The 53,931-nt window shown below is 72.1% G+C and carries 66 protein-coding genes and 1 tRNA gene (2 of these 67 running past the window's edge); 60 read left to right on the forward strand and 7 right to left on the reverse strand.

Annotated features, from left to right (window positions below):
* Positions 1-1,294, forward strand: the 3' portion of a protein-coding gene (locus ACFC09_RS15205; protein ID WP_376527678.1) for an amino acid permease. It extends 314 nt beyond the left edge of the window; only the last 1,294 of its 1,608 coding nucleotides appear in the window; its start codon lies off the left edge, out of view; the stop codon is at positions 1,292-1,294.
* Positions 1,295-1,526: 232 nt separating this feature from the next.
* Positions 1,527-1,599: transfer RNA gene (locus ACFC09_RS15210), tRNA-Lys, on the forward strand.
* 304 nt (positions 1,600-1,903) lie between these two features.
* Here the strand turns inward: ACFC09_RS15210 and ACFC09_RS15215 are convergent.
* Positions 1,904-2,971 carry a hypothetical protein gene (locus tag ACFC09_RS15215; protein ID WP_376527680.1) on the reverse strand — a complete coding sequence of 356 codons (1,068 nt, stop codon included), beginning with the start codon at positions 2,969-2,971 and terminating at the stop codon, positions 1,904-1,906.
* Positions 2,972-3,688: 717 nt separating this feature from the next.
* Here ACFC09_RS15215 and ACFC09_RS15220 point away from each other — a divergent pair.
* From ACFC09_RS15220 to ACFC09_RS15325, 22 genes are all read left to right on the forward strand, one after another.
* On the forward strand, positions 3,689-4,012 hold the full coding sequence (locus tag ACFC09_RS15220; protein ID WP_376527682.1) for a multiprotein-bridging factor 1 family protein: 324 nt from the start codon (positions 3,689-3,691) through the stop codon (positions 4,010-4,012).
* Between the two features lie 148 nt (positions 4,013-4,160).
* Positions 4,161-4,529, forward strand: a complete 369-nt coding sequence (locus tag ACFC09_RS15225; protein WP_376527684.1) for a hypothetical protein — start codon at positions 4,161-4,163, stop codon at positions 4,527-4,529.
* Between the two features lie 123 nt (positions 4,530-4,652).
* Positions 4,653-5,429 (forward strand): hypothetical protein, encoded by a 777-nt coding sequence (locus ACFC09_RS15230; RefSeq protein ID WP_376527687.1) that lies wholly within the window; start codon positions 4,653-4,655, stop codon positions 5,427-5,429.
* On the forward strand, positions 5,426-6,496 hold the full coding sequence (locus ACFC09_RS15235; protein ID WP_376527690.1) for a YqaJ viral recombinase family protein: 1,071 nt from the start codon (positions 5,426-5,428) through the stop codon (positions 6,494-6,496). Before ACFC09_RS15230 ends, ACFC09_RS15235 begins: the two co-directional genes overlap by 4 nt.
* Positions 6,497-6,498: 2 nt before the next feature.
* Positions 6,499-7,557, forward strand: a complete 1,059-nt coding sequence (locus tag ACFC09_RS15240) for a recombinase RecT (RefSeq protein WP_376527693.1) — start codon at positions 6,499-6,501, stop codon at positions 7,555-7,557.
* Entirely contained in the window at positions 7,554-8,297 is a 744-nt protein-coding gene (locus ACFC09_RS15245; RefSeq protein ID WP_376527695.1) for an exonuclease domain-containing protein, read from the forward strand. Before ACFC09_RS15240 ends, ACFC09_RS15245 begins: the two co-directional genes overlap by 4 nt.
* A gap of 583 nt (positions 8,298-8,880) precedes the next feature.
* A complete protein-coding gene (locus ACFC09_RS15250) occupies positions 8,881-9,390 on the forward strand; it encodes a hypothetical protein (RefSeq protein ID WP_376527698.1) in 510 nt (169 codons plus the stop codon).
* The gene (locus tag ACFC09_RS15255) at positions 9,387-10,016 is read left to right on the forward strand and encodes a RusA family crossover junction endodeoxyribonuclease (protein WP_376527701.1); all 630 of its coding nucleotides are present in this window, start codon (positions 9,387-9,389) and stop codon (positions 10,014-10,016) included. Before ACFC09_RS15250 ends, ACFC09_RS15255 begins: the two co-directional genes overlap by 4 nt.
* Entirely contained in the window at positions 10,013-10,294 is a 282-nt protein-coding gene (locus ACFC09_RS15260) for a hypothetical protein (protein ID WP_376527703.1), read from the forward strand. Before ACFC09_RS15255 ends, ACFC09_RS15260 begins: the two co-directional genes overlap by 4 nt.
* Entirely contained in the window at positions 10,291-10,677 is a 387-nt protein-coding gene (locus ACFC09_RS15265; protein ID WP_376527706.1) for a WhiB family transcriptional regulator, read from the forward strand. The genes ACFC09_RS15260 and ACFC09_RS15265 overlap by 4 nt, the downstream gene beginning before the upstream one ends.
* Before the next feature lie 204 nt (positions 10,678-10,881).
* Complete coding sequence (locus tag ACFC09_RS15270; protein WP_376527709.1) at positions 10,882-11,115, forward strand: helix-turn-helix domain-containing protein; 234 nt, start codon at positions 10,882-10,884, stop codon at positions 11,113-11,115.
* A gap of 218 nt (positions 11,116-11,333) precedes the next feature.
* Positions 11,334-11,558, forward strand: coding sequence for a hypothetical protein (locus tag ACFC09_RS15275; protein WP_376527711.1), 225 nt, complete (start codon positions 11,334-11,336; stop codon positions 11,556-11,558).
* Positions 11,558-11,704 carry a hypothetical protein gene (locus ACFC09_RS15280; protein WP_376527713.1) on the forward strand — a complete coding sequence of 49 codons (147 nt, stop codon included), beginning with the start codon at positions 11,558-11,560 and terminating at the stop codon, positions 11,702-11,704. The genes ACFC09_RS15275 and ACFC09_RS15280 overlap by 1 nt, the downstream gene beginning before the upstream one ends.
* Before the next feature lie 88 nt (positions 11,705-11,792).
* A complete protein-coding gene (locus tag ACFC09_RS15285) occupies positions 11,793-12,200 on the forward strand; it encodes a hypothetical protein (protein WP_376527716.1) in 408 nt (135 codons plus the stop codon).
* A gap of 193 nt (positions 12,201-12,393) precedes the next feature.
* Positions 12,394-13,614, forward strand: a complete 1,221-nt coding sequence (locus ACFC09_RS15290) for a helix-turn-helix domain-containing protein (protein WP_376527719.1) — start codon at positions 12,394-12,396, stop codon at positions 13,612-13,614.
* Positions 13,611-14,042: a hypothetical protein gene (locus tag ACFC09_RS15295; RefSeq protein WP_376527721.1), complete on the forward strand. Its 432-nt coding sequence runs from the start codon at positions 13,611-13,613 to the stop codon at positions 14,040-14,042. The genes ACFC09_RS15290 and ACFC09_RS15295 overlap by 4 nt, the downstream gene beginning before the upstream one ends.
* On the forward strand, positions 14,035-14,274 hold the full coding sequence (locus tag ACFC09_RS15300) for a hypothetical protein (protein ID WP_376527724.1): 240 nt from the start codon (positions 14,035-14,037) through the stop codon (positions 14,272-14,274). Before ACFC09_RS15295 ends, ACFC09_RS15300 begins: the two co-directional genes overlap by 8 nt.
* A gap of 32 nt (positions 14,275-14,306) precedes the next feature.
* A complete protein-coding gene (locus ACFC09_RS15305; protein ID WP_376527726.1) occupies positions 14,307-14,786 on the forward strand; it encodes a hypothetical protein in 480 nt (159 codons plus the stop codon).
* A gap of 102 nt (positions 14,787-14,888) precedes the next feature.
* Positions 14,889-16,247 carry an IS21 family transposase gene (locus ACFC09_RS15310; RefSeq protein WP_376527728.1) on the forward strand — a complete coding sequence of 453 codons (1,359 nt, stop codon included), beginning with the start codon at positions 14,889-14,891 and terminating at the stop codon, positions 16,245-16,247.
* A gap of 17 nt (positions 16,248-16,264) precedes the next feature.
* Positions 16,265-17,053, forward strand: coding sequence for an IS21-like element helper ATPase IstB (gene istB / locus ACFC09_RS15315; protein ID WP_376527730.1), 789 nt, complete (start codon positions 16,265-16,267; stop codon positions 17,051-17,053).
* On the forward strand, positions 17,043-17,675 hold the full coding sequence (locus tag ACFC09_RS15320; protein ID WP_376527733.1) for a hypothetical protein: 633 nt from the start codon (positions 17,043-17,045) through the stop codon (positions 17,673-17,675). The genes istB and ACFC09_RS15320 overlap by 11 nt, the downstream gene beginning before the upstream one ends.
* Positions 17,672-18,124, forward strand: a complete 453-nt coding sequence (locus ACFC09_RS15325; protein WP_376527736.1) for an NUDIX hydrolase — start codon at positions 17,672-17,674, stop codon at positions 18,122-18,124. Before ACFC09_RS15320 ends, ACFC09_RS15325 begins: the two co-directional genes overlap by 4 nt.
* Before the next feature lie 53 nt (positions 18,125-18,177).
* Here ACFC09_RS15325 and ACFC09_RS15330 read toward each other — a convergent pair whose 3' ends face one another.
* Positions 18,178-19,032 (reverse strand): acyl-CoA thioester hydrolase/BAAT C-terminal domain-containing protein, encoded by an 855-nt coding sequence (locus ACFC09_RS15330; RefSeq protein ID WP_376527738.1) that lies wholly within the window; start codon positions 19,030-19,032, stop codon positions 18,178-18,180.
* Positions 19,033-19,470: 438 nt separating this feature from the next.
* Between ACFC09_RS15330 and ACFC09_RS15335 the strand changes: the two genes are divergently transcribed.
* Positions 19,471-19,629 (forward strand): hypothetical protein, encoded by a 159-nt coding sequence (locus tag ACFC09_RS15335; protein ID WP_376527741.1) that lies wholly within the window; start codon positions 19,471-19,473, stop codon positions 19,627-19,629.
* Positions 19,630-19,814: 185 nt separating this feature from the next.
* Positions 19,815-20,909 carry a hypothetical protein gene (locus ACFC09_RS15340; RefSeq protein WP_376527743.1) on the forward strand — a complete coding sequence of 365 codons (1,095 nt, stop codon included), beginning with the start codon at positions 19,815-19,817 and terminating at the stop codon, positions 20,907-20,909.
* A gap of 103 nt (positions 20,910-21,012) precedes the next feature.
* Here the strand turns inward: ACFC09_RS15340 and ACFC09_RS15345 are convergent, their stop codons facing one another.
* From ACFC09_RS15345 to ACFC09_RS15355, 3 genes are all read right to left on the reverse strand, one after another.
* Complete coding sequence (locus ACFC09_RS15345; RefSeq protein WP_376527746.1) at positions 21,013-21,498, reverse strand: hypothetical protein; 486 nt, start codon at positions 21,496-21,498, stop codon at positions 21,013-21,015.
* Between the two features lie 319 nt (positions 21,499-21,817).
* Positions 21,818-22,318 carry a hypothetical protein gene (locus ACFC09_RS15350; protein ID WP_376527748.1) on the reverse strand — a complete coding sequence of 167 codons (501 nt, stop codon included), beginning with the start codon at positions 22,316-22,318 and terminating at the stop codon, positions 21,818-21,820.
* Complete coding sequence (locus ACFC09_RS15355; RefSeq protein WP_376527750.1) at positions 22,290-22,625, reverse strand: hypothetical protein; 336 nt, start codon at positions 22,623-22,625, stop codon at positions 22,290-22,292. Before ACFC09_RS15355 ends, ACFC09_RS15350 begins: the two co-directional genes overlap by 29 nt.
* A gap of 146 nt (positions 22,626-22,771) precedes the next feature.
* Between ACFC09_RS15355 and ACFC09_RS15360 the strand changes: the two genes are divergently transcribed.
* From ACFC09_RS15360 to ACFC09_RS15400, 9 genes are all read left to right on the forward strand, one after another.
* Positions 22,772-23,188: a hypothetical protein gene (locus ACFC09_RS15360; protein WP_376527752.1), complete on the forward strand. Its 417-nt coding sequence runs from the start codon at positions 22,772-22,774 to the stop codon at positions 23,186-23,188.
* Between the two features lie 6 nt (positions 23,189-23,194).
* Positions 23,195-23,347 carry a hypothetical protein gene (locus tag ACFC09_RS15365; protein WP_376527755.1) on the forward strand — a complete coding sequence of 51 codons (153 nt, stop codon included), beginning with the start codon at positions 23,195-23,197 and terminating at the stop codon, positions 23,345-23,347.
* Positions 23,344-23,496, forward strand: a complete 153-nt coding sequence (locus ACFC09_RS15370; protein WP_376527757.1) for a hypothetical protein — start codon at positions 23,344-23,346, stop codon at positions 23,494-23,496. The genes ACFC09_RS15365 and ACFC09_RS15370 overlap by 4 nt, the downstream gene beginning before the upstream one ends.
* Positions 23,496-23,672 (forward strand): hypothetical protein, encoded by a 177-nt coding sequence (locus tag ACFC09_RS15375; protein WP_376527760.1) that lies wholly within the window; start codon positions 23,496-23,498, stop codon positions 23,670-23,672. Before ACFC09_RS15370 ends, ACFC09_RS15375 begins: the two co-directional genes overlap by 1 nt.
* A gap of 85 nt (positions 23,673-23,757) precedes the next feature.
* Positions 23,758-24,948, forward strand: a complete 1,191-nt coding sequence (locus ACFC09_RS15380; protein WP_376527762.1) for a hypothetical protein — start codon at positions 23,758-23,760, stop codon at positions 24,946-24,948.
* Entirely contained in the window at positions 24,945-25,823 is an 879-nt protein-coding gene (locus ACFC09_RS15385) for a hypothetical protein (protein WP_376527765.1), read from the forward strand. The genes ACFC09_RS15380 and ACFC09_RS15385 overlap by 4 nt, the downstream gene beginning before the upstream one ends.
* 27 nt (positions 25,824-25,850) lie before the next feature.
* Complete coding sequence (locus ACFC09_RS15390) at positions 25,851-26,264, forward strand: hypothetical protein (RefSeq protein WP_376527768.1); 414 nt, start codon at positions 25,851-25,853, stop codon at positions 26,262-26,264.
* Positions 26,261-27,508, forward strand: a complete 1,248-nt coding sequence (locus tag ACFC09_RS15395; RefSeq protein ID WP_376527771.1) for a hypothetical protein — start codon at positions 26,261-26,263, stop codon at positions 27,506-27,508. Before ACFC09_RS15390 ends, ACFC09_RS15395 begins: the two co-directional genes overlap by 4 nt.
* A gap of 121 nt (positions 27,509-27,629) precedes the next feature.
* The gene (locus ACFC09_RS15400; protein ID WP_376527773.1) at positions 27,630-27,881 is read left to right on the forward strand and encodes a hypothetical protein; all 252 of its coding nucleotides are present in this window, start codon (positions 27,630-27,632) and stop codon (positions 27,879-27,881) included.
* Positions 27,882-27,982: 101 nt separating this feature from the next.
* Here ACFC09_RS15400 and ACFC09_RS15405 read toward each other — a convergent pair whose 3' ends face one another.
* The gene (locus tag ACFC09_RS15405; RefSeq protein WP_376527775.1) at positions 27,983-28,492 is read right to left on the reverse strand and encodes a hypothetical protein; all 510 of its coding nucleotides are present in this window, start codon (positions 28,490-28,492) and stop codon (positions 27,983-27,985) included.
* Between the two features lie 150 nt (positions 28,493-28,642).
* Between ACFC09_RS15405 and ACFC09_RS15410 the strand changes: the two genes are divergently transcribed.
* The 12 genes from ACFC09_RS15410 to ACFC09_RS15465 all read left to right on the forward strand — a co-directional run bounded on the left by ACFC09_RS15410 (position 28,643) and on the right by ACFC09_RS15465 (position 37,948).
* Positions 28,643-29,800: a hypothetical protein gene (locus ACFC09_RS15410; protein ID WP_376527778.1), complete on the forward strand. Its 1,158-nt coding sequence runs from the start codon at positions 28,643-28,645 to the stop codon at positions 29,798-29,800.
* Positions 29,801-29,934: 134 nt separating this feature from the next.
* On the forward strand, positions 29,935-31,050 hold the full coding sequence (locus tag ACFC09_RS15415) for a hypothetical protein (protein ID WP_376527780.1): 1,116 nt from the start codon (positions 29,935-29,937) through the stop codon (positions 31,048-31,050).
* 179 nt (positions 31,051-31,229) lie between these two features.
* On the forward strand, positions 31,230-32,000 hold the full coding sequence (locus ACFC09_RS15420; RefSeq protein WP_376527782.1) for a hypothetical protein: 771 nt from the start codon (positions 31,230-31,232) through the stop codon (positions 31,998-32,000).
* A 68-nt stretch (positions 32,001-32,068) separates the two neighbouring features.
* Positions 32,069-32,623 (forward strand): hypothetical protein, encoded by a 555-nt coding sequence (locus tag ACFC09_RS15425; protein ID WP_376527785.1) that lies wholly within the window; start codon positions 32,069-32,071, stop codon positions 32,621-32,623.
* Positions 32,624-32,696: 73 nt separating this feature from the next.
* The gene (locus ACFC09_RS15430; protein WP_376527787.1) at positions 32,697-33,326 is read left to right on the forward strand and encodes a hypothetical protein; all 630 of its coding nucleotides are present in this window, start codon (positions 32,697-32,699) and stop codon (positions 33,324-33,326) included.
* Positions 33,327-33,512: 186 nt separating this feature from the next.
* On the forward strand, positions 33,513-33,785 hold the full coding sequence (locus tag ACFC09_RS15435) for a hypothetical protein (RefSeq protein ID WP_376527790.1): 273 nt from the start codon (positions 33,513-33,515) through the stop codon (positions 33,783-33,785).
* A gap of 67 nt (positions 33,786-33,852) precedes the next feature.
* Positions 33,853-34,356, forward strand: a complete 504-nt coding sequence (locus ACFC09_RS15440) for a hypothetical protein (protein ID WP_376527793.1) — start codon at positions 33,853-33,855, stop codon at positions 34,354-34,356.
* Between the two features lie 105 nt (positions 34,357-34,461).
* A complete protein-coding gene (locus tag ACFC09_RS15445) occupies positions 34,462-35,187 on the forward strand; it encodes a PP2C family protein-serine/threonine phosphatase (protein WP_376527795.1) in 726 nt (241 codons plus the stop codon).
* Between the two features lie 65 nt (positions 35,188-35,252).
* The gene (locus ACFC09_RS15450; RefSeq protein WP_376527797.1) at positions 35,253-35,492 is read left to right on the forward strand and encodes a hypothetical protein; all 240 of its coding nucleotides are present in this window, start codon (positions 35,253-35,255) and stop codon (positions 35,490-35,492) included.
* A 3-nt stretch (positions 35,493-35,495) separates the two neighbouring features.
* Positions 35,496-35,702 (forward strand): hypothetical protein, encoded by a 207-nt coding sequence (locus tag ACFC09_RS15455; protein ID WP_376527799.1) that lies wholly within the window; start codon positions 35,496-35,498, stop codon positions 35,700-35,702.
* A 258-nt stretch (positions 35,703-35,960) separates the two neighbouring features.
* Positions 35,961-37,196 (forward strand): DUF6884 domain-containing protein, encoded by a 1,236-nt coding sequence (locus ACFC09_RS15460; RefSeq protein WP_376527801.1) that lies wholly within the window; start codon positions 35,961-35,963, stop codon positions 37,194-37,196.
* A 59-nt stretch (positions 37,197-37,255) separates the two neighbouring features.
* Positions 37,256-37,948 carry a nuclease-related domain-containing protein gene (locus tag ACFC09_RS15465; RefSeq protein ID WP_376527803.1) on the forward strand — a complete coding sequence of 231 codons (693 nt, stop codon included), beginning with the start codon at positions 37,256-37,258 and terminating at the stop codon, positions 37,946-37,948.
* 70 nt (positions 37,949-38,018) lie between these two features.
* On the opposite strand, the gene ACFC09_RS15470 is transcribed toward ACFC09_RS15465, so the two are convergent.
* Entirely contained in the window at positions 38,019-38,195 is a 177-nt protein-coding gene (locus tag ACFC09_RS15470) for a hypothetical protein (protein ID WP_376527806.1), read from the reverse strand.
* A gap of 204 nt (positions 38,196-38,399) precedes the next feature.
* Here ACFC09_RS15470 and ACFC09_RS15475 point away from each other — a divergent pair, with 204 nt between their 5' ends.
* From ACFC09_RS15475 to ACFC09_RS15535, 13 genes are all read left to right on the forward strand, one after another.
* Entirely contained in the window at positions 38,400-39,266 is an 867-nt protein-coding gene (locus ACFC09_RS15475) for a hypothetical protein (RefSeq protein ID WP_376527808.1), read from the forward strand.
* 297 nt (positions 39,267-39,563) lie between these two features.
* Positions 39,564-40,160 (forward strand): hypothetical protein, encoded by a 597-nt coding sequence (locus ACFC09_RS15480; RefSeq protein WP_376527810.1) that lies wholly within the window; start codon positions 39,564-39,566, stop codon positions 40,158-40,160.
* Between the two features lie 43 nt (positions 40,161-40,203).
* Positions 40,204-41,001 (forward strand): hypothetical protein, encoded by a 798-nt coding sequence (locus ACFC09_RS15485; RefSeq protein WP_376527813.1) that lies wholly within the window; start codon positions 40,204-40,206, stop codon positions 40,999-41,001.
* Between the two features lie 37 nt (positions 41,002-41,038).
* On the forward strand, positions 41,039-43,453 hold the full coding sequence (gene dcm, locus ACFC09_RS15490) for a DNA (cytosine-5-)-methyltransferase (protein WP_376527815.1): 2,415 nt from the start codon (positions 41,039-41,041) through the stop codon (positions 43,451-43,453).
* 2 nt (positions 43,454-43,455) lie between these two features.
* Complete coding sequence (locus ACFC09_RS15495; protein ID WP_376527817.1) at positions 43,456-44,868, forward strand: asparagine synthetase B family protein; 1,413 nt, start codon at positions 43,456-43,458, stop codon at positions 44,866-44,868.
* A complete protein-coding gene (locus ACFC09_RS15500; RefSeq protein ID WP_376527819.1) occupies positions 44,840-45,622 on the forward strand; it encodes a methyltransferase in 783 nt (260 codons plus the stop codon). Before ACFC09_RS15495 ends, ACFC09_RS15500 begins: the two co-directional genes overlap by 29 nt.
* A gap of 88 nt (positions 45,623-45,710) precedes the next feature.
* Entirely contained in the window at positions 45,711-46,136 is a 426-nt protein-coding gene (locus ACFC09_RS15505; protein WP_376527821.1) for a hypothetical protein, read from the forward strand.
* A gap of 45 nt (positions 46,137-46,181) precedes the next feature.
* Complete coding sequence (locus tag ACFC09_RS15510) at positions 46,182-47,828, forward strand: hypothetical protein (protein ID WP_376527823.1); 1,647 nt, start codon at positions 46,182-46,184, stop codon at positions 47,826-47,828.
* An 89-nt stretch (positions 47,829-47,917) separates the two neighbouring features.
* Positions 47,918-48,187 carry a hypothetical protein gene (locus ACFC09_RS15515; protein ID WP_376527826.1) on the forward strand — a complete coding sequence of 90 codons (270 nt, stop codon included), beginning with the start codon at positions 47,918-47,920 and terminating at the stop codon, positions 48,185-48,187.
* Positions 48,188-48,424: 237 nt separating this feature from the next.
* Positions 48,425-48,763, forward strand: coding sequence for a DUF1360 domain-containing protein (locus ACFC09_RS15520; RefSeq protein ID WP_376527828.1), 339 nt, complete (start codon positions 48,425-48,427; stop codon positions 48,761-48,763).
* Positions 48,763-50,502 (forward strand): hypothetical protein, encoded by a 1,740-nt coding sequence (locus ACFC09_RS15525; protein WP_376527831.1) that lies wholly within the window; start codon positions 48,763-48,765, stop codon positions 50,500-50,502. The genes ACFC09_RS15520 and ACFC09_RS15525 overlap by 1 nt, the downstream gene beginning before the upstream one ends.
* Positions 50,499-50,717 carry a hypothetical protein gene (locus ACFC09_RS15530; protein ID WP_376527833.1) on the forward strand — a complete coding sequence of 73 codons (219 nt, stop codon included), beginning with the start codon at positions 50,499-50,501 and terminating at the stop codon, positions 50,715-50,717. The genes ACFC09_RS15525 and ACFC09_RS15530 overlap by 4 nt, the downstream gene beginning before the upstream one ends.
* On the forward strand, positions 50,710-53,931 hold the 5' portion of the coding sequence (locus ACFC09_RS15535) for a phage minor head protein (protein WP_376527835.1). It continues 156 nt past the right edge of the window; 3,222 of the gene's 3,378 nt are visible here — the first part of the coding sequence; it begins with the start codon at positions 50,710-50,712; the stop codon falls past the right edge of the window. The genes ACFC09_RS15530 and ACFC09_RS15535 overlap by 8 nt, the downstream gene beginning before the upstream one ends.

Below are 53,931 nucleotides of genomic sequence, written 5' to 3' on the forward strand. Positions count from 1 at the left end.
GCGCTCGGCCGCCGCCTGGGCCTGGTTCACGGGCTGGTTCAACGTGCTCGGCCAGGTCGCGGTGACCGCGGGCATCGACTTCGGCGCGGCGTCCTTCCTCGGCGCGTACCTGAACCTCCAGTTCGGTTTCGAGGTCACCCCGGGCCGCACCATCCTGCTGTTCGCGGCGATCCTGCTGCTGCACGGCCTGCTGAACACCTTCGGCGTCCGCATCGTCGCCTTCCTCAACGGCGTGAGCGTGTGGTGGCACGTGCTCGGCGTCGGCCTGATCGTCGGCGCACTGGCCTTCGTACCGGACCGGCACCAGTCGGCGTCCTTCGTGTTCACCGAGTTCGTGAACAACACGGGCTGGGACAGCGGTGTGTACGTGGTGCTGATCGGCCTGCTGATGGCGCAGTACACCTTCACCGGCTACGACGCCTCCGCCCATATGACGGAGGAGACGCACGACGCCTCGACGGCGGGCCCCCAGGGCATCGTCCGCTCCATCTGGACGTCCTGGCTGGCCGGTCTCGTCCTCCTGCTCGGTTTCACCTTCGCGATCCAGTCGTACGACAAGGAGCTGGCGTCGCCCACGGGAGCGCCGCCCGCGCAGATCCTGCTGGACGCGCTCGGGGCGACCGCGGGCAAGCTGCTGCTGCTCGTGGTGATCGGCGCGCAGTTGTTCTGCGGGATGGCCTCGGTGACCGCCAACAGCCGCATGATCTACGCCTTCTCGCGCGACGGGGCACTGCCCTTCTCGCGCGTCTGGCACACGGTGAGCCCGCGCACCCGCACCCCGGTGGCGGCGGTCTGGCTGGCGGCGGCGGGCGCGCTGGTGCTCGGGCTGCCCTACCTGATCAACGAGACCGCGTACGCGGCCGTGACCTCGATCGCCGTGATCGGCCTCTACATCGCCTACGTCGTCCCGACGCTGCTGCGGGTGCGCAAGGGCGCGGCGTTCGAGCGCGGGCCGTGGCACCTGGGGCGCTGGTCGCAGCCGATCGGGATCGTCGCGGTGGCCTGGGTCGGCGTGATCACGGTCCTCTTCATGCTGCCCCAGGTCTCCCCGGTCACCTGGGAGACCTTCAACTACGCGCCGGTCGCGGTGCTGGTCGTGCTGGGTTTCGCGGCGGCCTGGTGGCTGGCCTCGGCCCGGCACTGGTTCCTCGCCCCCGACCACGCGCGGACCCCGGGCGGGGACCGCACCCGGGACGAGCACCAGGACGAAGCTCAGGACGAGCCCCGGGACGAAGCTCAGGACGACCCCCGGGACGAGCCCCGCCCGGCAGCTCCGGAACCGGCGGATCCGTAAAGCCGGCATGTAAAGCCGGCGGAGCCTTAACAGCCGGTGGCGCCGTAACAGCCGGTGGCACCGTTGCAGCCGAAGGCGTTCCGCGCCCCCTCGGCCCGCCTGCGCCGCACCCCCGATGCCGGCCCGTTCCGGCCCGTACCGTCCCGATCCGTCCCGCCGACGCGGCCGTGTCCCCGATACCCGATCGGCGATACGGCCACGTGCGGCTATGCTCGGGGAGGCAACATCGCCTGGGCCCTTAGCTCAATTGGCAGAGCAGTGGACTTTTAATCCATTGGTTGTGGGTTCGAGTCCCACAGGGCCTACGGCTGGACCCCTGGTCAGACACTGTCTGGTCGGGGGTCTTCTGTATTTCAAGATCGATAGCTCCACCGGTGCTCCACCGATGTGCATGGGGTGTCGGGTGGGGCCGGGTGGCGTGCGGAGGGGCGCGGAGGCTGTGCAACGCCGGTACGTGATGGCCCTTCAGCGCAGGAGGGCCCCGTTATCCGGGGCCCTCCTGCGCTGCTCCACCGGCCTCATGGGCCGGAGTGAATCACGTCAGTTCTCAGCGGTTCTCCCCCACGTGCCGCCTCCCGACCGGGGGATGGGCCAGGGCCGGGAAGGCGGCTAGTTCAACGAGACGCTGACGTCAGAGGTATCGATGTGCCACCCCGGCGGCACCCGCCAGTCATCCACACACAAGGTCCAGCGGCCCTCTACGTGGCCGCCGGCCGGGACGGGCGCGGGCAACTCACGCGTCTGCGTGATCGTGGCCCAGTCGATGCCGAGCGGGCCGATGATGTGCGTCCCGAAGTAGAGCGTTCCCGATGTCGCCGTGGTGCCGCCGGTGTTGCGGATGTCCACCGCCACGTTCTCGCACGACGGCTTGTCCGTGTCCGAGAGTTGGGGCTTCCCGACCGTGAGGACGGCGGGTCCAGCGGGCTTGGTGGGCTCTGGGTCGCTCGGCCTCTGCGGCGCCTCCGTGTGCGGGTCCCGTATCACTGGATCTTCCGGTTGGCCGGTGGCTGGCGTTGAAGGTCCTTTTGTCTCTTCGTCGCTGCCGGTACCGTCCTCGCTCACGGGAGCGTGGCCACTGGAGCTCGGCTCCGGCACGGCCCCGGCAGGGGCGTGCTCCTGTTGCCCGTCGTACGTGAGGTTGACGGCGGTGTCCTCCAGGAGGGGGCTACCGCCCCCGGTGTCGTCCATGGCGCCCCCTCGGGGGGCGTCGGTGCCTGGGCCGGGGGTGGAGCTGGGAGCGCCGGCGTCGGAGCGGTGCGGGACGGAGGCAGCCGGGCGGGGGTCGTCGTCCCCGGTGGTGCCATTGCCTGTGGCGGCCATGGCGAGGGCGGCTGCGGTGCCCGCGGTGGCGACGGCGGTAACGGTGAGCACGCGGTGGCCGTGCCAGAAGGACCGGAAGCGGTCTCGGACGGTGGCGAAGGCGGCAATCACTCCGCCGCCGAGGTAGAGCGCAAGATGGCGCTTCCTGTGGACCGGCTCGGGCGAGGAGGCCGCTTCGTCCGGGACCGGAGGATAGTTGTTACCCCTGGTGATGGCTGCGATCTGCTGCGCGGCGAGCTGCGCCCGGAGTTCGTTGATCAGCTCACGGTTGCGCTTCCACCCCTTGTAGAGGAGAACGATTGCCAGCGATGCCGCTCCCATGACGGCTGTAAGCAGGGCAATGACAAGGTCGGTCACGGTGTTGATAACCCCCTAGACGTGGTGCACGGTGACGTACCGTGCATCCTCGGATGCCTAGGGCAACTTATGGGAGTCTGTGCAACTTCTTAGCACTATCGTGATCATGAGCTATCCGGCGTGACGCTCCTGGCTATTCAGAAGTTGTACGGCCGCTGGATTTTCCCTAGCCAGGCGCCGGACCACCTCCTCCTGAGCCTCGGGCGGAAGGGACGCCAAGAGCTGGTACACGGCATCCACCGGTGGCGAGTACATGTTGGAGGGGCCCGTCTGCTGTGCTGCGGGCGTGATTTCTGTCAACGCCTCCGCCGCGTCCTGGCGGCCGGCGCGGGAGAGCTCATCCGCCGTGACGCCGACGACTTGAGCCATCCTCGCCACGGTCTCTGGGGGTCCGGTCACGGGGATGTGCTCTCCGCTTACGGTCTGGTAGCCGCTGGTGATTTGCCTCCAGCGGGCGTCGCTCAGTGCTGCCCGTTTCGCGGCCTCGCGGATCGATAGCCGCGCCCGTCGGCGTGCTGCGTCAATGAGCGCGGCCTCGCGCGGGGGCTCCGGTCGCGTGCCTCTAACCATGGGCGAAGCTTCGCAGACTACGCGCTAGTTGGCCACTGCACCCCGTGGCAAGGCAGGTAAAGGGTAATACAAACGCGTAACTTCGCGCCACTACTCGACTAGCGCGTAGTAGTTGCCCTACTCGCTACTACGCGCTAGTTTTCAATCATGAACGACCCGCGTAAGCGCAAGCGGCAGCGGCGTCCTCGGGGAGCTCCGCTGGACCATGCGCCGGAAGGCATCACCTATGCCCGCGAACAAACCGGAATGACAAAGCGGGCCCTGGCCGAAGCTCTCAGGATCAGCGAACAGCTGTTGTGCGATATCGAAGCTGGCCGACGCAACGCCGGACCGGAACTCCTGGAGCGGATGGCGAAGCGGCTGGACTGCCCGCTGGTCGTCCTCCAGGCGAAGTACGTCCCGCATATCCCGGAGACCAGCGGCGTATCCGCTGCACAACGGCCGGAAAACAGCGCGCCGTTGGGGCCTTAGACGGCGCGCCCGCCGGGGTGGAGATGGCCCTCTCCGCTTCCCCCGGCTGGGGCACCGCACCGCTTCCCCTTTGCGGCTGGAGCTCCTGGACCTGGCCCGGTCCCGGACGCCCCTCACACCAGACACCTCAACCGTGAAATGAGGTCTGATGGCAGCCAACTGTAGCCATCCCGAACCCGTGGTGGCGCCCGTGGTGGCGCTCACCGAGTTGTTGATTACCCACCCGGAGCTCATGCCGGAGGCATCCGGTCTCGCCTGGACTCTGACCCCCACCGGCGTCATCCATGCGGAGGCGCGGGACGCGGCAGACGCCGGCCGGGCCGTCGACCGGTGCGCGACGGTGATGAACGCCACGCCGGTGCGCGCCTCCGTGCCGGAGGGCCGGGGCCGTGTGGTCCTGGCGGAGCTTGCGGCCGTCTGGCGCGGCGTGCCCGTGGAGGTGTGGGAGACCTACACCGTCCCCGAGGGACCGCGCCCGCTCGGAGCGGTTGTACCGGCTGGAGGTTGCCGTGGCTGACCTCCTCTTCTGCGCCGCCCTCCCGCTCCTCGTCCTGGCGCTCGTTGGCGCCGTCGTCCTGGCCTGCCGCCTCCGCGGGGGTGAGTCATGAGGGGCGCTATCGGGTCCGTTCACCGGTCCCGCGTGGACCACGCCGCGGTTGCGGAGGAGGCTCGCTCCCGGCCGGGCACGTGGGTGTTCGCTGCCGTCTACGCGTCCCTGGCGAGCGCGGCCTCCGCCGTCCGGCGCGTGCCGCTGGCGGAGCGGATGCCGAGCTATGGGCCCGCCGGGGCATTTGAGGCGTACGCGGTCACCACCGTGGAGGGCCCCTCCCTGTGGGTGCGCTCCACGGGCGGCGGCCCGTACCCGCCGTTCCCGGCCCGGATGAGCGTCCGTATCCCGGTTGCCGGGCCGGACCTCGGGGAGGTCGGCGTCATTACCGTCTCCGTCCTCCCGTACTGCCAGACCTGCGGGGGTCCGCGCGGATGGGACCGTGTCCAGCCCGCGGAGGTGATCCTCCAGGAGGCCGCTGTGGTGGTGGACCGGTGGGCCAACCCGTGCGGCCATGACGACGTGTACGCGGACGTCCTGGAGGAGGCCCGCCGTACCCCGCCCGCCGTGGACCCCGAGACGTCCCGCGGTAGGGGCCACCACCCGGGAGACCCGTCCCGCGCCGGTGCGTTCCAGGCCGCGGTGGAACTGATCCTTCAGGCCGCAACGAATCAGCGCGGGATGCACGCGAAGCAGGCCGCCGCGCTCCTCCGGCTCCACGGCCACACGGAGGCCGCCGACCTCGTAGAGGCCCAGCTCCGCGCCGAGCACGGCCACTTGAGCGCGAAGCAGTCCGCTCACTTCCTCACCGTGGAGGGCACCGCGCGCCGCTCCGCCCTCAGCACGACCCGCCAGGAGACGCACGCATGAGCCTCACCCTGACCACGCCCGCTCCGGGGGAGCTGGTCTCTCCCACGGCCCGTCTCGTACTGGCTTCCGGTGACCTCAATGACCCGGCGTACCGGCAGGAGTGGGAGGCCACCAGGCGTCTCGGGATCGGCGGCTCCGACGTCGCCGCCATCGTCGGCCTCGACAAGCACCGCGGCGCCCGGCACGTGTACGAGGAGAAGCACGGCCGGGACATCGTCCGGGACAACGAGGCCATGGAAATCGGCCGGGAGATCGAGGACTTCATCGCCCGGATGTTCTCCAAGAGGTCCGGCGTCCCCATCGCCACCCCGCCCGGCACCCTGGCGCACGTTGACCACGCGTGGGCGCTCGTGAACATCGACCGGGACGCCCTGGACCCGGAGACCGGCGAGGTGGCCGGGCCGCTGGAGTGCAAGAACCGGTCGGAGTACCAGCTCGAAGAGTGGGAGTCCGAAGACGGCCCGCCGGACGCGCCCGCCCTCCAGTGCCATTGGGGCATGGCCGTGGGCGGGTACGCCCGAGGCTACGTGGCCGCCCTGGTCGGCGGGAACAAACTCCGCTGGCACGTGGTGGAGCGCGATGAGGAGATGATCGGCCATCTCCTGGAGTACTGCGGTGAGTGGTACGAGCGCCACGTCCTGGAGGGTTTTCCGCCGCCGGTGGACGGCTTGGAGGCCACCAAGGACCTCCTCGGCCGCCTCTACGAGGTCAAGCCGGAGGCCATCGCCGAGGCCGATCTCAGCAAGGCGAGGGAGCTTCGCGCGCAGCGCGCCGACCTGGACGCCCAGATCAAGGCCCTGACGAAGCAGAAGACGGCCGTCGAGAACGAGATGCGGGACACCGCCGGCACCGCCGAGGTCGTCCGGGTCGGGGCCGCAACGGCCTGGACTTGGAAGGCAAACGGCAACTTCAGCGAGGCCGGTTTCCGCGAGAAGCACCCGGAGATCGCCGCGCGGTGCACGAAGACGGTCGAGGTCCTGGACCTCGACCGCATCAAGGCCGAGTACGAGGCCGCCTACAACGCGTGCCGAGGCCGCCGCCTCTACGTCCCGAAGAAGGAGCTCTAACCGTGGCGCTCACCACTCTCCGGGACCGAGTCCTGGCGAACATCACGGAGGCGCCCGCCATGCGCGGGCGCCCCGCCCCGGCCTCCGCCGAGGAGGCTCCCGTCCCGGCAGCGCCGGCCACCCTGGAGGAGGCCGCGGCAGGGGACCCGGTCCAGGAGTCCGCGGACGCCGCCCTCACCTGGCTCGGTCGGTATGAGGGGCACATCACGGACGCCCTCCCGAGCCACATGCAGCCGGGCCCGTTCCTGGCCGCCGTCCGCGCGGTCCTCCCGAAGCTCTGCTCCTGCAACCCGGCGAGCGTGCTCCAGGCCACCCTGACCGCGGCCCGGTTCGGGCTGGTGCCGGACGGCCGGGTGGCCGTCATCACCAACGAGTTCGGCCGGGCGACCTTCATCCCGACGTACCGCGGCTACATCGAGCTCATGGAGCGCTCCGGCCGGGTGGCGTCGGTCCGCGTCGGCATGGTCTACGAGGGCGACGAGTACGCCTACGAGCCGTCCGCGCCGTCGCCGCTGGACTTCACCCACCGGCAGGACCCGGCCCTCAAGGACCGTGGGAAGCCGCTGTTCGCCTACGCCTTCGCCTGGTCCACCGGCGGCCACCGCTCGCAGGTGGTCACCGTCAACCGGGAGGAGGCAGAGGAGATCCGGGACAAGCACTCCCGGGCGTACCTGGAGGCAGAGGTCTCCGGTAAGCGGGACTCGTTCTGGCACACGGACTTTGACGCCATGTGGTGGAAGACGGCCGCGCGGCAGCTCGAAAAGGTCGTGCCCCTCTCCGCGGAGGTCCGCGCCCTGGTGGAGGCGGACCGGGCCGGGGAGGAGGGCCGGGTCCAAGTCCTCCACGCCCCGGAGGCTCCCGCTTGTGGCGGAACCGCCACAAGCGGGGACCCGGAAGCTGCTGCCCTGGTGGCCGAGGCGGACGCGGCCGGGACGGCGGCGGATGCCTCGCAGGAGACGGCGCCGGCCAGCCTCCCGCGCAAGCGCGCCGGGCTCAAGCGGGTCCAGCCGAAGCGCACCACCCGGGCGGCCCGCACGGGCCGGGCGGGGAGGCGGTCGTGAGTCCGTCTCAACTCGGCTGGACCTACCAGCCGCTCACCGGGTTCGACGTGGAGACCACCAGCACGGACCCGCAGACCGCCCGCATCGTCACCGGATCAGTCGTCCGCTATGGCGGCGGCTGGCCGACCACTCGGCAGACCTGGTTGTCCGACGTCGGCGGGGTGGACATCCCTACCGCTGCGACGGCGGTGCACGGGTTCACCACGGAGGTCTGCCGGGCCGCGGGTAGCCCGGCCGCCGTGGTGGTGGAGGAGATCACCACCGCGCTCGCGGCGGCAGTGGAGGAGGGCCGCCCGCTCGTCATCATGAACGCCACGTACGACTTGACGGTGTTGGACCGGGAGGCCCGCCGGTACGGCGTCACGCCGCTGCTCGACCGTGTCTCTGCCCACGTCCTGGACCCCTACGTCCTGGACAAGAGGGTGAGGACGCACCGGCGCGGCGGCCGGACCCTGGCCGACCTGTGCCGCCACTACGTGGTGCCGCTGGAAGGCGCACACTCCTCAGAGGCAGACGCCCTCGCCGCGTGCTCCCTGGTGGTGAAGATCGGGCGTCGGTATCGCGTCCTCGGTCGGCTCCCCATGGCGCAGCTCCACCGGGAACAGGTGGGATGGGCGCGGGAGCAGAACGAAAGCCTCCGGGCCTACTTCGCGCGCACGCCCGGGAAAGAGGAGTGGGCGCGGGACGTGCGGCTGGAGTGGCCGCTCCTGCCGTTCCGGGAGGCGGTGAGCCCTCGGTGACACAGTTCGTCGTAGGCGCCTCCGTCATGGCCGCCTCCGTCGGCGGCCTGGCCATCATGGTGTGGGTGTTCTGGTTGGCCGGCCGAGGCTGCCACCGGGCACCCCGCCGCCCCGGCCCGCTCCAGCCCGGCGTCCCGCCGGCGGGCGCCCGGCCGGCGCCTGCCGCCCTCCCCCTGCTCCGTAAGGCGAGGGAGGGCGTGGAGAACGGCGGCGGGGATGACCCGGCCACTCTGGCGCTCGTGGTGGATGCGGACCGCGTCGGCATTGAGCACTGCCCGGCCGAGAACCGGCCGCGCCCTCACTTCCTGCACACCGATGCCACCCGCACATGCTGCGAGTGCGAGACCACAACGGCAGGTAGCCAGCCGTGACAGCAACCCTCGAACCCTTCGGGGCGGACTACCTCCGTCCCACGCAAGAACCGTGCCCGGCGTGCCCCTGCTGCTCCGTGGCCCTATGCCGCAAGGGCCGCGCATCCGTCCTGGAGTGCGTCGGCTGCACACACCCCGACCTCGTGAACCTAGTGCGGGGATGCCCGTGCTCGGCGGCCACCACGGAAGGCACCGCCGCGTGGCGGGCCGGGATGGTGACCGCCACTCTCCAGGCATCCGAGCTCCCGCTCCCGGCGCCCATGGAGGACATCGTCCGCGCCCTGGCAGACGGCCAGTCCTCGGTCCAGGACCCCCACGGGTTCCTACTCGCGCTTCGGCTCCGCCAGTTCGTCCAGACCCGCGGTGGCCTCCTGGCCGTCACCGACCTCGGCCGGGCGTACCTGGCCGCGCGAGACGGTAGCCGCGTCCCGGCCCGGGCCCGGGTGACGACGGTCGACACGGAGTCCAACACGGTTTGCGTCCTGATGGGCGTCTACCAGCCGGACCAGGCCGTCACCGTACTCCTGGACCAACTCGTCCACGCTACCGGCGCGGAGGTCTATGAGCTCCAGGGCATGGAGCTGGAGGTAATCGCCAACGTGGACGCCGAGCGGCCGGAGGAGGTCGTCCTCACCGACATCCGGGCCCGACCCACGCCGCTACCGGACACCTGGCGGAAGGACACCGGTCCAGTCCACGGGGAAGAAGGGGACGGACAGTGATTAATGTCCCGCTGTTCGCGGACGAGGAGATCACGGCCGGGGTCGTGGGCGTGCCGAAAACCGCCGTCGCCCTGGACGAGGCATCCGCGCACCTGGACTACGTGAACGCGCCGGATGACGAGCCGGCCAGGCCGGCGTTTGAGGTGACCGTGTACGGCGCCCCGGCGCCGCAGGGCAGCAAGAGCCCGAAGCGGAACAAGCACACGAACCGGATTCACCTGGTCGAGTCGTCCAAGTACGTCAAGCCCTGGCGGGATGACGTGGTGGCGGCCTCGCTCCAGGCGCGCGGGCGCGGGTGGAAGCCGCTCACCGGGCCCCTGGCCGCGGAGATGATCTTTACGCTCACTCGGCCGAAGACGCATTTCGGGACGGGCCGCAACAGCGAGCGCGTCCGGCCCTCGGCGCCGTGGATCCCGGCCGGCGTGCCGGATCTCTCCAAGCTCGCGCGGTCGACGGAGGACGCCCTCACCACCGCCGGGATCTACCGGGATGACGCGCTGGTGGTCGAATACCGGCGGCTCATGAAGCGCTACCACACTGACCACGGCCAGGTGCCGGACGTCATGGAGGTCTCCGGCTGCGTCATCCGCCTGTGGCCGGTCGAGCAGGAGCGGGCGGAGGTGTGAGCGGCGTGGACGCCCTGGTGATCGTTGGGCCCGTCATAAGCGCACTGGAGACCTTCCCCGTGTGGGGGCCGGTCCTCGCCCTGGTGGCCGTCGTCCTGTTCATCCAGGCCGCCCGCATGACGTGGGGGACAGGCGTGGAGGACACGCGCGGGGACGGCGTCCCCGTTGTCCCCGCGGCTGTCCCCGAGGTAGAGGGCACCGGGGAGGACACCCTCGTCCTCCGGGGCGTGACCTGCGGGGACGCCGTCCCCCGGCCGGGGTCGGGAGGTGCGTCATGACGCGACGAGCACGGACCCGGTACGCGCCGGACACCCTCCCGCGGCCAGTGCACTGGTCGAAGGACGCCGCGTGTCTGCGGGCGGACCCGGCTCTCTTCCACCCGGAGGGCGACGCCGGAACGGTCCTCCTGGAGACCGCGGAGGCCAAGACCTACTGCGCCCGGTGCGTGGTGCAGGAGCGGTGTCTCGCGGACTCCCTGGCCCGGAACGAGCCCTACGGCGTGTGGGGCGGCCTGGATGAGAAGGCGCGGCGCCTCCTCCTGCGCCGACGCCGGGAGCGCGAGCGCGCCGCCCGCCGGCGGGCCGAGCGGAAGCGGGAGGAGGCGGCGGATGCCATCAGCACCACGGCGGAGGTCGAGGCGCCCGAGGCCACAGCCGCCTGAGCTCCCCGAGATCCCGGGAGGGCTCCTGGACTGGCGGCATGGCCACTGGTCCGACGTCCGGGCGCAGTGCCGCTACTGCCCCGAGGTGACCAACCTCCGCGACATCCACGGGCGGCCCGCGCACAAGACGTGTGCGGAGGAGGCTGCCCGCCGGTGGGCGGAAGCGGAGCAAGAGCGATACGAGAACGAGAGGTTGAGCCAGCCATGAGCACCGAGGTACAGCGCCGATCCCCCCGCCTCGGGGCGACGTACCGGCCCCGCATCAAGGGCGCGGAGCGGAAGGCCGTGGCGTCCAGCCTCGGCCGGGACTACGAGGCCGGCGCGACCATCCGGGCCCTGGCCGCGGAGCGCGCGATGTCCTTTGGCACGGTGCGGGCGCTCCTGCTGGAGGCGAAGGTGACGCTGCGCGGGCGCGGTGGGCGGGCGGCCCGGGGGTGAGGAAACGCGGACCCCGGTCGTGCGCCCGGCCGTTCGGGCTCATCACGGCCGGCCTCTTCCTCTTCACGGCGTGCTACGTGGTGGACCTGGACGACCATGATGACGCGCACCGCCGGTGCCGGTCGGCCGGGACGTCCATGGTCCTGGTGGCCGCCGTAGAGGGGAGCGGAGGCAGTAGCGGCCGGAGTCCGGGCTCCGGCTCCAACTCCGGCTCCAGGATGCCCGGTAGCGTCCAGCGGCCCGCGGAGCGCCCGGCCGGCCGGGCGGACATGCGCAAGCAGGACCAGGTGTCCCCGGCGAAGCCGCCCAGCGGTGACCTGCCCCAGAAGGACTCCAGCACGCCGCCGCGCCGCTCCACGGTCGGCCACGTGCCGGACGCCGCCACGCCCACGACGGCCACGCCGTCCCCAAGCCGTACGGACGGCTGCAAGGGGGCGCGGTGATGGAGCGCTTCGTCTGGGGCCTGATGGCCGGCGGCTCGGCCGGCGCTCTCACGTACGCCGCGGGGCTCGTGCGCGCCTGGTGGTACGTGGCCGCCGGCGTCGTGGCGTTCGTCGTCTGGTTCCGCCGCTTCCCCGACGTCACTTGACGTCCTCTCCGGGCCAGGGCCTCCAGCGCTACCGCCCGGGGCCCGGCTCGCCCTTTCCTGCTCGACCCCTTTCCACCTGGAGACCGTTGTGTCCGCACCCCGCCCGCACCCCGCCCGGTACTTCCACGGCGGCGTCCCCGGCCTGGCCCCTGGAGGCATCATCCTCCCGCCGGAGGCGACCGGTACGGGACGGACGCTCACCACGGACGTCCTGGACATGGGCGGCCAGGCGCGGCGGGACCGGGTGTACGTGACGACCGGGCGGGAGGTGGCCCGCGTCTACGCCGCGCTCTATCCGGACGGGGCGCTCTACGTGGTGGAGCCGGTCGGGGAGCTGGTGGCGGACCGGGACTGTGCGGTGGCCGGCGTCTCGTGGGAGTGCCCGGCGGCCCGGGTGGTGCGGGTGGTGGACCCGGTGGTCCTCCACCGGGTCCGGCCGTTCGAGGCATGGCTCCGCAAGCTCGACCGCGTGACCGGCGAGGCGGGAGCGGCATGACCCGTTCATGTACGTCCTATGGCCGCGTGACAGTGCATCTTGACTTTGCAAACTCACATTGCCAAAGTGTTGATCACGAGCGGGGCGCCCCGGCAAACGGCGGCCCGGTCGGACCCGCACTGATCTGCACGGATGGAAGGCAGGGCACCGCATGAGCCACGAAGCGGTGACATGGGCGATGGATGACGCGCCCATGCTGCGCACTGAGAAGGGGCGGCCGGACACCACCGCCCGGGGCGTCCTCCAGGTGTTGGCCGAGCACGCCGACAAGAGGGGCCGCAACGCCCGTCCCTCCGTCGTCAAACTCCGGTACCGGACCGGCTACGACCGGCGCACGGTTCAGCGGGCGCTGCGCCGCCTGGAGGACGCCGGGCTTATCAAAGCCACCGGCGTGCACCACGACAACACCGTGTATGCCCTCGCCCTCCACCTACAGCGCCCGGCCGCGGACTGGACGGAGCTCCTGGAAGAGGAGGACCGGCAGAAGAAGGCGGCGAAGGACAGGCAGCGGAAGGCCCGCGCGAGGCGTGCCGCCGCCGCGGCCGTCACACACTCCGACGACGTGACCGTCACGGACTCGGATGACGTGACGGAAGACGGTGTCACGGACTCTGACGACGCACGTCACGCATCCGAAATGCGTGACGTCACGCAGTCTGAGTGCGGACGTCACGCACTCAGTGCCGCCGTAACCGTCAGTGACCCGTCCCTACAACCGTCCGGAACCTTTGATGACGGCCGTAGGCCCACTACCGGTAGTGGAACCGCGCTTGAGGGCGGCTCCGCCGCGGCAGCAGAAGCGGACCCGGCGGACGAGGAAGTGGAGGCGGCGGCCATCGGCGCGGTGATCGGGCTCCTCCCGCGCCGTCTGCGGGACCAACTCCCCAACCCGGTGCCGAAGGCGGTAACGAACGAGATCCGGAAGGAACTCGCCCGTGGCCTGACCGCGGACCAACTCGTGGCCCGCGTGGAGCGCCGGTGGTGGAACCACGGCTACGAGGCGGACGCGGAGTCCGTGGACGGCCCGGGCATCCTCCGCCCGGTGGGCGTGGCCGTGGCCCTGGTGCGCCGCGGTAACTGCCCCTCCTCCCGGTGTGACGACGGCCGGGACCTGGACACCGGCGACCGCTGCCGGACCTGTGAGCGGGAGGCCGAGGACCGCAAGCAGCGCCGGGAAGCTGCTCAGCAGCCCCGCCAGGCAGCGATCCTCATGTCCGTGCCCTCCGGGCCTGCCGAGCCCTCGCCGCAGGCTCAGACGCCCGCTCAGCGATCTTCGGAGCGGACGGAGATCCGGGACTGTGAGGGCCCCTGCGGCCGTGTGTTCCGCACCGTCCCCGCCCCTGCCCCGGCCGGAATGTGCCTTCGGTGCCGTCGCGAGGCCGAGGCCGCCGCACGCCAGGCGGTGAACGCGTGAACCTCGCCCTGCTCCAGGACCTCCGTAACGCCCTGGCTGAGCTGCACGGCTACGACGCCCGGCTCAACGCCCGTGATGCCACGCCACAGCTCCTGAGAGAACTGGAGCAGTGCCTCGCCCTGGCCCGCCGCCTGGTGGCCGCTGCTGAGCACCGCCCGGCGACCAACTGCCGCGAGCACCCGGACGGCCCGGCCGACCGGGAGGCCGGCGGATGCCTCCTGTGCAACATCCGCCGCCGCGCCGCCACCGCCGTCCCGGCCGCAGACGTCCCCGTGGCGGACGTCCTGGCCGCCATCGAGGAGCACGGCCACAACCAGGCCGTACGCCGCTACGGCCCGCAGCCCGTCACCCGCGCCCTGGCCGCCGCGGGCCGACGCACCACCAGCGACCTCCCGCCCGAGTACCGCCAGGAGGCCGCCGGTGAGTGACACGACCGAGACCCCGGAGCCCATGTTCCAGCTCGACCCCGGCCGGGTGGAGGAGATCCGCCTCCTCCCCGCCCGGCTCACCGTCGGACTCCCGGAGGACCCGGCTGAGGTCCGGGGGCTCCTGGACGAGATCCGGACGGCCCTCATGGACCTCCTCGCCGACCGGGACGCCCTTGTCCGCGCCAATGAGCAGGCAGGCGAGGAACTGGCTCGCTGGCTCGGCCACATCTGACGCACCACCACCCACGAACAGAGAGCGAGCACATGACGCACCGTCTCCACGACGCCACCGGCCGCCCCGTCACCGAGGGCGCCGCCGTCGGAGGCACCACCTCCGGCCGCTACCAGACGACCATCACCGGCCCCGTCCTCCAGCTCGGCAAGGGGAAAGCGAAGGTCCTGGTGACCAACCACCCCACCGTGGGCAGCCTCCGCGCCCAAAACGGTGACCTGGTATGGATCTCCACTGACCGCCTCTTCCTCATCCACCAGGCCACGGAGCGGACGTTCACCGGCTTCCGCAGCCCGGACGGCCACCTGTGGACCCTCGCCCGCCGGGTCAAGGGCGAGTTGTTCGAGACCCCCGACGTCTCGGAGCGCTACCACGCCACCCGCCTGCGCGGCACGTACGACGGCGCCCTTACGCCCGTGTGGGAGGACGCACCGGCCGGACAGTCCCCGGTGATGGCGCTACTTGAAAATCCCCACCTGGTGCTGAGGGGTGGGGCAAACCTGCTGAGTTGATCTCCCCACCGTTCGTGTGATCTTGGTCGGCGTGTCGGGATGGGTGGTGGGTGGGACGGCAAGCCTGCGTGGGCAACGGGTCGGGCCTCTTCGGGAGGCTGGGTGCTCACGTGGGAGGAAGACGTGGACGCGCACGCGCTGCGTCGCCAGGGCTGGACGATCTCCGCGATCGCCAGACACCTGGGACGCGATCGCAAGACGATCCGTGCGTACCTGAACGGCGAGCGCGTCCCGCAGCAGCGTCGCCAGGCACCGGACGCCTTCGTGCCGTTCCTGGACTACTGCCGTCAACGCCTGGCGGACGACCCGCACTTGTGGGCATCCACTCTGTTCGACGAGGTGGTTCAACTTGGCTATCGCGGCGCCTATTCGACGTTCACCGGGGCGCTTCGCCGCTACGAGGTCCGGCCGCACTGCGAGCCCTGTCATGCGTCGCGGGGCCGGGACCGCGCGGTGATCGAGCACCCGCCGGGCGAGGAAGTCCAGTTCGACTGGGTCGAGCTGCCCGATCCACCCGCGGGCTGGGGCATCGGCGGACACGCGCACCTGCTGGTCGGGGCGCTCGCGCATTCGGGCCGGTGGCGGGCGGTGCTGGCGGAGTCGGAGGACTTCCCCCACCTGGTCCAGGCCCTCGACGCCGTGCTGCGCAGGCTCGGCGGGAGTGCGAGGCAGTGGCGCTTCGACCGGATGGCGACCGTCTGCTATCCCTCCAGCGGCCAGGTCACCCCGGTGTTCGCGGGGGTCGCGAAGTTCTATGGGGTCCGGGTGGCGATCTGCCCGCCGCGGCGGGGCAACCGCAAGGGCGTGGTGGAGAAGGCCAACCACAGTGCGGCGCAACGTTGGTGGCGCACGGTCCCCGACGGTCTCAGCGTCGAGCAGGCCCAGTCCGGCGTCGACAAGCTCGCCGTCCGGATGGACGAGCGCCGCCGCAGTGTCGACGGCATCAAGGTGACGGTGGCCGAACTCGCCGCCGCAGAGCCACTGTTGGATTTGCCCACACTGCCGTTCCCGGCCGAGCTGGAGGTCGTGCGGACGGTCAGCCCGCAGGCCCTGGTGTCCTTCGAGGGCAACCTCTACTCGGTCCCGCCCGGGATGCCGGGGATGCAGGTCACCGTCCGGCAGCGGCTCGGCGAGGACTACCTGCACATCGCCACGGCGGGGAAGGCCGTCGTCGCCCGGCACCGGCTCGCGCCGCGCGGGGCCGGGCGGACGGTCCGCGACGCGGGTCATGTGATCGCGCTGGAGCGGGCGGTCCTCGCGCAGGTCAGTGACCGGGCCCCGTGCAAGACCAAGACCCGCCGCCCGCTGTCGCCCGAGGCGCTCGCTGAGGCCGAGCGGCTGCGGGGCCAGACCGCCGGCGCCAGTTCGGCCGAGCGGGTCGTGATCAACCTCGACACCTATGCCGCCGTGGCCGACCGGCTGCGGACCGCTCCGAGATCCGAGGAGGAACCCGGCGAGTGAGCACATCACCGACGCAGATGAGTGAAGCGCGCCGCTACTCGCAGCTGCGGGCCCACCTGTCCTACCTGAAGCTGAACGACGCGTTCGAGGCCCTGCCCAGGGTGCTGGACCAGGCCCGCACCGAGAACCTGTCGATGACGGCCGCGCTGGAGCGGCTGCTGGAGATCGAGGTCGAGGCGACCGAGGCCCGCCGCCTCGCGGCCCGTGACCGGTTCGCCTGCCTGCCGGAGCCCTGGACCTTGTCGGACTTCGACTTCTCGGCCCAGCCCGGCGTCGACGAGAAGCTGATCCGGGACCTGGCCACTCTGCGCTTCCTGGACGACGCCTCGAACGTGCTGTTCGTCGGACCGCCCGGGGTCGGCAAGACCATGCTGTCGGTCGCGCTCGGCAGGGCGGCGGTCGAGGCCGGCCACCGCGTCTACTTCACCACCGCGGCGGAACTCGCGGCCAAGTGCCATAAGGCCGCACTGGAGGGCCGATGGAAGACCTGCATGCGTTTCTTCGCAGGTCCACGGCTTTTGATCATTGATGAGCTTGGCTACCTCCCGCTGCCCGAGGACGGTGCCTCGGCGCTGTTCCAGGTGATCAATCAGAGGTATCTGAAGTCGAGCACGATCTTGAGCACCAACGTCGGCATCGCGGACTGGGCCTCGGCCTTCGGCGACGCCACCGTCGCCGCGGCGATGCTGGACCGGCTCCTGCACCGGGCCGCGGTGGTCGGCATCGACGGCCCCTCCTACCGGCTCCGCCACCACCAGAACTACGCCGACAGCCTTCGCCAGGGAGTGAACGCCCGTGTCTCCTGAACTTGACCCCACCAGCGCGGAGTTGGCGCGGACCTGCCCCGAATGCCAGGCCGGCTTCACGGTCGGCTCCGTGGCCAGCCGACGCAAGTACTGCTCGCCCACCTGCCGGGAGAAGGCCCGCTCGCACCTGCCCACCCAGCGGATCTGCCCCCAGTGCGACCAGGAGTTCACCACCACCCTCAGCCCGAAGCGCATCTTCTGCTCGCCCGAGTGCCGCACTGCCTCCCGCGAGGCCAAGACGGAGACCCGAACCTGCCCCGTCTGCGAGAACCCCTTCCAGGCCGGGCGCACGGTCCGCACCATCTATTGCTCGGCCGTCTGCCGTCGCGAAGCCGAGCACCGCCGCGACCAGGCCCTGGACGAGGAACGAGCCCGCCGCCTCGGCCAAGCACCGCCGGCCGCGTTGCCGGCCCGGATCGAGCTTCCCCCTCCACCGGCGCCTCGCCCGGCCTCCCGCCAGTCCGCCGAGGTCCGTGACCCGCTGGAGCCGACCGCGACCCGCAACTGCCCGCACTGCCAGCAGCCGATCACCATCGTCGCCCTGCTGGCCACCCCCGAGGCCGCCCGGCCGACGATGCCTCACCACCGCACCGACGTCGTCCCGCTGCGGAGGACCCCATGACCGACCTGTCCATGCTCCACCAGGTCGACGAGCTGGTCACCCGCAGCCACAGCGACGGCCTCACCGACCTCACCGCTGCCGCGCGGATCGAGCAGCACGGAAGGTTCCTGCTGGTCCACGCCGATCTCCCAGACCCGGACACACCACGAACCTGGCGGCTTCCATCCGGCCCAGTACTGCCCGGAGAGACCGTCCCCGACGGCCTCCACCGCATCCTGGCGCAGTCCTTCGGCTACTCGGACGCCGAGATCACCGGCTTCCTCGGCATCATCGACGCCGACGACTCCGGCACCCGCACCTTCGTCTTCCCGGTCAGCACCGGCCAGCCGGACAGCATCTGCCGAAGCGGCCACCTCCCGCACCGCTGGATCGACAACATCACCGTCAGCGACCTGATCCCCGGGATCAATCCGCTCCTCCACACCTACTACGCGGCCACCCCCGGCTGACCCTCACCAATCACCAGGGCCCGGCGACCTGACGGTCACCGGGCCCTGACGGCCTAAGCAGGACCGAGCAGGTTGAGGACGGACGCCCAGGCAGCCTTGCCGAGCAAAGCATCGGCGTCCGCTGATCCTCCATACAGAAAGGTCTCCGAAGGCGCGGCCGGGCTCTCGCCGGGGAAACGCGGCAGGTGTCCGGCATCCTCACGGACCACAACGCGGACCTGAGCGCCTGCCTGGTGACGTCGCGCTGCCAACTGCTCGGCATACCGCAGCGACGGCCACATCGCGTCGTCCCCGCCGGCCACAAGCAACACATCAGCGCGTGCCTTCTCCACAGGAATCGCCGCAGCATCCAGATGCCCGGCGAACGTCTCCTCGCTCAGTTCGTACCAGCCGCGGATCGCCACCGGACCGTCTCCCTGCCTGGCGGGCTTCCAGGAATCATCCATCGGGACGAACGGCAGCGGACACCCGCGCCAGCTCCACGAAGAGCGATACGGGCGTGACTGACCATCGAGCCCTGGCCCAACGTTGCACCAGGCCAGCGAAGTCGGTGCCATGGCGACCACTACATCGACGCGCGGCTCGTGCACCGCGGTCAGCAGCGCAGCCTCGGCTCCCTTGGACAAGCCGAGCAGACCAACGCGCTCCGCCCCGCGCGACCGCAACAGGTCCACCGCGGCGACGAATGTCTCCAGCGGCACCTCGCAGATCCCCTCCGGCTGTCCGAGGCCGCCGAACCAGCGGATCGCCAGGGCAAGGAAGCCCTGCTCGGCGAGCAGCCGGGCGCGTTGCCGGTCCACCCGACCGCTCGACCCCGCCAGCACGACGACCCCCGTGCTGGCAGCCGCGGTCGGCTCCATCAGGACCGCCTCCCAAGGGGCCGTCAGCTCATGCTCGATGACCTTCATCACCTGTCCCTCCCAAGCCAACCGCGATCCCGATCCCGAGCACCCTATTGCGCGTGATCAGGCCCAATGGCACGAAAGGCGCCGAACAAGCACTCAACATCACGCTGACCGCTCCCCAGCACTCCCCACTCCGTTGAACAACGAACGAACTGAGGCGAGCAGCATCCCTGGTCGTTTTCGACCGTCCTCATCACCGGCGGAGATCCGCTCCGACGCCTTCCAGGAGGCCGCCGGCCGGATCGCCAACCTCCCGCAGGACTATGAGCTGGACCCCGGCCGCGGAGACGCCGTCCAGCTCCTCAACGGCCTGGCCGCCGCCGCGCACCAGCCCGACGCCTGCCCGCCCGCGCTCCCGTGGGCGCGGCTCATGGACACGGAAGACCTGGCCAGCTTCCTCCAGGACCTTTACTCCGACATGCGAGGCGCCGCTACTCCGACATGCGAGGCGCCGCGGTTGACGCCCACCCCGCCGCGAAGCCGCAGGCCCCCGCCGTCCTGGAGGCCCTTGAGAACACGTGCCGCTCCTGGCGCGCGACCGCTGAGGCGCAGCACGCCCACAACTGGGCGCCCGGCACCCACGCGGACGCCCCGGCCTGACCCGACCGCCGGCCGCCCCGCACCCCGCGGGGCGGCCCGCGCGGCCGAGATCGTCCGCGAGTAGAAGCGGCAGCGCCAGCGGTGACTTCCCGCACTGCGGCCCGGCTCCTGGCCACCCGCACCTCCTGACCCGCCCGGGCTCGGCCGCGCTCCGGCGGCCGAGCCCCCGACCGATGAGGACCCCCATGACCGACTCCACCACCGTCCCGGCCCCCGAGTTCCGCGAGAAGCCGCCCCTCCACCCCTCCCACGAGCTCCCTCCGAAGCCGCCCGAGCTGCTGACCCAACGGGAGTTGCTGTACGCCTTGGACAACTCCGTCCCTTACCCAGCCGAACTCCACCCGCAGGTAGCCGCCGCCATGGCCGCCAACCTCACGGAGATGCTGTACGCCTACAGGCGGCCCGAACACGTGGTGTGGGACCCGGAGGTCCACAACGCCCGACCGGAGCCAGCCCGCCCCACCCCAGCCGAGGACGCCCCGCACTCCTCCGCCTACCCCCACCCCGAGGACACCAGGGACACGGCAGGGGACACCAGCGGGGACACCCGGCTGGATGGTGTCCGCTTCGCCTACACCGCGAGCGCCCGCCGCGACCAGGTACGCCACGCCATTACGGAGGCATTCGAACTCCTGAGCCGCGAGCTACACCCCGCCGCCCGGAGCTCGGGGACGGAGGCCGCGACGCACGAGGAACTGATCACCGCTGCAATCTGCACCATGCCGGTAACCACCGTCCGCGTCACATGGCTGGACACCGCCGGCACCCCGGACCACCAATGGGCCGTCACCTACCAGTTCACCGAGCCCATCCTCCTGACCTACGCAAACCAGCGCAGGGGCGCGCCCCCCGGCTCCGCCCTCACCTCGACCACCGGCTCCCAGTACGTGGCCGCGCTCACCGCCCCCTATGACCACCCCGAGAAGGAGAGCGTGTGCTACCTCGCGCGAAGCCTCCACCGCGCCGAGCCCGGCAAGTCAGTGGAGGCATGGTCCGAGGGAGAGGACGGCCACTGGCGGTACGCCCTCCTGCCCTGGTTCCTCGCACGCCCCACCGGCTGGTGGCCGCTGGAGCCGGATGACGGCCAGGAGCTCCACGCCGCCGGCCTCCTACAGAACGTGGGCGCCTACACCTGGCCCCGCACGCACCCGCTCCCCTTCCCCGTGCCACCCGGGACCCCGGTCCTCATCACTGACACGAACATCCCCCCGCCCCCGGCCGGCTACCCGACGCCGGAGCCGGTCGCCCGCCACGCCCGCCGGGCCGTACCCGCGGTATGACCCACGCTACCGCCGGTGTGCTCCCCGCGGAGCGGCACAGCATCGCGGCCCCCTCCCGGCAATGGAAGAACCAGGGAGGGGGCCGCGCGGCGTATAGGAACAGCTACTTCACCGGCGTCCGGTCCACAGCCGACACCCGTACGGACTTGATGTCCTTGATGCTGCCGTTCGTGATCTCGGCCTCCAGCGGCGCCGCATCACCTCGGTGCGTCTTCCCGGCCCCCAGTTTGTCCGCGGTAACGCCCGTGGAGCCGAGGACATCCCCTTCCCGGTCGAGGAATTCGAACTGCGCAAAGTAGTCCGCAGCCCCCTTCCCGCCGTTCGTGATCACGTACCTCACCACGTAGGCGTGCGGCCCCCAGACCTCATGGTCCTGATAGCCGGAGTCCGTGATCTTCACATCCCGCTTCGCGGCGTCCTCCGCGCCTTCGCCAGCCGCACCGCCCTGACGCGCGGTCGCCGCAGTACTCCCCTTCCCCGCACCCGCGCCGTCGGCGTCCTCAGCCCCGGAACACCCGCCCACCAGACCCACAGCGGCCACCGCCGTAGCCACACAAAGCCCGATCCTTCGCATATCACCCTTCTCCATCCGCTCACTCCAGCGGCGCAGACCGTAGCGACCAGGGCACCGGGATGCCGGCGGATAAAGCGAAGAATCACCCGTATGGGCTACGTCTCGGGCAGACAACTGAGCAGCCAGGCCCCCTCCGTCTGATCAATCCAGGCCGCTAGTCTCAACACCGCTCACCGGGACCGGTGCATCACATCACCCCCGGCGCGGCCGACGCGCTCCGGCCGACGCTCCACAGCGAACGGTCCTCCACCAGGCCTAGACACCGGTGGGGGCCGTTCGTGACTCAAGCCGCGGCCCCTGGCAGGGAGGTCATTCCGCCAGGGGCCGCGTCACGTCATGAGGCCGCCAGGGCCTCAGAGGCGGGCCGCCGCTTACGAAGCCGCGCGACCCAATCCGGGAAGAGGCCGGACCGGTCCAGATACTCCGTAAACGCGTCTTGGGCCAGGAGGTATGCCTCCCGCCAGCCGGCCCCGGCCTCCTGCGCCTCCGCGATCACCTCCCGCTCCAGGCGGTACGCCTCGCTCTGCACGGCGCCCCGCGCCCGGCTCGCCGCGGTCCGCGCCCGTAGAGCATCCGTCTCCCGGCCGGTGCCGTAGACGTTGTATCGGGGGTACTCACCGGCGATGGCCTCCAGCTCCAGGCGGAAGGCATCGGCACGGGAGGGGTGCCACTCCTCCGCACACCGGGCGATCTGCGGTCCCCACGGCTTGCGCCGGCGCTCCTGGTAGCGAGCCTCCGGCCGGTATGACGACCCGACGTAGAGCAGCGCCCCGTCCCTGGCCCACAGCCGGTAGACCGCGGCTGGCCTACTCGGCGGCGCCTCCGCCGTCTGCATCCTTGGCCTCCTTCTTGCGCGGTCGGGTCATCCCTGAGCCCGAGTAGTCGCGCACGATGTCCTGAACGGTGGAGGGGTGGATCTTGAGCTCCGCGGCGATTGCCCGGAAAGACACGTTCCGCTCGCGCTGGCCTCGGACGTAGTCCCGGCGCAGGTCGCTGAGTTCTTTGATCTTCGGACCGTACGCCCGGAGAAACGTGCTGATTTCCCGGGCTCTGGTCGCCTCGTCCTCAATGGCCTTGAGAGCTTCCAGGGCGTCAAACACGCGCTGTGCCTCCTCCCGGCCACCTGTTCGTTCCTCGGCCATCCGGTTCCTAACTGCCGTGGCCGCTTGCCCGACTGTATGGGAGTCCCATACAGTCGGGCAAGCGACGTGATGTCGCGCCTACAAAACGGCCCCCAGCCAGGGCCTGAGAAACGCTGGTTGGGGGCCACGTCAGATGGAGCTGACGCATGGCACAGAGTACTGATCAGAACGGGTCCGGCGCCGGTCCGGCGGACCGAGAACTGGTGGGCCGGGTCCTGGCCGCCATGGCGGACCACTTCACCGCCCACCGTCCGGACGCCGTCCTGACCACGGACGCCGTCGCGGTGTGCGCCTCTGCTGAGGTCTACAACGCCACCGGCCGGAGCGTGCTCCTCAGCGCCTCCACGTTGCTGGGGACCGTGATGAACGCCTTGCCTGAGGCCGCGTCCCGCTCGACTCGCCGGCAGTACGCCGACGTCCTCCGCCAGGAGGCTTCCGCATACGGCTGGAGCGGCGAGGAAAACGAGCGCGCCGTACAGGCCGTGCCCCGCCCCCCAGTTGGCGGCCCCGGCCGCTCCGCCCCGCAGTCCGGTCCTCGGCCCGCGCCTCACCACGGGGAGTGACGGCCGATGACTGGTGAGGACACTGTGGCGGAGTTGCACCGTGAGTGCCGTCAGGACTACAAGGACGCCGCGTCCGCGCGGGAGGCGTTCAAGGCGCACCCGGACCTCATCGCACGCGGCGACGACTCCGCGGCCCGGTCCACGGGAGGTTCCCTGTGAGCGCCCCCATTGAGCCACCGCCGACGGATCAGGAGAACCGGGTGGCGGAGCTGCACCGCCAGGCGCAGGAGGACTACGCCGGCGGCCAGGACGCCCGTGAGGGCATGGACCGTGCGGACGCGTTGCGCCGCGAGTGCTGGGGGCCGTGATGGCGAGCCGTCTCCGGGACTTCCTGGTCTCGATCACCCCCGGCAACGACCACGTGAAGGCCGCGCAGTTGCGGCAGAGCGCCGAGGAGCGCGCGCCGCGGCAGCGCGCCAAGGAAGCGGCGGCCGGTAAGAAGCGGGCGCGCCGTCACAAGCGCGGCCTGCCTCCGCTCGGCTGATCACTGACCGCACCAGGAGCCGGACCCGTACCGCGGGTCCGGCCCTGCTGCGGCGTCGAGAGCGAGAGATAGAAGGGCAACACCGGTGAGCACCGACAACCAGCCCAACATGCCGATCCCCGGCGTCCGTTACGTGAAGCAGAAGGTGTACGGCACCGAGGCCACGACCCTGGACGGGGAGACGACTTATCGCGAGGTGGAGCGGACCGTCCGCGTGCCCGCGCCCCCGCGGGACTGGGACCTGGTCCTGGTACGTGGACTGATCACCGGCGCGCTCCTCGTGACGGGTCTGTCCGCCTACTGGTCGACGGACAGCATCGGCGGACTTCTCTCCCGCTCCGGGTCGGAGGTTGCCGCGTACTCCGTGGCCGTGATCTTCGAAAGTACCTGGCTCTCCTGCCAGGCCCGGGAGTGGCTGGACCGCCGGGACCCCGAGCGCGCGAAGATCCCGCGCCGGTTCGGGTACGCGGCCTTGGCCGTCACCATGGCCGCGATCATCGCCCACGGAGCCGTGGAGCATGAGGTCACCTCCGGCATTGTCGGCGCGGTGGTCTCCGCCCTGGCAAAGGCCATGTGGATCAACGTGCTCGGCTATTACGCCGTGCCGATGGACCCGGGCATGGCGCACCACCTCCTGACCCGCCGCCGGCGGATCGCGGTGAAGCTCGCGCTGGGCGCGGAGCGGCGGCAGCTCGCGGCCATGGAGGCATATGAGCGGCTGCTCTACGGCCAGACCGCCGGGGACGTCCAGGTGGCCCGGATCGAGACCGGCACCGCCCCGGAGACCACCGTGTTCCCGGCCGTCCCCGCTGTCTCCCCGGTGTCCCTCCCGCACGCCCCGGCCGCGCCCGCGGTCCCGGCACCGGCCCCCGCGGCGCCTGCCGCGTCCCCGGTGTCCCCGCAGGCCGCGCCGGTCCCCCCGGCGCCCGCGCCCACGGAGACGGCGTCCGCCCCGGTGTCCCCGGCCCCGGAGGACACCGCCCGGGAGCGGGTCCTCAAGGGCCTCGGACTTCCCCTGGACCAGCCCGGTGGCGCGCCCGCCCCGGCTGCCGCGGAGCAGCCGCCGGTCGAGCCCGCGCCGACGTCCCGGCCGCACCTCCAGGCGGTGAACGGCCAGACCACCAAAACCGGATTCATCGCGGCTGCCATCACGGCCGACCCCGCCATCACGTTGGACGAGCTCACGGACCAGGTCCGGGCCACGTTCGGCGACAAAAAGGACTTGCGGAAGGACGTGAGGCGCCTCCGCAGCCGCATTGAAGGGAAGGCATCATGAGCGTCCAGCCCGACGAGGACGAGATCCTGGCCCGGGAGCGCCTGCTCGTGGCGCTCGGCATGGCGCCTCGTCCGGTGGCTGAGCCGGGGGAGGAGAACCAACCCGCGCCCGCCGCCCCGGCCGCGGAGGAGGAGTCCTCCGCCCCGGCCCCCCGGCGGAGCTCTCCGCGCCTCCCGGACTGGTGGCGCACCGACCGCCGGCCGGACCTCTCCGCGGAGGAGCCGGCCGCCCAGGAGCTCGCCGAGGACGACGAGGAGCCGGACGAACTGGAGGAGGAGCCGGCGGCCACCGCGGCGCCGGCCTCCAGCCCGGCCCGCGCGGACTACCGCACGCGGATGCGGGAGTGGCTGGAGCCGAAGCGTGTCCCCGCCGAGGACGACGAGGAGGCGGGGGGCACGGAGGACACCGGGGACACGGAGGGGGACGGCCCGAAGGAGGGCGGCCCCGTCCGTAAGACGGCGGCCCGCCTCCGCTGGGCTCCCCGGCCCCGTCGCCGCCCCCGCTTCGCCGCCGCCGGCGTCCCGCACACCATGGAGGCAGCGAAGGAACGCCGATCCCTGGTGGAGGTCGTCCGCTCCACCCCGGATCACGTGGTGTGGATGCTCTACTCCGGCAGCGCCCTCGGCGTCGGGTTCTACCTCGGCTGGCCGCAGTGGGTTGCGGACGGGGTGGACTTCCTGGTGGCCGAACACCCCTCGCTCACGGACACGTACTCCTTCAGCTGCTACGGCCTGGCCGCCGGCGCCCTCTGCCTGGACTACCGGGCCCGCTCGTGGATCTTCCCGGTGGCGTGGGCGTGCCGCATCCCCACCGCCTCCCTGGTCGTCGGCATCCCTCTGTCCGGTGACCCCACCCCCATCTCCCAGATGTTCTAACCCGCCCTCTCACACCCGGAATGCATCATGAGTTTCCTCGCAGGCGTCGGCGTCTTCAGCTTCGCCGCCATCCTCACCGTCATCCTCTGGTTCGGCACGAAGGACAACGGGGGCGGGAAGCTCGGCCCGCTGTCATGGGGATGGATCGTCGCCCTCTCCCTCCTGGCCGGCGCCTCCTACCAGGCCGTGGACGGCTTCCCGTTCAACATCATCACGGCCCTGCTCAATGACCTCCTCAGGATCATCGGCGTGGCCCTCCCTGAGATCACCCTCCCCGGCCTCGGCCTCCTCCTCGTCAGCGTTTTGGCCTTCCGGAAGAACAGCCGGCGCGGTATCGCCATGCTGTGCATCTTCCTGGTGTTCGTGTGCTCGGACGCCGGCGGCCCGCTGGAGCAGGTCACCACCCGTATCAAGACCATCGCCACGGAGCTCCCGGAATGAGCGTGGTCCATCTGCACGCGGTCCCCACCCCTGACGACGTCTCCACCTCGGCCCCGGCCGCGGTGGAGATGGCGCCGGGGGAGGGGCCCGCGGTCATTGAGCTCCTGGACGTCGTTCCCGCCCCAGCCGAGCCGGCGGAGGCCGAGCCGGACCAGGCCGTGGAGGCCACGGACGAGCCGGAAGGCCAGGCCGCCGAGGAGGAGCCGGGGGAGGAGGACGTTCCGCGGCGCGCCCTCTCCCTCCCCGACCTCCGCCCGTACCTCACCGCGGACCGGGGGACCGTGCGGGAGCTCGGCTCCCTCGCGGTGGAGGTCAAGCGCTCCACCGCGCCCCGCGTCCGCCGCGGCCTGGCTCCCCTGCTCCGCGCGGTGTGGAAGGCCCTACGGGCCGGGACCGCCGTGGTGGTCCTGGTGCTCCGCGCCTGGTTCTCCGGTGAGATCGCGCCGAAAGTCCCGCCGCTGTGGCGGCTCATCCTCGGCCCCTTGGTCGCCGTCTACGCCGTGGGCCAGGCCGTGGTCCTCTACCCGTGGACCCCGGCCCTCCTCCCCCTGGTTTGGCTCCTCCTCGCCGTGATCGCGCAGCGGCGGGCCGGGGGCAAGGTGAAGGAGGACAGGAAGACGAAGGCATCCGGGAAGGGCGGGAAGGGCGCCGCGAAGGAGGCCGGGAAGGCGTCGCCGAGGACCTTCGCCGCGCGCCTCGCCGCCGCCCCCGCGCGCCTCGCCGCCGAGCCCTCCCCGGAGGCGCCGGCGGAGGCATCCGCCGAGGCCCCGGATCACTCCTTCGTGGAGGCCGCGGAGGAACTGGAGGAGACCCCCCGCCAGGAGGCCCTGCCGGCCCCCTCCCGGGAGGACATCGTGAGGGCACTTCACGCCCTCGTCGGGGGGTCCTCCGGGGTGCTCCACACCGCCCTCCGTGACCGCCTCCGCTACCCCTCCACCCGGGCCGCCCGGGAGGCCCTGGACGCGGCCAACATCCCCTCCCGCCCGGGGGTGCGCGCTGCGGGCGGGAACGGGCCCGGCGTCCACCGCCGCGACATCCCGCCGCTACGCCCTCTCCAGGAGGAGGCCCCGGGGCCCGATGTTGTCGCAGGTCAGGCCGCCAACAACAACGCCAACAACACTGGAGAGGAACCCGGGAAGGGGTTGGCTGTAGAGGGCAACGACCAGGAGCGGGAGTACCCGTTCGACGTCCTCCCGGACCCCGAGCGCGGCCCGTCCGCGTGGCAGATCATCCCCCGCGACTGACCGCGGACCCCGGGCACTCGAACACAGGAAGCTGTTTGTGATCTCGGCCGGAACGGTGCCATCCGGTCCGCGGAGCGGGCACTCTAGGAGGCGAACGGATGTGGACGGGAGGAGGACCGCTGTGTGGCTCGGGCCGAGGGCGTACCGGTGTGAGAGGTGCGGCGAGACCTCCCCGGAGGTCTACAGCCGCAGGGAGCTGGACGAGCTCCGCTACGCCCACCGGATGGAGGCGCACGGCGGGTTCATCCCGGACGGCGAGGTGGTCCTCCAGCCGGAGCGCGTGAGCCTGGCGGAACTCTCCCGGGAGCAGCGGATCGTGGGCGCCGTCATCCTGGCCGTCATCCTCGTCTCCCTCGTTTTCAAGGTCACCTAGCGCCCTGGCGCCGGGCACGACGAAGGGCCGCACCCTCTCCAGGTGCGGCCCTCACGCGTTGAGGCTCCCCGGCCTTGAAACGGCCCGCCGGCCGTGTACGGCTACTCCGCCCCCGGCGTCTTCTGCCGCTGCCGCGCGGAGCTGGAGCTCCGGGCAATCTCCCCGATCCAATTCCGGTCATACGGGGTGTGCTTGGACAACTCCTCCGGGCCTACGCCGGCCTCGTAGTGCTTGACGATCTCCGTGTGGATGAGGGGCCGCGTCCTCTCGATGGTGCCCTCAGCCTGCCTGTAGGCCGTGGTGAGCTGGTCCAGCTCGGCCAAGGCCGCGGCCTGTACCTCCGGGTCGTACTTCGGTGCCGGGCCCACGGCATTCGGGCCCTTGAGAGGAGGGACGGGGGGCGTGGCATTCCGGCCGAGCTCCCCGATCCAGACCCGGTCATAGGGGGTGTGCTCCGCGATCTTCCCCGGCCGGGCGTTCCGCGCGCGGAGGTGCCTGATGATCGCCTCGTGGAGGGCTACCCGGGCCGTCTCCTTGTCCTTCTCGCCCTTCTCGTAGGTGGCGGTGAGGTTGGTCAGGCGAGTGAAGCTGCGGCGGTTGCTGGAGGTCATGGCAGGCACTATGTCAGTCCAGTTTGCATGGCTTCAAGGCTAAGCGGGTGAGCACTACGCCGAAGTTAGTGGGTTGACATTGTAAAGTCGCATTGCTTAGATGGTTGTGCAGGGGGTCACCGGAGCCCCACCGGCAACCAGGAGGAAGCCATGACCGCCGTCACCACCGCGCAGACCCCCGGCGACGTCATCCGACCGGGCGTCAAGATCCGCAAGGACGGACACATGAAGTGGACCGTCGAGCGGGACGGCCACATGGGCGTGATCTTCGATGAGGAGGGCATGAAGCGCGGCCGGTGGGCCGCCTGGTCCCCCTTCGCCCGCACCCCCCACGGCATGGCCGCGTTCACGAGTGACGCGGAGGAGGCCGTGGACGCGATCCTGGCCACCCTCCCCGTCCGCGTCTCCACCCTCGCGGAGGCATCCGGCCACACCCCCGCGGACATCGTGGACGAGGCCGCCGAGCTCGCGGAGGAGTGGGCGGCGCAGGGCCCTCGCGCGGTGTTCCGTACCGCGGCCGTCACATACGAGGCGGAGATCTCCGGCCCGGCCGCCCTGGTCGTCATGGAGGCATTGGCCGCCCGCGCCGCGGCGCCCTCCGCCCCTACCCCCGGTGACGTCGTCCGCCCCGGCGTCACGATCCGCAAGAGTGACGGCTACGCATCATGGGCCTGGTCCGTGGAGCGTGACGGCCACGCGGGCGCCCTCTTCGACGCGGAAGCCAGCGGAGACGGCACGGAGCGCGGCCGGTGGGTCGCCTGGTCCCCCTTCGCGGAGACCTGGCGCAACCTGGTGGCCTCCACGGACGACGCGGAGGAGGCCGTGGACGCGATCCTGGCCACCCTCCCCGCCCTGGCCTCGACTGTGGCCGAGGTCGCCGGCGTCGCCACCGGAGACGTCCTGGAGGAGGCCGCCAACCTCTCCGCTGAGTGGAAGGGGCAGGGGCGCCGCGTGTTCCTCCCGAAGGTCCTCGACGGGGACGCGGAGCTCACCGGGCCCGCCGTCCTGGTGATCCTGGAGACCCTGGCCGCCCGGGCTGCGGAGGCGCCGGCCGAGGAGGCCGCGCCCACGCCTGGTGAGCCGGAGTGGCGCACCCTCAAGGGCATGGAGGCCCCGTTCTTCCTCTACGGCACGGAGCGGGACGGCCACTGGTTCCCGTCCGGAGACCGGAAGCAGGTCACCGGCCGGCCGCTCCGCATCACCCGCGTATGGACGGACCGCGGCCTCCGCTACGCCGAGGACGAGACCGGCCGGGAGCTCTCCCTCTACGGCCCCGCCGGGAAGTTCTGGGCGGCCCCCGTCGCCTGACGTCTCCTCACCGCCGCATGGACCCAGGCGTCTTCACCTACTGACCCGCCCGGACGCGCCCGGGCCGCCCGCTACGGCGGACGGCCCGGAGGGTGCCCGGACACCCCGTCCGCACCTCGACCACGGAGGACCGCATGAGCAACGAGACCACCACCCCCGCCGCCTTCCGGGCCGGTGACCGCGTCGTGTGCGCGGACGGCGTGGCCCGCACCGTCCGCGGCATGGCGCCGCAGCTCCCGGGTGAGCCCGCGCGCGTCGTGGTGGAGGACGGTACGGAGTGGGTCGCGGCCAACTGCCGCCGCGCCAACCCGCAGGACGTCATCGCCGCCCGGATCACCTCGAACCACACCGCCGCCCGCATCCGCCAGGCATCGGACACCACCTCCCCGCAGTGGCGCGCCGCCCTGGCGGACCTCACCGCGGCGATGGACTTCCTCAAGGTCGCGGAGACGGACCGGGAGATCCTGGCTGCCATCGCCGACGGCGCCGCTTCCGCGGCCCGGGACCTGGCCGAGATCACCGCGCGGCGGGAGGCCGGCGTGGACGCCCCATCCGTGGAGGACCAAGAGGAGACCGCCCTCCGTGAGGAGATCGGCGCCCACTTCACCGTCCTGGCCGAGGACGGCAACGCCCACGCCTTCCAGCGTGTCCAGCCGCGCGGCGAGGCATACCCGGTGGCCTGGACGTATCGCATCGGCTACGGCGCGGACGCCCGGTACGGGTGGGTCACGGCCGGCGGCCGGGTCCGCGGCGAGGTCCCCGCGGAGTACCGCTGGCAGGCGGAGGAGGCCGCCGTGGACGCCGTCCGTCTGACCGCCGGGAAGTCCTCGCCCCTCCTGGAAGCCTTCGCCGCCATGTCCCTGGACGACCTTCGCGCGGCCGTCGACCGGCTCCGGGACCGCGCCGCGCGCACCCGCGGCACCGCCCCGCGTCACGTCCTGGACGAGGACGTGACGGCCGCCCTCAAGGTCCTGGCCGCCTGCCACTTCGCGGAGATCCCCCGGGACTTCAACCCGGCCGCGAAGGAGGGCGCGGAGGACCACGACGCGGACGTGACCGGCCTGGTGGTCGAGCCGGCCGCCAACGGGCACGTGACCGCCTACTGGGTGGAGCGCGGCCGGTACGTCATGCCGGACGGCACCCCGTTCATGGCGCAGCTCGGGGACATCCGGCGGAAGTTCCAGGACGCCGGTTGGGACACCGTCCCCGGCACCCGCCGTGTGGTCACCGCCTACCGGCCCACCGTCTGACCAGCACCGACAGGGGCGCCCCGCCTCCTTTGTGGAGGCCGGGGCGCCCTGGCTTTTCTGTCACGGCTAGGCAACACGACGAGCAAACTCACAAAGCAAGTTGAGTTTACAAAGTTACTGTGTCAGTATCGAGGTGCAGGCAGGGCGAGGGGCCCGGCCGCAAACGGAGGGATGAGGACATGAGCACCACCGCCACCGCCGCCCGCAACCTGGCCCGCCTGGTCGAGGCGGAGGACGTCCTCACCGCCGCCCGCCGCGAGCAGGCCCGCGCCGCCGGTGTAGCCGAGCGCGCCGCCGCCCGCGTCCTCAAGGCCCGCACCCTCCGCGCCGAGGCCCGCAAGACCCTCCGCGCCGCCGAGCGCGCCGGGAAGGGCCTCGCCACCGCCGCCCGCCGCCTGGCCACCCGTGAGGCCCGCCTCCTGGAGCTGGTCGACACCGCCCGGGCCGCCCGCGCCGAGGCCGCCGCCGCCCGCCGCGCCACCCGCTCCGCGGAGCGCCGGGTGGAGCGCATCGGCCGCCGCGCCGCCCTCGCCGCCACTCGCTCCGTCGAGAAGATCGCCGCCGCCCTCGGCGAGACCGCCCTCACCCCGGCCCCGGAGACGGACCGCCTCCTGACCGCGGACGAGATCCCCGCCGTGGAGGAGATCGAGACCCACGCCGCTCGCCACGCGGAGCTGGACCGCCAGGCAAAGGACCTCGCCAAGTCGGCGGAGGCGGAGAAGACCTGGCTCCGGCAGCTCCCGAACGGCACCTACGGCCAGGTCGTGATCACCCGCACCACCGGGCGGTCGGTGCTGGACGGCGCGGCCGTCGCCCTGGCCTACACCGCCCGTGGCGAGGTCCCCCCGCGGAAGGCCACCCGGACCACCTTCAAGTGCGACGCCACCGCGCTCCTGGCGGACCAGGCCGCCGCCAACGAGGAGGCCCCCCTCCTCACCATCGCCGCCTGACCCACCCCGCCCCGGCCGGGTGCCCCCACCAGCGCCCGGCCCCCGCACCCCCGAACGGAGACCACCTCATGGGACAGCTGCCCCGCACCATCCCCGCATCCACCCTCCAGGACCTCCGGTCGGCACTGGAGGACGCCGGAATCACCCTCGGCCCCCTCAGGAAGGGCACGCGCGTCACGCACACCGCCGAGCACCGCGGCGCCACGTGGGAACTCACCTACCTCGGCAGCTACTACGGGTGGCGCGTGGCCGGCCCAGGCGTGGAGCACGGCGTGGGCGCGGACACGGAAGAAGTCCCCAAGGTGATGAACCGCCCGGTCGGCCCGCAGCTCCCGGATGGCCCCCTGGACTGGGCGGTCCGCGCCCCGGACGGCCGCCTCTGGACGTGCGACGGCCGGGAGGCGGCGGAGGAGACCACCGCAGAAGCCCCGCACATGACCGCCGTCTACCGCGTCCCCGGCGACGAGTGGACGGAGTGGCACCCCGACCAGGCCAAGGCATCCACCCGCCGGATCCCGCGCACGTACGCCGGCGTCCCGGTCCCGGACACCGTCCGCGAGGCATGGACCACCCACCTCGGCGACGGGTGGCGCCTCGGCATCCGCTCCGCCCTCGCCCGTTGACCCACACCCCGCCCACCCCGGCCGGGCGCCGCCCCACTCACGGCGCCCGGCCACGCCTGCGAGACGAGACGCCATGAGCGGCAGCGAACCCCGCGCGACCGCCCTCACCCCGGAGGAGCTGGACGAGCTCCGCGCCCGCGCCGACAGGGAGGCCGGCTCCTTCGTGGACGCCCGAGTACAGGCCGCGTTCCGGGTCCATAACCCCGAGTGGGCCGCAGAGATCCTGGGGCGCCCCTACGGCGGCCCGTACGCCATCACCTGGCCGGAGCTCTACCTCCTCCACATCGCGGTCCAGGTCGAGCCCACGCCGCCCCCGCCACCCCGAGCCACCGCCGCGCGCCTGGCACGGGAGGCGGAGGAGGCGGACGCCGGGCGCGCCGCCGCAGAGGAGGCCGCCGGGCGGGAGGCCGAGTGGCGGGAGTTGGTCGACACGCTCCAGGCCGCCGGCGTCCGCGTCGAGGTCCGGCACAACTACACCTCCGCCCGGCACCTGGAGTTCTACACACAGGGCGCGGACCACGTGTACCTCCTGGACCCCCTCCACGTCGGCCGACTCCACCGGGACGCCGACGTGGCCCTCTGCCACACCCCGAGCAATGCCCCGAACCTGGCGTACCTGGAGCCCACGACGGACGGGCGCCTCCCCTCGTGCCAGACGTGCCTACGCCACATGCGCTCCGCCGCCCGCCGCCTGGCCGCATGACCTGCGGGGACACGCTGTCCCCCCCCTCGCGACTGAGCGGGCGTCGGCTCCGCCCCGGAGCTCCCCGCCGTGTGCGTCCGGCCCGCCGCGCCACGCGATAAACGGGTTGACTTTACAAAGTGGATGTGTGAGTATCAAAGTGTTCAGGGAGGCCAACGGCCCAAGAGGTAGAGGGGAATTCACGCCATGACCACCATCCGGATCCGCAACACCGAGGACGCCGTCTCCGGCATCGCCGCCCTGGCCACGAAGGTGATCGCCGCTGGCGGCCACGAGGGCCACGACCTGGAGACCGTGGGCACGCGCATGACCTCGGACGAGGTCCTGGACGCCATCCGACGCTCCTTCAGCGCCAACATCCGGCGCGGCCTGAACACCCGGGAGGCATTCACCGCCACCGGGCAGTCCCTCATCGCCCACTACTGCAACGCCGCCAACATCCCCACCCGCGAGGTCTGAGCACCCCCGCCGGGCGCCCCACCCCGGGCGCCCGGCCTCACCCCCCCACACCACGCCAGGAGGAACCGTGTTTGCCGAGACGTTCATCCACGCCGGAGGTATTAGCCAGGGTCACGCCACCGAGGCCCACGCCCTCCAGCTCATCCGCCGCGCCTTCCGCCGCGGCCACACCGTGGACGCGACCCCGGAAGGCGGCGCCGTCCTCACCTGGACCGCGCTCCGCCTGGTCGACGGGGAGGCCGTGGAGCAGGGGCGTTCGATCTCTCTCACCCCGCAGACCCCGGCCGGGCCCCTCACGGACGCAGTCCGCGGCCACCTCCTCAACCTCCACGCCAGCGCCGCCGGCCTCCCGGCGCGGCTGGACGGCCGCCCCGTCATCCGGGTCGGCCACCAGACGATCCCCCCGGCGGCCACCTCCCACCTCTACGGCCACCGCCTGGTCACCGAGGAGGGCGGCCGGGTCCGCCTCACCCTCACGGCCCGCCTGGCCCTCCTTTCCGTTCTCACGACCGCCACCCCGGGTGACCTGGCCGTCATCGCCGAGACGGACGGCGTGGAGTTCCCCGCCTGACACCGACCCGGGGCCGCCACCGCGGCGGCCCCGCCCGGGCCGTCACCAGCAGCGCGGTCCGCCCCTTACCCTCCACCACCGCACGTGAGCAGAGGAGCTCCACCCATGCGCAACTACGCCACCGCATCGCACGTCGGAGGCCGCCCCCGCCAGTGCGACGCCACCGCCGTGGTCGCCGCCCCGAAGGGCGTCCGCGCGTACGCCCTCCTGGACGGCGTGGGCAAGAGCCGCGAGGTGGCGCACTGGACCCGCGGAGCCGCGCTCCGGACGGCCGCCCTGGCCGCCCGCCACCAGGACGCGGGCGCCGGCCTCCGCGCCGCCTACGCCCACTACACCGGCCGGGAGCTCCCCGCGGACCCCTTCACCGACCTCCCGCACGCCGCGGCGGTCGTGGCCGTCACTGCCCCGGGGAAGCCGCTCACCGTGGCGTGGTGCGGCGACGCCCGGGCCTACCTCTGGAGCGGCGGCTCCTTCGTCCGCCTCACCGAGGACCACAACCTCCGCCGCACCCGCCCGCCGTACGGCCCGGCGAACATCCTCACGTCCTGCCTCGGCGCGGACGACACGGACGACCGGCTCAAGGCAGAGCACGGCCACCCCGCCGTGGAGGAGACCACCCGCCACCTGGACAAGTGGGGCCGCCTCTTCCTCGCGAGCGACGGCGCGTATGAGCCTCTGGAGGAGTCCTTCCTTCCCCTGGTCGACTTCCTCCCCGGGGAGCTGGAGGACGTTGCCCTCACCATCGTGGAGTCCGCCGTGGAGTGCTGGGGTGAGGACGCCGACAACGCCACCGCCCTGGTCGCGGACCTCCACCGCGGCATCCACTACTGACCACCCGCCACACCCCGGGGCGGCGGAACGGCCGCCGCCCCACCTCACCGAAGGAGAGCAGCACCATGGCCCGTGAGCCGAAGTACACGGTCAAGCGGACGAGCGACGGGACGGCCGTGGAGGAGGGGGACCAGCTCATGGTGGACCACAACCTCCCGGTGACCTATCTCGGCGTCGCCTCCCCGCCGTGGGGGGACGACGACTCCGGGGAGTTCTTCCACGGCCAGGTCCGCGTCCGCTACTCCTGGGGCGCCGCGGCGGACGTCCAGGACGTCCGCGCCGGCGTCACCGTGGATGAGGTCTGACCCATGGCCCACGAGATCGCAGACCGCGTCCGCACCCTCATTGACCTCTCCGCCGGCTGGCCCGGGGCGTTCTCCGCCCCGGCCGGGACGGAGGGCACCGTGACCGGGCTCCCCATCGCGCCCGGAACGAGTTACGGCGTCGTCCTGGACGGTGACCCCGACCAGTTCCCCGCCTCATTCGAGCCGGACGAGATCACCGCCGCCGACTGACCAGCGAGACCGTCCGTCAGGGGCGGAGGACACCCCACCGGGGACATGTCCTCCGCCCCTTGGCCTGTGGCAATTCCAGCTCCGCGCCCGCCGTCCCCGGCCGTGTCCCCGGCCCGGGGGACAGGCGTCCCCGTCCGTGTCCCCTCGTGTCCCCGCGCCGCGCGTACCGGGATCACGAAGCAAGTTGACTTTGCAAAGTCACATTGCCATCATGGGGGTGCAGGGCAGGCACGAAGCCTCCCGGGAACGGAGCGGATCATGTGGGACAAGGTGCCGGGGATCGTGGCCGGGCCGGGCGTCGTCAAGTCGGGCGTTCACGTCGAGTACCTGCCGCAGCACCAGCCGACCTCCCGCACCCGCCACGCCCGCGGCGGCGTGATCATCTCCGTGGGCCCGAAGTGCGTCCGGTGGCGCCCCTACGCGTGGGACCGGGACGTCCGCACGCCCCTGGACCACATGCGCGTTGACGCCTCCTCCCACCTCGACAACCGTGCCGCCGCCCGCGCCGAACTCGCCGCCCGGGAGGCCGGCAACCCGCTCCCCTACCCCGAGTGGACGGAGTGGTCCCTCGCCCGCCACCTGGAGCACGCCGCTGCCGAGGCCGCCAACCAGGCCGCGGACGCCGCCCGCATCACGTGGGACGGAAAGCCGGGCGTCACCGCCGGCCCCGGCGTCGTCCAGCCCGGCGTCCACGTCGCCTACCTCCCCGAGCACCGCCCCGGCCCGCGCGTCCGCCACGCCCACTCCGGCGTCATCCTCTCCGTGGGCCCGGTGTGCGTGAAGTGGCGCCCCGCTGGCTCGGACCGCGAGGTCCGCACGCCCCTGGACCACATGACCATCAACCCGGTGGCCCACATCAACCAGGACTCCATGGTCCGCGCCTACTCCGCCGCCCTCGCGGCCGGCCGCCGCCTCCCGCGCTACCCGGAGTGGACCCGCTGGACCCTGGCCGCCCACCTCGACCACGCCGCCACCCGGGCCACCCCCGCGCGGGCCGTCCACCCGGCCGCCGCCCGGCTCCCGCGCCCCGCCCTCCCGGCCGTCGCCCCCGCCGCGGTGCGCACCTCCCGCGTGATCGTCATCCCGTGCGGCGCCGCGAAGCTGGACCGGCCCGCCCCGTCCGGAGAGCTCTACACCGGCAGCTTCCACCGCGCCTGTCGGAAGGCCGCGGACGCCCTCGCAGGGCCCAGGACCACCGTCCTGGTCCTCTCCGCGCTCCACGGCCTGGTCCCCCTGGACCGCGTCCTGGCCCCCTACGAGCTCCGCATGGGACAGCCCGGCTCCGTCACCGGCGACCAACTCCGCGCGCAGGCCCGCGCCCTCGGCCTGGACCGCGCCACGGAGGTAGTCGTCCTCGCCGGCTCCGCCTACACCGCGGCGGCCCGCCACGCCTGGCCCAGCGCCCTGGCCCCGCTGGAAGGCGCCGGCGGCATGGGCTACCAGCTCCAGCGGCTCAAGGCCCTCCGGGAGGGCCGCTACGCCCTGGCCGCCTGAACAACCCCGAACAACCCGGCCCAGGCCACGCGCCCGGGCCCACCCCCCTGGAGCGGAACGTGACCTTAACCACCGTCCTCCTGATCGCCGCCGCCGCCTGGTGGTGGCGCCACCGCCGCCCCCGCGCCGGCGCCGGCGCCTCCGCCGAGGCCCGCGCCCGCGCGCTCCGCACCCCCCTGGTCCTCCTCGCGGACGCCCTCGGCATCCGCACCCGCGCCGGCACCCTGGCCGCGAACAGCAAGGCCGGCGCCGCGGGCGAACGCCGCACCGCCCGCCGCGTCGCCCCGCTCGCCCGGGAAGGCTGGAAGATCTTCCACGACCTGGCCATCCCCGGCCGCCGGGAGAACGTGGACCATCTCCTTATCTCCCCGGTTGGAGCCGTGTTCCTCCCCGACTCCAAACGCTGGTCCGCCCGCTTCCCGCTCAAGGTCCGCGGCGGCCGGCTCTTTCACGGAGACCGGGACGTCACGGCCCGCCTGGACGGCCTCCACCGCGAGACCGCCGCCGTCTCCCGCATCCTCGGCGTCCCCGTCACACCCCTGGTCGTCATGGACGGCGCCCCGCTCCTCGGCCCCCACGGCCGACCCGCCACGAAGCTGGAGTTCCGCGGGCTCCGCATCATCCCCGCGGACCACCTCACCGCCCACCTCCGCGGCCAGGCCCGCATCCCCGGCCAACGGCGCGCCGCCGACCTGGCCGCCGCGGTGGAGCGCGACCTCCCCGCTTACACCCGCCACCACCGCCACCCCTGACCCGGCCGCCACCATTCCGCAGGGCCCGCCCGGAGCGCACCAGCCCAGGCGGGCCCTGCCACCCCCCGGCCTAGTAGGAGCCCCACTCCCGGGCGAACATGTCCGGCGGCTCCTCGCGGTACGCCTCCTCCTCCGCGTTGATCGACTCACACCGGCATTGCGCCCGCCGGGACGCCCGGTGTGGGCACTCCTCGTAGTGCTCCTCCGCGTCCTCCGGCGGCCCGTCCTGCTCCTGACGCTCCCTCATGACCCGCTCCTCCGCGTACCGGGGGCCGGGCGGCCCCTCACCCTCTCGGCCCGTAGAGCCAGATTCGACCACTACTGACCACGAACTGGTCCGCACCGGCGTTTTCGTGGCTGGTGTGACGGGAGGGACCAGGCCACCGGAAGTGATCACGGCGGACGCCTATCCTCCTGCGGCCCTTGACCCCCGCACCGCCAGGAGTGACCCGTGACCACGACCACCGAGCCCACCGGCGCCGTCTTCAAGCGGCTGGACACCTACCCCATCGGGGACCTCTCCGGCTACCCCGGCAACCCCCGCCGCGGCGACGTCGGGATGATCCTGGGGTCCCTGACCGCGAACGGGCAGTACCGCCCGCTGGTGGTGCGGGAAAAGGAGGACGGGGCGCTGGTCGTCCTCGCCGGTAACCACACCCTCCAGGCCATGGCCGCCCACGGCCCCGGCCCGTGCGGCCTGGTGACCCGCGTCGGGAAGGAGGAGCGCCCATGCGCCCTCTGCCACGGGCAGGAGTGGGAGCCCGTCGCACAGGTCGCGGTCTACAGCTGCGATGACGCCACCGCCCGCCGCATCGTCCTAGCCGACAACCGGACCAGTGACGCGGGGGACTACGACGATGAAGCCCTGGCGGAGCTCCTGGACTCCATGGACGGAGACCTGGCCGGCACCGGCTACACGGATGACGACCTGGAAGACCTCTTGCAGTACCTGGAGGAGGCGGAGGAGGAGCCGGAGCCGGAGGTCCAGGAGCAGGGGGAGGTGCCCGCCGGCACCAGCCCGGCCCCGGCCGCCACGGCCGGTGAGCCGGCCATCCCGAGCGCGCCCGCCACCAGCGGGGACACCGGGCCGCCTCCGCCGCCCGGGCGCGCCTCCATGACCCTCACCTACCCCGCGGCCGACCGGGACGAGACGGCCCGGCTCATCGCGGCCGCGCGGGACGTCCTCCCGAACGCGGAGCCCGCGGAGGTCGTGCTCCGCGCCCTGCGCGCCCTCGTGGCCGTGATCGACTCCCGGCACTCCCCGGACGGCACGGTGTCCATCGCCTCCCTCCTCAAGGCCGCCGGGGTCGACTCGTGAGCACCGCCCTGCTCCCCGCCTCCCGCTTCCGGAAGGACGGCCGCTGGAGAGCACGCCGCCCGGAACGGCTACTCACGCAGAACAGCGAGCTCCGCGAGGACGGCGTCTGGAAAGAGACCACTCACCTACGGAGGAGGTCATCCGTGGGTGGCAGCAGCAGGTAGGCGCGCACGGCGTACCCGCCTGACCCGCCACGGGGCCCGACCAGCGCGGGCCCCTGGCAAGCCGTCAAAGTGATCATTCCGGGCGCTTATCCTCCAGGGCCGCCGAACCCCTCCGCGACCAGGAGCAACACTCATGCCGCCCGCCACACACGTGCGCACCGACACCATCCCCCTGGACCAACTCCAGCCCTTCCCCGGCAATGCCCGCCGCGGCGATGTGGAGCTCATCCTCTCCAGCCTCAAGAGGAACGGGCAGTACCGCGGCCTGGTAACCCGTCACGTCCAGCCGGACGGCCCGCTCGTCGTCCTCGCCGGCAACCACACCATGCAGGCACTCGCCCTCCACGGCCCCGGCCCGTGCGACTACCGCACCAACCACCAGGGCGAGGAACGGCCATGCGGCGTCTGCCACGGCGAGGCATGGACCCCCTCCGCCCGGTGCGAGGTTGTCATCTGTGACGACGACACCGCCCGCCGGATCAACCTCGTGGACAACCGCGCATCAGAAGTCGGCGACTGGGACCGGGACGCCCTCGCCGAGCTCCTTTCCTACCTCGACGAGGACGGCTACGAAGGCACCGGCTACACAGAAGCCGAGGTCCGCCAACTCGCCCACGCCGTCCCCCCGCTGGACGCCGGAGAGGAGGAGTTCCCGACGTACGACGAGGGCATTCCCACGGAGTACACCTGCCCGAAATGCGCGTTTCAGTGGTCGGGAAAGCCCAGCTAGGGGCCGTCCAGGAATGTCCGAAGTGCGAAGTACGATCCCCGTCATGACTAAGCGATCCGAACACGTGTCCGATCCCGTGTGGCTGACTGACGCCTTTTCAAAGCCGGGAGCCACCATCCGATCCGTCGCCACGGCCGCCGGGTGCGATGAGAAGACGGTCCGTCGCTGGAAGGCCCGTTACGGCGTGGCCTCCCGGCCCATGTCCGAGAACGCGTCCCTGCGCCAGTCACGCACGGACGAACTCCCCGCGACCACCCTTGAGGTAATCGAGGGTGAGCTCTTGGGGGACGGCAACCTCAACTCCACGAAGCGCCTGAAGGCCGGGCAGTACGTGAGCGCGTCCTACATGCACAGCACCTGTCACCGGCCTTACCTGGAGTGGCTGGACGACCAGCTCCAGGGCATGGAGTCGAAGCTCTACGGGCCTTACGCGACGTCACTCAACGGGACGGGCTGGGCCCTCCGTACGCCCCGGTACACGGCGCTCCTGCCGCTCTACCGGCGCTGGTACGACCCGTCCCGCCCCGCCTACCGGCGGAAGGTGGTCCCGCAGGACCTCCGCGTCACCCCGCGCATGGCGCTCCACTGGTACCTGGGTGACGGCACGCTCGCCGTGGACCGGCGTAGCGCGGGAACGAAGCCGATCATCCGCCTCTCCACGGACGGGTTCGAGCTGGAGGAGGTGGAGCGGCTGGCCGCGCAGCTCACTCACTGCCGCGCCCGCATCGGCCGCTTCGGTACCCGCCACCGCATTGTCCTGGACTCCGCACCCTTCCTGGAGTGGATCGGCCCCTGTCCCGTCCCTGACATCTACGGATACAAGTGGAGGCCACGTGCCTAGCCGCTCATCCCGGAGGACCACCGCGGCCAGGCCCGGCGTGGCCAAACCTCCGTACCGGGTCCCCACCATGGAGGAGATCCGCGCCGTCCCCTGGAACGGCTTCAACGCCATCTCCACCTTCAGCGGGTGCGGCGGTAGCTCCCTCGGTGACCGCATGGCCGGGTTCCGGATGCTCTGGGCCTCCGAGTTCATCCCGGCCGCGCAGGACACCTACCGCGCGAACGCCGCCCCGTACACCGTCCTCGACGGCCGCGACATCCGCGAGGTGACCGCCGCCGACATCTGCGCCGCCACCGGCCTGGACGTGGGGGAGCTCGACCTCTACGACGGGTCCCCGCCCTGCTTCCCCGCCGGTACCCCGGTCCTCACCAGCCGCGGCCTTGTGCCCATCGAGGAGGTGAAGGTGGGGGACCAGGTCCTCACGCACGCGAACCGGTGGCGGCCGGTAACCCACACCATGAGCCGAACCGCACTGGTGAGCAGGACGACGTGGGCGGCGGCCACTCCCGATCACCCGTTCTGGGCACGCCGCCAGACCTACCGCCTGGACCAGGCGAGCCGGAACTACCGCCGAGCCCTCGGCGCACCCGAGTGGACCCCCGCTGGGGAGCTCGGCCCGGAGCAGACCACGAAGGCCCGGCGCGGCGGCTGGTACGTCGCACTCCCGGCCGCCGTCCCCTCCACCCCGGAGGCACCCCCGTTGCCCTCGCACGCGGCGGCTGGAGCCCCGTTCTGGTGGATGGTCGGCCGCTGGCTCGGTGACGGCTGGCTCCGCTTGGAGGAGGCCGAGGACGGCCCCGCCCGCGAGCGCCCTCTCCCGTCCCGCACACCCCGGGACTGCGTCTCATGCGGCGCCCCCTCCGCGAGGTCCGCGCGCCACGAGAACCTATGGACGGCCTACTGCTCGGAGCGGTGCCGGAAGGCGTACGGGCGCAAGCTCCGCCGCAAGCCGCGGGCGGAGGTGATCATCTGCTGCTCCCACGACGAAGCGCCCGGCCTGGAAAGCAAGTTGGCGGACACCGGCCTCCGGTGGAGCTCGACCACCATGCGGACGGCGGTCCGGTTCTCCACCAGTAGCGCCGAGCTCGCGCCTTGGCTCCGTGAGCACTTCGGCTCCGGAGCCGCGGGAAAGACCATCCCCGCGTGGCTCCTCTCCACCCCCGCCGAGGCCCGTCACGCTCTCCTGGACGGCTACCTCTCCGCACACGGCCACCTCACCGACACCGGCACCTGGACGGCATCCTCCGTAAGCACGTGCCTGGCCGTGGGCATCCGGCTCCTCGGCACGAGCCTCGGCTACACCACGTCCCTGGCCCGCCGCTCACGCCCCGCAACGGGCAGCATCGAAGGCCGCACCATCAACCAGCGGGACGCCTACTCCGTGCGTCTCGCCCCGGATGACGGCCGCTACAGCGAGACGGACGGCACCCACCGGTGGGTCAAGGTCCGCCACCCCTTCAAGCCGGGCGAGCCGGAGACCGTCTACGACCTCACCGTGGCCGATGACCATAGCTTCACGGCGTGGGGCGTCGTGGTCCACAACTGTGCCGCGTTCTCCACGATGGGCAAGCGCGAGGCCGGTTGGGGCCAGGTCAAGGCGTACTCAGACACCCGCCAGAGGGTGGATGACCTGTTCTTCGAATACACGCGGATCCTCAAGGAGCTCCAGCCGCGCACGTTCGTCGCGGAGAATGTGTCCGGCCTGGTCAAGGGCACCGCGAAGGGCTATTTCCTGGAGATCCTCGCCGCGCTCAAGGCCCCCGGCTACCGGGTGGAGGCCCGCCTCCTGGACGCCTCCCGCCTCGGCGTCCCGCAGTCCCGGCAACGGCTGATCTTCGTGGGCGTCCGCGAGGACCTGGACATGGCGCCGGCGTTCCCTCAGCCGCTCCCGTACCAGTACACCGTCCGCGACGCCCTTCCCGCCATGCCGCGCCTCGTGCACGACACCAGCGGAGAGCGCGGCCAGGGTGACGTCACCGACAAGCCGAGCCCGGCGATCACCGTGGGCGTAGGCGGCATGAACTCCCGCCACTTCCAGGTCCATGACCCGGCCCCGGACGGAGGGGTCACCCACGACCCGGAGACGGGGAAGGACATCACCATCAGTCGGTACGCCATCGGCGAGGCATGGCGAGAGACCCCGCCCGGCGGGAGCTCGGAACGGTTCTTCAGCCTCAAGAGAAACCACCCGGACCGGCCGTCCCAGACCATCACCGCGGAGGGCGGGAACGTCACGAAGGCATCCGTCACCCACTACGCCGAGGCCCGGAAACTCACCCTCGGCGAGCTCCGCGCCATCGGCGGGTTCCCCCCGGATTTCGAGCTCACCGGCACGTATGAGCAGCGGTGGGAGCGCATCGGCCGGGCCGTCCCCCCGGTGATGATGAGCCACATCGCGGCCGCCGTACGGGACCAGGTCCTTATCCCGCTCCGCGAACGCGGGGTGATCTGACCGTGTGCGGGATCATCGCGGCCGCCGGCCCCCTCGACCTGACCGCCGCGGTGACCGCCCTCCACCACCGGGGCCCGGACGCCGCCGCTGTCGTCCAGGAGGACGGCGTCACCCTCGGCCACACCCGCCTGGCGATCCAGGACCCGGGGGCCCGCTCCGATCAGCCGTACCGGGACGGCCCGGTCACGCTGGTCTACAACGGCGAACTCTTCAACGCCAATGACGTGGTGGACCTCGTGGAGGTCGCCGACCCCACCCGGGCCTGGTCCACCACGGGGGACACGGAGGTGGTGGCCGCAGCCCTCAACGTGCTCGGCCCCGAGCAAGCACTCCCAGCACTGGACGGCATGTACGGCCTCGTCTGGACCGACGCCCGCCGCCCCGGGGTGCTCCACGTCGCCCGGGACCGCCACGGTGAGATCCCCCTCCACGTCCACCGCGGCGCCCCGCTCCTCGTCGCCTCCGAACTCAAAGCATTCCGCGCACTCGGCCGGCGCTGCGGGAAAGCCGTGGTCGACGTGGAGCCCGGCGAGTGGTGGGAGCTCACCCCGGCCGGGAGCATCCGCCGGCACGTCTACCACCGGCTCACCGCCGCCCCGGCCCCCGAGCTCACCCGCGAGACCGCAGCTCCCGCCCTCCGCCGGGCCCTGGCCCGTTCGGTGTACCGGCGCCTGGTGGCCGACGTCCCCGTGTGCGCGCTCCTCTCCGGCGGCATCGACTCCGCCGCCATCGTCCACGAGTTGGCCCGCCACCGCCCCGGCCTCACCTGCTACACCGCCCGCCTCGACCCGCGCTCGACGGACCTCCGGTGTGCGCGGGAGACCGCAGACAGGCTCGGCGTGACCCTGGTGGAGGTGCCGGTGAAGCCGCCCACCGCGGACGACCTCACCCACGCCCTGGCGGTGATCGAGCAGCCCTACAAAGCACAGGTGGAGATCACCTGGCCATGCCTCGCCCTCGCGGCCGCCATCCACGCGGACGGCTTCAAGGTCACGTACTCCGGTGAGGGCTCGGACGAACTCTGGGCGTCCTACGGGTTCGCCTACCGCGGCATCGCGGAGCACGGCTGGTACGGGTACCGCCGCGACCTCATCGCCGCGCAGGCCGTACGCAACTTCCCCCGCGTCAACAAAGCCTTCATGGCCCACAGCGTGGAGGGCCGCCTCCCCTTCCTCGACCCCGACCTAGTCCGCCTGGCGCTCTCCATGCCCATGGACGTCGTCCGGGACGCCGACACCCCCGCCGGCCGCAAAGCCGTCCTCCAAGCCGCCTACGCCGACGCCCTCCCCGCCTCCGTCATCCGCCGCGGCAAGGTCGCCTTTCAGGACGGCCTCGGCCTCAAACCGGCGATCACCCACGCCCTCCCCACTCCCATGAGGTACTACCGTGCTGAACACTCCCGCCTCTACGGCTGACCGCACCACACCTGCCACCGAGGGCCCGGACATCGCCGAACGCTTCACCACCGGCGGATGGCAGTTCACCCCCGACGTCGCCGCGGTATTCCCCGAGCACGTCCGCGCCTCCGTCCCGTTCTACGACGCCATCCAGGACCTCGTGGCGGAGGCATCGGACTGGCTCCTCCCGGACGGCGGCCTCGTCGTGGACCTCGGCGCCTCCACCGGGACAACCATCCACCGCATCGCCACCCGCCACCCCGCCCGCGCCCTCCGCGCCCGCCTCTACGACACAGAGCCCGCCATGCTCACCCGGGCCGCGGAACTCCTCGCCAGCCTCTCCAACCTCACCACCGAGTACGACGACAGCGACATTCGGCAGCCCGTCAACCCGCATGAGGGCGCGGATCTCACCCTGGCCCTCTTCACCCTCCAGTTCCTCTCCGTCCCCGACCGCGTGACCGCTCTACACCACGCCCGCCAGGGAGCATCCGCCACCGGCGCCCTCATCGTCGCCGAGAAGGTGAGGCCGCCGGACTCCCGCTGGGCGGAGATCGCATACGACGCCTCCCACGACTGGAAGGCCCAGCACGGCATCACGGACTCCGCGATCCGCGCGAAGGCAAGGGCGCTCCGTGGCGTCCTCCAGCCGCACCCGGAGCCCACCCTCGTCCAGGTCGTCCAAGACGCCGGCTGGTGCTGCCCGGAAGTCCTCTTCCGCTGGCACTCCTGGCTCGTCCTCGGCGCGTTCGCCACCCCCACCGGCCTCTGACCCCACGCACCCCGTACGACGCCCCGGCAGGCCCACCCGGCGCGTCCGTCCCTGGAACCCATAAGACTCTGGAAAGTGAGGGGGCCTCATGGGCGCATCGAAAGCGCAACGCGCCACCGCGGCAAAGAAGAGGGCGCAGGCCACACAACTCCGCGTCGCCGGGGTGGACTGGGCGACGATCGCGGAACGCGTCGGCTACCGCTCGGCCGGCGCCGCATGCACCGCCGTGAACGAGGCCCTCAAGGCCAACCTTCGCGAGCAGGACCAGAGCGTGGACGAGCTCCGCGCCATCGGCCTGGCGAAGGTCAACCGGCTACAGGCCGCGTTCTGGCCGGCCGCGATCCAGGACAAGGACCCCAAGGCCGCTCGTGTGGTCCTTGAGTGCATCCGGCAAGAGGCCCGTTTCCAGGGCACGGAGGCACCGACCCGGGTGAACCTGGAGGCGCAGCGCCTCGGGGACGAGATCCTCGCGCTCCTGGGGGAGGCCGGAGGCGGGGCAGGGGACACGCCGTGACCTGCGAAAACGAGAACTGGGGACGGCTCGGACACGGGGGACGTGGTGAGCGCACCGGCTGACATTGAGCAGCAGATCCGTGAGCTCGTGCGCGCGGGGGACATCGTCACCCTCCGCGCGGTACGGGACCAGGTACAGCGAGGGCGCGCCCGGAAGGAGTCCAGGCGCGTCCTGCGCTACATGTACGACCCGGCCGGGTGGGCGCGGGACGTCATCGCGTGGGAGCCCGGCCAGGGACTCACTGCTTACCAGGAGGACATCCTCTCCGCGCTCCCGGTGAAGCGGCGCGTAGCCGTACGCGGCCCTCACGGGCTAGGGAAGACGGCGCAAGCCGCGATCGTGACGTTGTGGTTCGCTTCGACCAGGGACGCGGCCGGGATTGACTGGAAGGTCATCATGACCGCCTCCGCGTGGAGGCATCTCCAATCGTTCCTGGTGCCCGAGGTGCACAAGTGGGCGAAGCGCATCCGGTGGGACGTCCTCGGCCGGCCTCCGTACTCCGAGCGCGCGGAGCTCCTGGCGTTGAACCTGAAGCTGGAGCACGGCGCCGCCACTCCGGTGGCGTCCCATAAGCCGGAGCTCATCGAGGGCGCTCACGCGGACTCCCTCCTCTACCTCATCGATGAGGCCAAGATCGTCCCGGACGGCACCTGGGACGCCATCGAAGGCGCGTTCTCCGGCGGCCGTACCGACGGTCCGCCTGGGCAGCTCCCGGAGGCATTCGCGTTCGCCATCAGCACGCCTGGGCCGCCCGCCGGCCGGTTCTACGACATCCACCGGCGTGCCCCCGGGCTGGAGGACTGGCACGTTCGGCACGTCACCCTTGCTGAGGCCATTGCCGCGGGGCGGATCTCCCGGGAGTGGGCGGAGCAGCGCGCCCGCCAGTGGGGCCGCGACAGTGCGATGTACGCCAACCGTGTGGAGGGGGAGTTCCACGCGAGCGATGAGGACGCCGTGATCCCCCTCGCGTGGGTGGAGGCCGCCATTGAGCGGTGGCACGACTGGGACCAGGCCGGGCGCCCACCGCTGGAAGGCCGGCGGTTCACCGGCGTGGACGTCGCCCGGGCCGGCGGGGACTCCACCGTCCTGGCCCACCGATGGGGAACCGTCATCACCGGCCTGGAGACCCACGACCGGGAAGACACCATGCGCACCACCGCACGCGTCCAGGCGGCCGTGGGAGACACGGGCGAGATCCTGCCCGTGGTCGACTCCATGGGTGTTGGAGGAGGCGTCGTGGACCGCCTCCGGGAGCTCGGCGTCCCGGTCCTCGCCTACACGGGCGCGGCCAAGACGAACGGCCGCACCCGTGACGGGGAGTGGGGGTTCATCAACGTCCGCTCTGCCGCGTACTGGCGGATGCGGGAGCTTCTGGACCCCGCGCACGGCTCGGAGATCATGTTGCCGCCGGATGACGTCCTGGTGGCCGACCTCACCGCCCCGACGTGGGACACCACCACTGGCGTCCCGCCCAAGATCCGCGTGGAGCCGAAGGAGGAGTTGGTCAAGCGTATGGGCCGCTCCCCTGACAAGGGGGACGCGGTGGTCATGGCGTTCAGCGCGGAGTGGATGAAGGCATCCGCGGTTCACTCTCCGGCCCGGCGCGGCCAGGCCGGCGGTCAGGGCGCGCCCCGGGCGGCCTCCCGGTACGGGCGCACCATCGGCGGTGGGGGCGCCTCCCGCGCCCGATGACGGTGAAGCCGTGATTCGCCCCACCTGCGTGGTGGCGTCCTGCGATCATCGAGCCGTCCCGAGCGAGCGACACGAACGGAGGTAGGGCCATGGCGTGGGCCTACGCGGAACTCAGCAAGGAAGCCGCCAAGCGCGGCGGCCCCGTCGGGCTGCGGTGCTTCTACACCGGGCAGGGCGTCATCATCGGCGTCACCATCGGCAGCGCGAGCGTGGCCGGCACCCTGCTCTACGAGAAGTGGCGTGCCCGCCGCGCTGCTGCCGTTGAGCTGGCGCACGAGGACACGACAGGGACGCCGGTACCCGGTAGCGCCCGCACGTCCGGCCGGGGTCCCGGTTGGCAGGGCGATGGCGGCCAGTAGGGCGCGTAATCCCACGCCGCCCGTGCGCTGCATCGGTATAACCGCTGGACCCTCGTGCCGGGCGTCCTGCCGCTATTCATCGGGAATTCGCTCACGGAATTGATCAGAATTACTACGCGCTAAATTCGGCCGTTGATCTAAAACGCGGTCCTGACCAGCCAGTACGCCCGACAGGAACGCTCCGAGATTCGCCTATGATGCTCCGCCGACCGTCGGTGGATCTTGCAAGGGGCGGAAATGATCGGAATTCCAGTGCTCGCCGTTCTGGCACTCGCCGGATACAGGGCAACACAGCTGGCCGTGTGGGACTCCATCCTGGACCCCGTCCGGGACCGCGTCATCGACTGGCAGACCAGCCAGCCGGAGTCCAGCGTCCGCGCGGCCATCACCACCCTCATCACGTGCGTGTACTGCACCGGCTGGTGGCTTTCCGGCGCGATCCTCCTCACCTACCTCCTGGCCACCGGGACATGGGACCGCGCACCGCTGGTCATCCACGGCGTGGAATGGTTCGCGGTGGCCGGCGGCGCCGTCCTCCTGAACCGGTGGGACGACTCCCGTAAGGCCGGCGCGTGATGGCCGCCGCGCCGCGCCGAGTCGTCACCGCTGCCGCGTCCCGCTACACCGGCCGCAAGCTCAGGGGCCAGTCGAAGGCCCCGGACCAGGGCTGGCAGGAACGCGCCTGGGCGTTCTACGACACCACCCCAGAGGTTCGGTTCGCCGCGCAGTGGGTGTCCGGCGCCATGAACGCGGCCACCCTCTACGCCGGCCGCCGCGCGGACGACGGCAAGACCATCGAGCCCGTCCCCGACAACCACCCGGCCGCTCAGATCGTCGCGCAGATCGCCGGCGGCCCGGAGGGCCAGGCTCAGCTCCTCAGCGCCATGGGCCCCCATCTGGTGGTCCCCGGCGAGGGGTGGATCGTGGTCCGGCCGCAGGAGGACGGTGGCCAGGACTGGCACGTCCTCTCCGTCCAGGAACTCCGCCCCCAGGGAAAGACGCTGGTCGCGGAGATCGACGGGGAACCCGTGGAGATCCCGCCCGCCGACCCGGACGCCACCACGCAGGACGACTCCTTCCCGGTCGCGATCCGGGTATGGCAGGCACACCCCCGCCGCCGGCTGGAAGCCGACAGCCCGGTCCGGGCCTCCCTCGGCCTCCTGGAAGAACTGCACCTCCTCAACGCCGCGGTGTCGGCCATCGCGCGCTCCCGCCTCACCGGCCGCGGCGTGCTGCTGGTGCCGAAGGGGACCAAGTTCCCCTCCACCCCGGTCCAGGGGGACGCCGAGGACGACCTCATTGAGGTGTTCATGGAGGTAGCGGAGACCGCCTACCGCGAGCCCGAGAGTGCCGCCGCCACGGTGCCGATCATCCTGGAGGTGCCCGCGGAGGCCATCGGCGCCATCAAGCGGTTGACGTTCGAGTCCGACTTCGACGAGCTGGCCCTCAAGCTCAGGGACGAGGCGATCCGCCGGTTCGCCACCGGCCTGGACGTCCCCGCTGAGATCCTGCTCGGCCTCGGGGACTCCAACCACTGGTCCGCCTGGGCGATGCAGGAGGAGGCCGTCACCCTCGGCGTGGAGCCACGCCTCAACACCGTGGCGCACGCCCTGACCACACAGTGGCTCCGCCCGCTCCTCCAGGCCACGGACCCGGCGGAGGCAGAGCGGTGCGTCGTCGTGGCCGACACCAGCGGCCTCCGGGTGCGCGCCAACCGCTCCGCGACGGCGCTGGAGGTCTACAAGGCCGGCGCCATCTCCGCCGAAGCGCTCCGCCGGGAGACCGGGTTCGATGAGGCCGACGCCCCCACCGCGGAGGAACAGGCCGCCCGCCAGGACGAGCAGCAGCCGGGCCAGCCCCCGGCCACGGACGGCGGCCAGGCGGAAACCGACCTCCCCGTGGACGAGACACACGATCTCCCGGACACCCTCCCCGCCTCCACCGCGCCTGGGGTCCCGGCGGCGGTCCTGGAGGCCGCGGACGGACTGATCTGGACCGCGCTCACCGCCGCCGGGGAAAAGCTCCGCAAGACGCCCGCCTGCCCCCGCTCCGAGCGCTCCAAGGCACGGGAGATCGACCCCGCCCGCCTCCACACCGTCCTGCGCGTCGAGCCCGGCCAGGTCGAGCAGTGGCGTCTCCTGGACGGCGCCTGGCCGCGCCTGCCCGACGTCGCCGCCCGCTACGGCCTGGACCCCGACTGCCTGACCGCATCCCTGGACACCTACTGCCGCGAACTCCTCGCTGCGGGAATCCCGCACACGTTCGATTTGACGTCGGGTGCGCTGCGCACCTCGTGCCTGGCGGTGGCCGCATGACGCCCGGTCACGGCGTGCGCCGCCCACGGGACTTGGTCCTCACCGTCACCCCCGGCACCGCCACCCCGGAGTGGTGCCCGGCGTGCAAAGCCTTCACGCGGCTCGCCGGGGACCTCCTCCTCCTGGACCCGGGCGGCGTCACCGTCGTGGGCCGCTATGCCTGGTGCCAGATCTGCGACGACCCCCGCATGCCGAAGGAGGCCCGCCGTGTCTGACGCCGAGACCGCGTTGCAAGCGGCAGAGGACGATGTCACCCGCACCGTCCGCCAGGTCATGGAGGAGGTCGCGGACGAGTTCGCGGACGCCGTGGCCGGAGCGGATGAACTGGTGGCCGCCCGGTTCTCGGTCGGGTCCATCGCCCGGATGTGGACCTCCCGCATGCCGCGCATCGTCCGCAAGCTGCTGGGCGTCGTAGAGACGGCCGCCACCAACGCGGCCGACGGTGTGGGCGGGGAACTGGACGACACCTGGAAGGACCTTCCCGGCCGCTACGACGACGGGAAGACACTCCCAGGAGGCATCGGCCAGTACGTGACGGCGACGGAACACCTCCTGCGCGCCGTGGGCGACCGCCTCGCCGAGACGGCGCGCCAGGAGCTGGCGGCGGGCCTGAACGCCGGGGAAGACCTGGACCAGCTCCGGGACCGGCTCCGCGCCCGGTTCGCCGCGGACGGCGGGCAGCTCGGGGCAGGCCGCCAGGCCCGCACCGCGGCCACGGAGGCATCCCGCGCGTGGAACACGGCCACGCTGGAGGCCGCCCGCGCCTTGTCCGGCCCGGACCGGCTGCTGGTCAAGCAGTGGCGCACCCGCGGCGACAAGCGCGTACGGGACGCCCACGATGCCGTGGACGGCCAACTCCGGCTCCTGGACGAGCCGTTCCACGTCGGCGGGGTGGACATGATGCAGCCCGGCGACCCTTCCGCGCCCGCCGCTCTCACCGTGAACTGCCGGTGCCGCCTGCGCCTGTCCCGCGCCGAACGCGCCGCAGCCCTTCCATTCCAAGATGCCGGACGGGCGCCCTCTTACGAATCGAAGGAGTCCCGTGTGGATGCTGGTGCGCTGGTGGCCGCAGCCGACGGCAGCCACCTCCAGGGCGCCATGGTCGCGCTCATCCCCACCACGGCGGACGCCGACCGCCTTGCCATCGAGGACGCGGAGACGGCGGGCGAGCTCCACCTCACCCTCTACTTCCTCGGCGACAACGGCACCGAGTGGAGCGAGGACCAGCGCCAGCAGCTCGCGGACGGCGTCCGCTCCCGGCTTGCCGACCTCAACAGCCCCGTCACCGGCCGAGTGTTCGGCGCGAACCACTGGAACGCCGGCACCGACTCCCCGTCATGGGTGTGGGCCGTGGGCGACGACCGCGACGCCCCGCCCGACGCCCCCCGCCTCCAAGACCTCCACCGGGCCGTCACCAGCGCCCTGGAGGACACCCACGACCGGCCCGAGCTCCCCGCCCAGCACTCCCCGTGGGTCCCGCACGTATGCGCCGCATACAGCGATGACCCCGCCCTCCTCGCACAACTGGAGGAACGGCTTGGCCCGATCACCTTCGACCGCGTCCGCATCGCGTTCGCCGGCGACCACATCGACATCCCCCTGACCTCCGAGGAGGAGACCATGCCCACCGAGGTGACAGCGGCGGCCGGCCTGCCCACCCGCGCCTGGAGCACACCCGGCACCACGGCCCTGGCGTTCGAGAACCAGGAGACCGGCGACGGCCGCGTGTTCGCCCCCGGCGCGCTGGAGTGGACTGGCCCGGGACCGTGGCCGCTCCAGTACGCGGACGAGATGCTCCGCGGGCACGAGGGCGCGGAACTCGCCGGTGCCATCACCGTCCTCGGCCGGGACGGGGACCGCATCACCGGAGACGGGGTCCTCTACCTCAGCCAGGACGCCGGCGAGGAGGCCGCCATGCTCCTGGAGGAGGAGGCCCCCCTGGGCGTGTCCGTCGACCTGGACGACGTGGACATCGAGTTCGTGGACCGCACCCTGGCCGAGGACGGGGGCCTGGTGCTGGCCGCCTCCCTCGCGTCCGCGTCCCTGCTGCGCCTGGACGACGGCGGATGGATGATCACCGCGTCCACCGCCCCCGCCTGGACCGCAGCGGGCGGCCACCCGGCGCGCCTGGCCCACACCGCGCAGCTCATCACCGGCCCCGGCGGTGCCGTCACCGCGGCGTCCGTGCGCGCCGCGTTCGAGGGCGCAGGCGTCCTCACCGCCGCCGCCGGAGACCCGGACGACCCGGAGGCCGGTGTGGTCGTGCACTCCGAGACCTCCGGGGACCTCCTGGTCCGGATCACCCGCGCCCGGCTACGTGGCGCCACACTCGTGGCCGTTCCCGCGTTCGCGGGCGCCCGTATCGTCCTGGACCCCCTGGACGACCAGGCCCCGGCGTCCGCCGCGTCCGCCGCGCCGCAGGAGGTGACGGCGGCCGGGGACACCCGCAAGCGCGTCGTCCACTACGTCCGTTCCGCCCCGTCCCCGGTCGGCGCCGCCGAGGTAGCCCGCATGGTGCAGATCGCGGTGTCCACCGCCCGCGGCCACCTCAACGCCGCGGTGAAGGACGGCCACCTGGTCCGCCTCCGCCCCGGCCTCTACGTCGGCGCCTCCTCCATCCCCGAGGGCCAGCAGACCGACACCACCGCCTCCGCCGCCGTGGATGCCTCCGCGCCCCTGCACACGCACCCGGTGTCCGATGAGGTGATGGGGGAGCTCGTCGCCTCCGCCTGGACGGCGATGCAGGACGCCGACCCCATGCCCGCGGCCTGGTTCCGTGAGCCGACCCTGGAGGAGCTGCCGCCCGGGAGCGGTGGCGTCCACTACAGCGGCGGCCGGATCTACGGATGGGTGGCCCAGGCCGGGGAGCCCCACGCCGGGTACCCCGGCCGCCAGCTCACCATCGAGTCCCTCGGCGCCCTGGACATGACGCACTTCCTCCGGGCGCGGTTCAAGCTCGACGACGGGACGTACGTCAAGGCCGGCGCGTTCACCATGAACGTCCCGCACTCCCGGGACGGCGCGGAATGCGACACCGCCTCCTGCCAGTTCGATGACACCCGCACGGTGGCGGCGGTGGTCACGTGCGGCCTCAACGACCGCGGCTTGTGGTTTTCGGGCGCGGCGGCCCCGTGGCTCAGCGAGTGGGACCGGACGGTGTTTACGGCGTGCCAGCCGAGCTACCACATGCGGCAGGCCCCGGACGGCCGTTGGCAGCTCCGCGCTGTTCTCTCCGTGCCCGTGCCCGGCCACTCCTCCCCGCTCCTGGCCGCCGCGGTGGAGCGCTCGAATCTGGCGCTCGCGGCCTCCGCCGCCGTCGCTCCCGGACGCGACGCCCCGGCCGCCGAGCCCGCAGGCGCGAGCACACCCCCCACCACCGACACGGCCGCGCAGCGCCCGGCCCCGGCGGCCGATGGCCTGGAAGAGGTC

The sequence above is a fragment of the Streptomyces sp. NPDC056161 genome, assembly GCF_042268025.1.
Lineage (GTDB): Bacteria > Actinomycetota > Actinomycetes > Streptomycetales > Streptomycetaceae > Streptomyces.

What these genes read in the sequence shown, in the direction of transcription:
- ACFC09_RS15250 (WP_376527698.1), top strand. Translation starts at nt 8,881, where the DNA reads ATGGTGACCGCCACTCTCCAGGCATCCGAGCTCCCGCTCCCGGCGCCC.
- ACFC09_RS15225 (WP_376527684.1), top strand. Translation starts at nt 4,161, where the DNA reads ATGGCAGCCAACTGTAGCCATCCCGAACCCGTGGTGGCGCCCGTGGTG.
- ACFC09_RS15435 (WP_376527790.1), top strand. Translation starts at nt 33,513, where the DNA reads ATGACCACCATCCGGATCCGCAACACCGAGGACGCCGTCTCCGGCATC.
- ACFC09_RS15485 (WP_376527813.1), top strand. Translation starts at nt 40,204, where the DNA reads ATGACTAAGCGATCCGAACACGTGTCCGATCCCGTGTGGCTGACTGAC.
- ACFC09_RS15520 (WP_376527828.1), top strand. Translation starts at nt 48,425, where the DNA reads ATGATCGGAATTCCAGTGCTCGCCGTTCTGGCACTCGCCGGATACAGG.
- ACFC09_RS15290 (WP_376527719.1), top strand. Translation starts at nt 12,394, where the DNA reads ATGCTGCGCACTGAGAAGGGGCGGCCGGACACCACCGCCCGGGGCGTC.
- ACFC09_RS15350 (WP_376527748.1), bottom strand. Translation starts at nt 22,318, where the DNA reads ATGCAGACGGCGGAGGCGCCGCCGAGTAGGCCAGCCGCGGTCTACCGG.
- ACFC09_RS15455 (WP_376527799.1), top strand. Translation starts at nt 35,496, where the DNA reads ATGGCCCACGAGATCGCAGACCGCGTCCGCACCCTCATTGACCTCTCC.
- ACFC09_RS15460 (WP_376527801.1), top strand. Translation starts at nt 35,961, where the DNA reads ATGTGGGACAAGGTGCCGGGGATCGTGGCCGGGCCGGGCGTCGTCAAG.
- ACFC09_RS15280 (WP_376527713.1), top strand. Translation starts at nt 11,558, where the DNA reads ATGGAGCGCTTCGTCTGGGGCCTGATGGCCGGCGGCTCGGCCGGCGCT.
- ACFC09_RS15470 (WP_376527806.1), bottom strand. Translation starts at nt 38,195, where the DNA reads ATGAGGGAGCGTCAGGAGCAGGACGGGCCGCCGGAGGACGCGGAGGAG.
- ACFC09_RS15425 (WP_376527785.1), top strand. Translation starts at nt 32,069, where the DNA reads ATGGGACAGCTGCCCCGCACCATCCCCGCATCCACCCTCCAGGACCTC.
- ACFC09_RS15330 (WP_376527738.1), bottom strand. Translation starts at nt 19,032, where the DNA reads ATGAAGGTCATCGAGCATGAGCTGACGGCCCCTTGGGAGGCGGTCCTG.
- ACFC09_RS15480 (WP_376527810.1), top strand. Translation starts at nt 39,564, where the DNA reads ATGCCGCCCGCCACACACGTGCGCACCGACACCATCCCCCTGGACCAA.
- ACFC09_RS15335 (WP_376527741.1), top strand. Translation starts at nt 19,471, where the DNA reads ATGCGAGGCGCCGCGGTTGACGCCCACCCCGCCGCGAAGCCGCAGGCC.
- ACFC09_RS15415 (WP_376527780.1), top strand. Translation starts at nt 29,935, where the DNA reads ATGAGCAACGAGACCACCACCCCCGCCGCCTTCCGGGCCGGTGACCGC.
- ACFC09_RS15265 (WP_376527706.1), top strand. Translation starts at nt 10,291, where the DNA reads ATGACGCGACGAGCACGGACCCGGTACGCGCCGGACACCCTCCCGCGG.
- ACFC09_RS15420 (WP_376527782.1), top strand. Translation starts at nt 31,230, where the DNA reads ATGAGCACCACCGCCACCGCCGCCCGCAACCTGGCCCGCCTGGTCGAG.
- ACFC09_RS15445 (WP_376527795.1), top strand. Translation starts at nt 34,462, where the DNA reads ATGCGCAACTACGCCACCGCATCGCACGTCGGAGGCCGCCCCCGCCAG.
- ACFC09_RS15385 (WP_376527765.1), top strand. Translation starts at nt 24,945, where the DNA reads ATGAGCGTCCAGCCCGACGAGGACGAGATCCTGGCCCGGGAGCGCCTG.
- ACFC09_RS15360 (WP_376527752.1), top strand. Translation starts at nt 22,772, where the DNA reads ATGGCACAGAGTACTGATCAGAACGGGTCCGGCGCCGGTCCGGCGGAC.
- ACFC09_RS15405 (WP_376527775.1), bottom strand. Translation starts at nt 28,492, where the DNA reads ATGACCTCCAGCAACCGCCGCAGCTTCACTCGCCTGACCAACCTCACC.
- ACFC09_RS15270 (WP_376527709.1), top strand. Translation starts at nt 10,882, where the DNA reads ATGAGCACCGAGGTACAGCGCCGATCCCCCCGCCTCGGGGCGACGTAC.
- ACFC09_RS15410 (WP_376527778.1), top strand. Translation starts at nt 28,643, where the DNA reads ATGACCGCCGTCACCACCGCGCAGACCCCCGGCGACGTCATCCGACCG.
- ACFC09_RS15390 (WP_376527768.1), top strand. Translation starts at nt 25,851, where the DNA reads ATGAGTTTCCTCGCAGGCGTCGGCGTCTTCAGCTTCGCCGCCATCCTC.
- ACFC09_RS15395 (WP_376527771.1), top strand. Translation starts at nt 26,261, where the DNA reads ATGAGCGTGGTCCATCTGCACGCGGTCCCCACCCCTGACGACGTCTCC.
- ACFC09_RS15340 (WP_376527743.1), top strand. Translation starts at nt 19,815, where the DNA reads ATGACCGACTCCACCACCGTCCCGGCCCCCGAGTTCCGCGAGAAGCCG.
- ACFC09_RS15355 (WP_376527750.1), bottom strand. Translation starts at nt 22,625, where the DNA reads ATGGCCGAGGAACGAACAGGTGGCCGGGAGGAGGCACAGCGCGTGTTT.
- ACFC09_RS15275 (WP_376527711.1), top strand. Translation starts at nt 11,334, where the DNA reads ATGCCCGGTAGCGTCCAGCGGCCCGCGGAGCGCCCGGCCGGCCGGGCG.
- ACFC09_RS15450 (WP_376527797.1), top strand. Translation starts at nt 35,253, where the DNA reads ATGGCCCGTGAGCCGAAGTACACGGTCAAGCGGACGAGCGACGGGACG.
- ACFC09_RS15430 (WP_376527787.1), top strand. Translation starts at nt 32,697, where the DNA reads ATGAGCGGCAGCGAACCCCGCGCGACCGCCCTCACCCCGGAGGAGCTG.
- ACFC09_RS15325 (WP_376527736.1), top strand. Translation starts at nt 17,672, where the DNA reads ATGACCGACCTGTCCATGCTCCACCAGGTCGACGAGCTGGTCACCCGC.
- istB (WP_376527730.1), top strand. Translation starts at nt 16,265, where the DNA reads ATGAGTGAAGCGCGCCGCTACTCGCAGCTGCGGGCCCACCTGTCCTAC.
- ACFC09_RS15365 (WP_376527755.1), top strand. Translation starts at nt 23,195, where the DNA reads ATGACTGGTGAGGACACTGTGGCGGAGTTGCACCGTGAGTGCCGTCAG.
- ACFC09_RS15345 (WP_376527746.1), bottom strand. Translation starts at nt 21,498, where the DNA reads ATGGAGAAGGGTGATATGCGAAGGATCGGGCTTTGTGTGGCTACGGCG.
- ACFC09_RS15305 (WP_376527726.1), top strand. Translation starts at nt 14,307, where the DNA reads ATGACGCACCGTCTCCACGACGCCACCGGCCGCCCCGTCACCGAGGGC.
- ACFC09_RS15515 (WP_376527826.1), top strand. Translation starts at nt 47,918, where the DNA reads ATGGCGTGGGCCTACGCGGAACTCAGCAAGGAAGCCGCCAAGCGCGGC.
- ACFC09_RS15220 (WP_376527682.1), top strand. Translation starts at nt 3,689, where the DNA reads ATGAACGACCCGCGTAAGCGCAAGCGGCAGCGGCGTCCTCGGGGAGCT.
- ACFC09_RS15375 (WP_376527760.1), top strand. Translation starts at nt 23,496, where the DNA reads ATGGCGAGCCGTCTCCGGGACTTCCTGGTCTCGATCACCCCCGGCAAC.
- ACFC09_RS15525 (WP_376527831.1), top strand. Translation starts at nt 48,763, where the DNA reads ATGGCCGCCGCGCCGCGCCGAGTCGTCACCGCTGCCGCGTCCCGCTAC.
- ACFC09_RS15235 (WP_376527690.1), top strand. Translation starts at nt 5,426, where the DNA reads ATGAGCCTCACCCTGACCACGCCCGCTCCGGGGGAGCTGGTCTCTCCC.
- ACFC09_RS15530 (WP_376527833.1), top strand. Translation starts at nt 50,499, where the DNA reads ATGACGCCCGGTCACGGCGTGCGCCGCCCACGGGACTTGGTCCTCACC.
- ACFC09_RS15505 (WP_376527821.1), top strand. Translation starts at nt 45,711, where the DNA reads ATGGGCGCATCGAAAGCGCAACGCGCCACCGCGGCAAAGAAGAGGGCG.